Here is a 56,820-nt window from a genome sequence, read left to right as displayed (position 1 = left end):
GCGCAGCCCCCATGGCTCGGGATGGTCAGGAGACGGCCTGGCTCACTGCGCAGGTAGATTGGACGGGCGCCAGCGACTACACTCCGCCGAACGCATGCCGACACGCCGTCATGCATCGCCTGCGGGCACTCGGTCTTCGCGCGAGCTTCGGCTCGGGCGCGAGCTTCGTCTTGGGCTCGCGCCGCTCGCGCTGACGCTCTTCGGCCTCGCCTGTCAGCCGGAGATCGGCGACCCCTGCAAGCGCTCGCTCGACTGCAGCGTCCAGGTGACCCGGCAGTGCGACGTCTCCAACGTCCCCAACGACCCCAACTCCGAGGGCGAGTGCACCCTCGAGAATTGCAGCTTGGGCGTGTGCCCGAGCGAGGCGATCTGCATCAAGGTCTACGCCACCGAGTTCATCTCGGTCTCCTGTGACCCCGAGCTCGAGGATCTGCCCAACGCCGAGGGCGAGATCACCAGCGACGCCTGCCTGCCCCACGAGGTCTGCCTGCCCGAGGGCCTGTGCGCCGACGAGCTGCGCGCCCGGACCAGCTGCCGGCGCGAGTGCAAGAGCGACAGCGACTGCCGCGACAACTACCAGTGCCTGCGGGTCGGCAGCGGGGGCGTCTACGTGGCCCCCGACCCCGACGATCCCGAAAAGCAGACCAGCGCGAAGATCTGCGTGCCCGAGTAGCCTGCCGTGGCACAGCTCCCCCGCAAGGCCGCCCTCGCGGGGACGCTGGTGTGGATCGCCTGGCTGCTCGTGATCGGCCCGCCGACGGTCGCCGTGCTCGTGGCGATCTCGCCCCTGGTCATCGTCCCCTTGCTGCTCCAGGCCATCGAGCCAGGGTCCGACGCCGAGTCGCGGCCGGAGTCCGAGCGGCGGCCCGCCAGGCTCATGCAGGCTCTGCGCCTGGCCCAGCTGCCCTGCGCGCTCTTCTTGCCCCTGGGCCTGAGCCTGCGCCCCGGCGGCCTGGCCATGCTCGCCTGCCTGCCCTGGGCCGCGTGGACGGTGCTCGCCGCCGCCGAGGCCCTGCGTCGAGTCATCGCCCTGCTGCGCCGTGGCCCGGCGGCCCTGCTGCGCCCCGGCCCTGCCCCCGGCGAGCTGGCCATCGCCGCGGGCCTCGGCTTCCCGGTGATCGGCAGCGCCTGGCTGCTCTGTGATCGCCTCGAGCTCCAGCCCCTGGGCTTCTCGCCGCTGATCGTCATCTTGACCGCCGCCCACTTTCACCACGCCGGGCTGAGCCTGCCGCTCTTCTCCGGCCTGCTCGTGCGCCGCGACCCCGAGCCGTGGATCTGGCGAGCCTGTGCCCTGGCCGTGGTCCTCGCCGTGCCCCTGGTCGCCGTCGGCATCACCGCCTCGCCGCAGCTCGAGCTCGTCGCCGCGTGGCTGACGGCCGCGGCTGGAGCCGGCGTGGGCGTGGGCATGCTGCTGCGCGCCCGCGAGCTGCCCACGATCCCCGGCCTGCTCTCCGCCCTATCCGGCGCGAGCGTGCTGGCGGGCATGGTGTTCGCCGCCAGCTACGCCCTGGGAGAGTTCGGCGGCGTGCCCGTGCCCGACATCGCCTCCATGGTCCAGCTTCACGGGGCGGTCAACGCCCTGGGCTTTGGCCTGCTCGGCGCGTGGAGCTGGACGGCGAAGGCGCCCGAGCTGCCGAGCTCGAGCGCCTGAGAGTCCAACCTGATCCGATCAGGCTCAGGAGATCACGCCGAGGGACTTGCCGATCTTGGTGAAGGCCGCGACCGCGCGATCGATCTGCTCGGTGCTGTGCGCAGCCGAGAGCTGCACGCGGATCCGCGCCTGGCCCTTGGGCACCACCGGGTAGCTGAAACCGATCACGTAGATGCCCTCGGCGAGCAGCTGATCCGCGAAGTCCACGGCCAGACGGGCCTCGCCGAGCATGATCGGGACGATCGGCGTGTCGCCGGGCTTGAGCGCGAAGCCGGCCTGGCTGACCCCGGCGCGGAAGCGCTTGGTGTTGGCCTCGAGCTTGTCGCGCAGCTCGGTGGTCGCGCTGAGGGTCTTCATGACCGCGAGGCTGGCCGAGACGATCATCGGGGCCAGGGAGTTGGAGAACAGGTAGGGCCGCGAGCGGTTGCGCAGCAGGTCCACGATCTGCTTGCGCCCGGAGGTGAAGCCGCCCGAGGCCCCGCCCAGGGCCTTGCCCAGGGTCGAGGTGATCACGTCGACCCGGCCCATGACCCCGCAGTACTCGGGCGTCCCGCGTCCGGTCTTGCCGATGAAGCCGGTCGCGTGGCTGTCGTCGACCATGACCATGGCGCCGTACTTCTCGGCGAGGTCGCAGATCTGGTCGAGCTTGGCGACGTTGCCGTCCATGCTGAACACGCCGTCGGTGGCGATCATCCGCAGGCGCTTGCCCTGGGTCGCCTGGAGCTTGGCCTCGAGCTCGGCCATGTCGGAGTTGGCGAAGCGGTGGCGCTCGGCCTTGCAAAGGCGCACGCCGTCGATGATCGAGGCGTGGTTGAGGGCGTCGGAGATGATCGCGTCCTCGGGCCCGAGCAGGGTCTCGAACAGGCCGCCGTTGGCGTCGAAGCAGGAGCTGTAGAGGATCGTGTCCTCCGTGCCCAAGAACCCGCTGAGCGCGCTCTCGAGCTGCTTGTGCTTGTCGAGGGTGCCGCAGATGAAGCGCACGCTCGACATCCCGTAGCCGCGCTCGTCGAGGGCCGCGCGGGCGGCCGCGACGACCTCGGGGTGGCTCGACAGCCCGAGGTAGTTGTTGGCGCAGAAGTTGAGCACCTCGTCGCCCGACTCGCCGCCGGCCACGGTGATCGCCGCGCCCTGCGGGGAGGCGATGATCCGCTCGTGCTTGTAGAGACCGGCGTCTTCGATCTCGGCGAGGATCTTGGCGTAGTGCTCCTTGGCTTGCTCGAACATCGCGCCGAGCTTGGCACAGGCCAGCGGCGATGCCCAGGCTCCCCCGCGCTCGCGCCGAGCCCACTCACCGGGGCGAACGCCGGTTCACGACCGATTCAGTCTGTCAGCGCCGCCGCCCACTCGTGGACCCGCGCGCGCGCGTCCTCGTCGAGGCCGTCGCCCGGTGGCATCTCGCCGGCGGCCACCCGCTCGTCGATCCACGTGGCCGCGCCGATCACCGCCTCGGCCCGGGACAGATCCAGGAGATCCGCGACCTCGCCCCCGGGGAAGTGGCAGGGACTGCAGGTGTCCTCGACGAGCGCGGCGAGGGCCTCGGGCAGCTGCTCGCGGCCCGCGATCGTCACGCCTTCTTCACCTGCTTCACCTGCTTCATCCCCTTCACCTTCACGGCCCCCCGCCTCGCCGATCAGCTTCGACAGCGGCGTGGGCTCGGCCCGCGAGGGCACGTCCTCGGCGCGCAGGGGGTCGAGGGCGTAGAGCGAGTCGAGCGGGATCTCGGCGTTCCAGGCGTGACAGACCACGCAGTTGCCGATGTCGCTGGGCCAGGGCGGCATCAGCTTCATCTCGCCCAGGTAGCTGTCGAGGTTGCGCAGGCGCTCGCCCGAGACATGGGCGATCAGCTCCTTGGCCCGGGTCCGCGGGGCGCGATCCGACTCGAGGCGGGCGAGCTCCTCGTAGATCGGCCGGGCCATGTCCGCGCGCCCGAGCACCGTGTAGCCCTCGGCGAGCTCGAACATGAAGTTCTCGTAGGTGTTGGGGCAGTGCGAGGGGTCCTTGGCCCCGGGGCGCAGCTCGTCCCAGCGCGCGCGCAGGACCTCGAAGTAGGCCACGGCCTCCTCGACCCGGCGCTCGCGCTCGAGGGGGATGTTGCCGGCGAAGAAGAACGCGAAGTTCCCGGCCAGGGCGTGGAACTCGATGTTGTCGGGCTGGGCCTTCACGCGCGCGGCCAAGATCGCCTCGAGGTCGTCGACCTTGGCCAGGGCGCGCAGGTTCTTGCCGCGGTTTTTATCGGTCAGCACGCGGCCGAGCTGAAAGAAGCTCCAGGCCACGAAGTCGAGGTCGTCCATGGCCATCGGGTCGCGCTCGCCGAGCAGCGCGCCGTAGACCTTCACCTGCATGTCGGCCTTGCTGTAGTCCCCGTCGACGGCGCGCATGTTGTAGAAGCGGCCCAGGGCGCGGTTGAGCTCGGCGTCGCTCGAGTCGAGGAAGAACGCGGCCTCGAGGTCGGCCTCGGCCCGCTCGCGCAGGCTCAAGACCCCGGCCAGGGTCAGGTGCATGTGCGCCATGCCAGAGGCCCGGCGCGCGGCGAAGTCATCGGGGTTTTGCTCGGCGGCCTCGGCGAGCTCGAGCAGGCGGCGCTCGTCGGCGACGCTCAGCGGGAGGTCGCGGCGGGTGAGCTCGGCGGGGCTGCGCTGGCGAGAGGGGTGGCCCGAGGGCTTGCCCGGGCAGGCGCTCAGGGTCAGCACGATCGCGGTCGAGATCGAGGCCGCGGTCCACGGGGAGAAGGTTCGCTTGGTCATCGCAGCTCCGAGAGCAGGTAGAGGTCGTCCGTCGGCAAGCTGGCCGCGCGGGCGTGGCAGGCCACGCAGCCCGTGACCCCGGCGGGCCACAGCGGGAGCAGCTCTTCGCGGTCGCCCGCGTAGGTGTCGAGGTGCTCGAGGCGGTGCTCGGCCAGGGCGACGATCTGCCGGCGCGCCGGGGTTTGGGGTTGGTCGGGCAGGTGGATCAGCCGACGGTAGCGCTCGCCGGCCTCGTCGACCTCGCCGGCGGCGAGCAGGGCCTCGGCGAGGTAGAGCGCGAACACGCTGCGCACGTTGGGCGCCCGGCCCTGGCTGCGCGCCCCCGGCGAGAGCTGATCCCAGTTGTCCTGCTGCACCCGCAGGTAGTCGATGCCCGCGCGCAGTCGCCCGCCCACGCCCACGGGGATCACCCCGGCGAAGGTCAGCGCGTAGTTGCCGGCCATGGTGTGCAGGTCGATGTCGCCGGGGTTGGCCTCGGTCCACGCCCGCAGCGTGTCCTCGAGGCTGTCGACCTCCGCGAGGGCGCGCAGCTGCTCGCCCTCGGCGTAGCGACGCAGGGCCTTGGCCGCCGCCCAGAAGCCCCAAAATTGCAGGCGCTGCGCGTCGCCGATGCCCGCGCCCTCGCCCTCGCCCTCGCCCTCGCCCTCGCCCTCGGCGGTCACCGTCTCGGGCAGCAGCGAGGCGTAGACGGAGATCTGCAGGTCGAGGCGCTCGAGGTCCAAGACCGCGCTGCGCATGTTCAAAAAGCGCCCCAGGGTCCTCGCCGTGGGCACCCGCTCGGAGCTCGGGTCCAGCCGCCAGGCTCGCTCGAGGTAGTGCTCGGCGTGGTCTCGCTGATCCACGTGGCCGGCGAGACAGGCCCGCAGGTGCGCCTGCCCGGCGCGCCACTGTGCCTCGAGGTCTCCGGGCTGCGCGTCCGCGGTCGCGCGCAGCTCCTCGAGCCGCGCGAGGTCGACGAGCGCACGCCCGGCGGTGAACTGCTCGGCTCGCTTGGGCGCCGGCGGTTCCAAGGTCACACAGGCGCTCGCGAGCGTGACCGCGGCGGAGATCGAAGCCGCGGCGCCGGCGGCGAGCAGCGCTCTTCGCATGAGCCGAAAGGCTAGCGCCGGGCCTTCGCCCTGTACAGCGAGGCGGGCTCACCGAAACCCCTCGTCACATCTCGCGCGAACCGATCCCCAAGCGACACCCAGCCGACGACCAGCCGACGACCAGCCGCGCCGGTCCTGCATGGGCGCGCGCGAGCGGCTACACTGCGCCTGCTCGTGCTCGCGTCCTCGCACTGGCCGCTGCACCTCGCGGCGGCGCTCTACGCCCTCAACCTCGGCGTGGGCGTGAGCGCGCAACTCATGCGCGCGCGCTTCGGCGCCCTTCACCACTGGCTCTACGCCCTGGTGTTCGTCGCGGCCATCGCCGCGACGGTGCTCTGCTTTCACTGGGCGCTGCTCGCGACCTTGGCCGCCCTCGCCCTCCTCCCGCTGACCAAGCCGCCCGCGCTCGCGCACCCGGCCGTGGCCACCCTCGGCGCCTGCGGCTACCTGGCCGCCTACGCCTCCGCTTACCTGCTTTGAGATCGACATGGAACTACGCGAAGCCATCCTCCGCCGCTCGACGACCAACGGCCACTTCAAGCCGGACCCGGTCAGCCTCGAGCACCAGCATCGACTCATGGAGGCGGCCTCGCGGGCGCCCAGCCACTTCAACTCGCAGCCCTGGCGCTTCGTGCTGATCACCGACGACGCCCTGCGCGGGCAGATCGCCGAGATCGCCGGGCGGACCATGGGCGAGCTCATGGCCGGGGGCAAGTTCTTCACCCGCTACCGCCGCTACTTTCGCTTCTCCCAGCAAGAGATGAACGAGCGCCGCGACGGCATCTTCATCGACAAGCTGCCCGCCCCGCTGCGCCCCTTCGTCAAGCACGTGTTCAGCGAGACCGGGCAAAAGGTCGTCAACAAGCTCGGCGTGCCCAAGACCCTGGGCAAGGACAACCGCAAGCTCGTCGAGGGCAGCCCGCTGCTGCTCGCGGCCATGCTGACCAAGGAGGAGTACCAGCCCAAAGAGCTCTCGGGCTTCTACTCGCTGCTCGGCCTGGGCATGGCGATCGAGAACATCTGGCTGACCACCGTCGACCTCGGCATGGGCATCCAGTTCGTCTCGACGCCGATGGAGTTCCCCGACGCCTGGCGCGAGCTCAGCGAGCTGATCGCCGTGCCCGAGGACCTCGAGCTGATCGCCATGTACCGCCTGGGCTACCTGCCCGACGACGCCAAGCGCCCGTCGATCGACTGGACCTCGAGCCACCGCAAGCGCCTGTCGCAGTACGTGTTCCGCGACACCTGCCGCAGCCCCGAGCCCGACGCGGACCAGGCCCGCGCCAGCGTCGGCCAGGAGCCGCGCTCGTGAGCCGCGTGGGTCTGCTCTCGGTGGCCACGGCCTCGCCGGCCCACCCCCTGCCCCAGGCCGAAGCCAAGCGCTTCGCCGCGAGCTTCTTCGCCGAGGACTTCTCCGAGGACTCCCCCGAAGACTCCGCCGAAGACTCCAATGGCGACCAGGGCGACGCGCAGAGCGACGCCCAAGCCAACGAGCAAGCCAGCCCCGAGCTCGCGCGTCTGCTCGAGAGCTACGACAAGGCCGGCGTCGACAACCGCCAGCTCGGCCGGCCGATCACCTGGCTAGAGCAGCCGCGCAGCTTCCCCGAGAAGAACGCCGCCTACGTCGAACAAGCCAAGATGCTCGCGCGCCGGGCAGGCGGGCGCGCCCTGGCCATGGCAGGGATCGACGCCGCCCAGGTCGGCGGTGTGATCTTCGCGTCGAGCACTGGCGTGGCCACGCCCAGCCTCGACGCCCAGCTGATCCAGGACCTCGACCTGCCCCGCGACTGCATGCGCACGCCGCTGTGGGGCCTGGGCTGCGCCGGCGGCGGGGCGGCCCTCGGCCGGGCCGTGGCCATGGCCCGCGGCCTACAAAAGCCCGTGCTCGTCGTGGCCTGCGAGCTGTGCAGCCTGACCTTCGTGCACGCGGATCGCCGCAAGGCCAACCTGATCGCCGTGGCGCTCTTCGGCGACGGCGCGGCCGCGGCCGTGGTCGCCCCCGAGCCGTGGTGGGACGCCGAGAGCCCCCAGGGCCCCGAGCTGCTCGCCCCCTACGCCCGACTGATCGACCAGAGCGAGCACATCATGGGCTGGGACCTCGAGGACCAGGGCCTGCGCGTGCGCTTCGCTCCCACGATCCCCAGCCTGGTGCTCGAGCGCGGCGCCGAGCTCTTCGCCGAGGCCGCCGCCAAGCTCGAGCTGGCCGCCGCGGACATCCGCCACCCCATCCTCCACCCCGGCGGGCGCAAGGTCCTCGACGCCTTCGAGCGCGCCTGGGAGCTCGAGCCCGAGCAGCTGCGCCACGCCCGGGAGGTGCTCCGCGACCACGGCAACATGTCGAGCCCCACGGCGCTCTTCGTGCTCGAGCGCTTCTTGGCCGACAACCCCGCGCGCGGCGAGGCCGGGCTGCTCCTCGCCCTCGGCCCGGGCTTTTGCGCCGAGGGGGTCGGCTTTCGATGGTGAGCCCGTGCTAGCCCTGGCGACCGTGCTCGCCCTCGTCGCCGTCCAGCGCGTCGCCGAGCTGCGCCTGGCCAAGCGCAACCTCGCGCGCGCCCTCGCCAGCGGCGGCCGCCTGGTCGACGAGCCGTGGTATCCGCTCTTCTTCGTGCTCCACGCCGGCTGGCTGATCGCCTGGCTGGTCGAAGGCTGGCTGCGCGGGCCGAGCGTGGATCCCCTGTGGCCGGCGTGGGCGGCCGGCTTCGCCCTGGCCAGCGCGCTGCGCTACTGGGCGATCACCAGCTTGGGCCCGCGCTGGAACACGCGCATCGTCGTCCACGACGGCGCGGCCCCGGTCCGCCGCGGACCCTACGCCCTCCTCGCCCACCCCAACTACCTCGCCGTCGCCCTCGAGCTCGCCTGCGCGCCGATGATCTTTGGCGCGTGGATCACCGCGCTGGTCTGCACCGCGCTCAACGCCGCGCTGCTCTTGGGCCTGCGCATCCCCGCCGAGATCGCGGCCGTCCGCCAGGCGGCGTCCACTCACCACGGGAGCGACCATGACTGAGCCCGGGTACTTCTACACGCGCGAGCGCGGGGCTCAGGGCGAGGCGCGCTTCTTCGCCAGCCCCCTGACCCGCGGCCCATGGAGCATCGACCACCAGCACGCCGGCCCGCCCACGGCGCTGATGACCCGGGCCATCGAGGGCCTGCGCGTGCGCGAAGACGACCCGCCCTTTCAGCTCGCGCGGATCAGCGTGGAGCTGCTGCGCCCGATCCCCCTCGCCACGCCCCTCGAGGTCGAGCTCGAGGTGCTCTCGGGCGGGCGCAAGGTCCAGCGCATCGCCGCGGCCCTGCTCGCCGGCGACGAGCAGCTCGCCGTCGCTTTGGCCGTGCGCATGCGCGTGGAGGAGATCCCCGTCGAGGTCGCGCCCTTGCCCCCGCTGAGCGAGGCTCCGCGCTCCCCCGCGCAGTCCCGCCCGTCCGAGTTCGAGATCTTCCAGCACGAGGTCGGCTATCACACGGCCATGGAGATGCGCATCGCCGCCGGCGAGTACGGCCGCGGCTCGCTCACCGCCTGGCTGCGCCCGCGGGTCCCCCTGATCGCCGACGAGGCGACCAGCCCCCTGCAACGCCTGATGATCTGCGCCGACGCGGGCCACGGCGTGGGCGCGGCCCTCGACACCGCGCGCTGGTCCTTCATCAACCCCGAGCTCAGCGTCTACCTGCACCGCCTGCCCGTGGGCGAGTGGCTGTGCATGGACGCGAGGACCTGGACCGGGGAGCTCGGCATGGGCCTGTGCCGCACCCGGCTGCTCGATCAAAGCGGCGAGCTCGGCGTGGTCATGCAGTCCCAGCTGATCCAGCGCGCGCGCTGACGACCCGCGAGCGCGCGGCTGCTACTCGGGGCGCGAAAAGAGCAGGCGCCCCGAGTTCTTGTCGTTCTCCCACACCTCGAGCTCGGCGATCCACGCCCGCCCGCCGCTGAGCTCGTGGATCATCGGCTGGGCGTGCTCGTAGACGAAGCGCGCCGTGCCCTCCATGGACACCGCCGGTAGCACCCGCAGCTGGCACAGGCCGCGGGCGTCCATGTCCTGGAAGAAGCCGAGCTCGGGGTCGGAGGCGGAGATCAGCAAGGTGTGGTCGAACATGTGCTCGAGCCACGCGCGCAGCGCCCCGAGCCCGGAGAAGTCGACGACGAAGCCGCGCGCGTCGAGGGACTCGGCCTCGAAGTAGAACTTGAAGCTGCGCGAGTACCCGTGGACGAAGCGGCAGTGTCCGTCGTGGTTGTGGGTCCGGTGCGCGCAGGGCAGGTTGGAGAAGCGTTTTGTCGACTGGAGGCGCACGGCGCTCACCATCGCACGGCCTCGGCGCCGATGGAACGCGGGCTGCCGAGGTGCTACATGGCCGAGTCATGCAGGATGTCCAGGCCCTCCCAGATGACCGCGAGCTCGCCCTCGATCAGGTCGGCGTCAGCGGCCTGCGCCACCCGATCGTGGTCCTCGACCGCGCGGCCGAGAAGCAGCGCACGGTGGCGGATATCTCGATGTCGGTGTCGCTGCCGCGGGAGCAAAAGGGCACGCACATGAGCCGCTTCGTGGAGGCGCTGGCGGAGCACCATGGCGAGGTGACGATGCGCACCCTGCCGAAGATCCTCCGTGATCTCCGCGAGCGCTTGGACGCCGATTCGGCGCATATCGAGGTGCGCTTCCCTTACTTCCTGGAGCGAGCGGCGCCGGTGAGCGGGGCGCGGGCGCTGATGGATTACGAGTGTGCGTTCATCGGGGAGCTGGAGGGGGAGCGGGATGATTTCGTGCTGCGGGTGCGGGTGCCGGTGACGAGCTTGTGTCCGTGTAGCAAGGCGATCTCGGATTATGGGGCGCACAATCAGCGAGGGTATGTGAGCATTTCGGTGCGGACGGGGAGCGATTCACGGGGGGAGCCGGCGCTGGTGTGGATCGAGGAGCTGGTCGAGCTGGCGGAGCGCTGTGCTTCTGCGCCGGTGTATCCGCTGCTGAAGCGGCCGGATGAGCGGCATGTGACGATGCAGGCTTATGATAACCCTGTGTTTGTCGAGGATATGGTGAGGAATGCGGCTCGGGTGCTTCGGGATGATCCTCGGGTTGTTTGGTTCGAGGTGCATGCGGAGAATCATGAGTCGATTCATAATCATAGTGCGTTTGCTCGGGTGAGTTGGGGGGGGTGAGCGGGGGCTTGCTGGTCTTTTGCGGGGGGGCTTGCTGGTCTTTTGCGGGGGGGCTTGCTGGTCTTTTGCGGGGAGTTTCTCGGCCGTCGGGGCAGGCGCACGGGGCAGCAGGGGACCCTTCCCGCTCAGACAGATCGCTGACTTCGGTCGATGAGGTGAGGCAATTGGCTGCCTCTTTGTGGGGTGTCGCTCCGAAGTTGAGGTTGTGTACGCTAAACTCGCGGGAAGGGTCCCCTGCTGCCCCTTTTGTGCGCCTCTCTCATCGGGGGGTGTCTCCGCCACGGAGTCGGGGGGATTGCTGCTGGATGAAGCGGTAGGCGCTCGGAGATCGATATAATCTCTCTCGCTGTGGCGAGAAACGATATGCAACAAAGCTTCCGTGACCCGAGGTGATCAGCGTCAATTATTTTTTCCGATTGGCGACGATTATTCCTGCCGGTGCGAGACTTGCGCGTCCCCGTGCACGGCGACCTCGCGCGCGGGGTAGTTGTCGTTCGGGCAGTTGTCGCAGCCCGGTGTAGTTGTCGTCGGGCGTCAGCCCTTCTTGCGCCCCTTGGCCTTCTCGGTCCGGTAGCTGGGCACGTTGAATTCCAGGATCACCGAGTGGTGCACGAGCCGGTCGATCGCGGCCGAGGTCGCCATCTTGTTGTTGAAGATCCGGTCCCACTCGCTGAAGACCAGGTTGCTCGTCAGCGCCGTCGAGCGTCGCTCGTAGCGCTCGGCCAGCAGGGTGAAGAGGACCTCGGCCTCCTCGGCCGACTGCTTGACGTAGCCGATGTCGTCGAGGATCACGAGCTCGAAGTTGTCGAGCCGACGCAGCTTCCGGGGCAGCTCCAGATCTCGCTTGGCCGCGAGCAGCTCCTGGATCAGCGAGTAGGTCGGCGTCCACAGCACCGAGCGGCCCTGCTCGACGAGGGCGTGGCCGAGGGCCGCGAGGGCGTGGCTCTTGCCGACGCCGGGCAGGCCGAAGGCCAGCACGTTGATCGCCTCGTCGAGGAAGTCGCCGGCTTGCAGCTCGCGGAGCTTGCGGACCACCGGTCGCGGCAGCCGCTTGTCGTCGAGGGTCTCGAAGGTCTTGCCGACGCTGAGCTTCGAGGCCCGGCGCAGGCGAGCGACTCGGCGAGCGTGGCGGGCCTCGGCCTCGAGGTCCAGGACCTCGGCGATCGTCGCCAGCGCTGGCTCGTGGCCGTCGGTGACCAGGCGCGGGACCAGCTCCTCGGCCGCGGTCGTCAGCTTGAAGCTGCGCAGCAGCGTGGTGATCTGCTCGGCGTGGGCGGGGGGTCGAGGGTTCACGCCGCACCTCCGAGCAGCTCGTCGTAGACGCCCAGATCGGGCTCGCCGACCTCGAGCTGCGGGACCTCGGACTCCGTGGGCTGGACCCGCTGCTTGACCGTCGCGTAGTCGAAGGGCGCGCCGGCCTCGAGCAGCTGCGCGAGTTCGGCCTCGACCGTCGACTCCATCGTCATCGCCGCGAGGTGCAAGATCCTCACGTAGTCGACGTGGCCGCGCCCGGGTCGAGCGCGCTCGAGCGCGTCGTAGGCCCGGCGGAAGATCAGCGAGGGGTACAGCTCCTCGCGGAAGCAGTAGTTGGGGAAGGCCCCGGGCTTGCGCACCAAGGAGGCGATCACGTGGCGGTAGTCGATGCGGTGCGCGCCTTCGCCTCGCAGCCGCGGGAAGGTCTCGACCACCTCACCGCCGTAGCGCAGCTCGACCTCGTTGGCGTGCAGCCGGACCTCGACCTGGTGGCCGATCAGCTGCGAAGGCACCGAGTAGATCCGCCCCCGCACCTTGATCGTGCTCCAGCGCCGGACCTTCGGCGTCTCGGTCGTGTAGGTCGGCACCGGCTTGATCGGCAGCGGCCTCAGCAAGGGGCTCTCGAGCTCGAGCTTCGCCGTGACGTGCTGGTTGTGCTCGCGCTCGAGGGTCTGCTGGACGAAGCGCTCGTAATCCTCGACGCTGGCGAAGTCCCGGCTGCCCCGCAAGATCAGCGCCTGCTTCAGCAGCTTTTTGGTTCGCCGATGCCGGACCTCGACCGCGCCGTTTTCGTGCGACTTGCCCACGTTGATGCGCCGGACCGTCTCGATGCCCAGATGCGTGCACGCGTCCGCGAAGCGCTTGTTGAGGCTCCGGCCCCGCGCCTTCTTCAGCTCGTGCGTCGCCGCCGACATGTTGTCGAGGGTCAGCTTCCGCGGCACCCCGCCCAGGGCCCACAGTGCCCGCTGGAGCCCCTCGACCAGCGCCTCGTAGCTCTCCGACAGCGCCACGCAGGCCCAGGTCCACGCGCTCGCGACCAGGACCAGCTCGAAGAGCAGGTGGCGGAAGGGCTCGCCCGCGATCGTCACCTGCAGCTCGTTGCAGTTGGTGAAGTCCAGCGCCGCTTCCTCGCCGGGCGGGTGCTCTTGCTGGAAGTAGACCTCCTTGTCTGGTCCGTGCAGCGCTCGCCAGTCCCGGACCCGCCGCTGCATCGTCCGCAGCTGGCCCTGGTTGAAGCGCTCGGGCTTCTCCTCGATCAGCTGCTTCAGCAGCGTCTTGGCTTCGAGCTCGCCCTCCTTGTCCCGCTCGAGCAGCGGGACGATCTTCTCCTCCCACACCCCCTCGAAGGGATCCTTGCGCGTCCGCCAGTGCCGCGGCTCCTTGGTCTGCGAGGGCAGTGGCCCGCTCTGCCACTTCCGCGCCGACCTCACGCTCATTCCCGCCGCCGCTGCTGCGGCCTGCTGTGTCTTGCCTTGGTTCATCTTGCTCCGTAGCAGCCGTACTTGCTCGTCCGTGACCACGTGGGGGCTCCTGCTCCCCAGCGTCCCACGCGCGTTCTGGCTGGCTCGGACCGGCAGGTTTAGTTGTCGTCGACCGGCAAAAGTTATTGTCGTCGATCACCGAGGTCCTGGAAGTCACCCCTGAGACCATGACGACGGAGTTCGAGGGCCAGTTCGTCGACGAGGGAATCAGCGACATGGGGCCGCCTCAGACCAAGGCGGAAGGCATGAAGCTGCTCTTCTCCGACTGCATCGACGTGCTTCAACGGGGCCGCCCTCAAACGAGGGCGGAAGGCTCAGCGAGCTCACCAACCAGGAGCGAACCGTGGTGCTTCAACGGGGCCGCCCTCAAACGAGGGCGGAAGGCCGATCACAAGCTGGGCTCGCTTCGGCACCGACTGCTTCAACGGGGCCGCCCTCAAACGAGGGCGGAAGGTTGGGAACACGCGCGCCGTCATCGGCCCAGAATACACGCTTCAACGGGGCCGCCCTCAAACGAGGGCGGAAGGGGATTAGGGCGCGTGCCAGATCCCGACGGCGCAGGGATAGCTTCAACGGGGCCGCCCTCAAACGAGGGCGGAAGGGCCGGCCGAACCCGGGAATCGTCGCGGTCCCTCCAGCGGCTTCAACGGGGCCGCCCTCAAACGAGGGCGGAAGGGCAAGTTCTCTTGGCCGCATACCGGAGCTTTGATCCGCTTCAACGGGGCCGCCCTCAAACGAGGGCGGAAGGCTCGGCCGATCTCGACGCTCACGTGGTCGAGACCGACGCGCTTCAACGGGGCCGCCCTCAAACGAGGGCGGAAGGACTGGCGAGACCTCTTCCTCCCTGAAGCGCGCCCCTTGCTTCAACGGGGCCGCCCTCAAACGAGGGCGGAAGGAGCCGGTCCGCGCGTCACCGGTGGTGCGAGGCAGCCCGCTTCAACGGGGCCGCCCTCAAACGAGGGCGGAAGGCGTCGAGGCATACCAGGAGCTGGGGCACGCCGCGGCCATGCTTCAACGGGGCCGCCCTCAAACGAGGGCGGAAGGCTGGGTCGACGACTTCACCGTCGCGCTCACCGCTGCGGCTTCAACGGGGCCGCCCTCAAACGAGGGCGGAAGGCCCAGGCGACGAGCGCCGTGGTGGCGAGGAGGCCGCTTCAACGGGGCCGCCCTCAAACGAGGGCGGAAGGCAGGTAGATTTTGATGCAGTAGCCGGCCCCGGACGCGTGCTTCAACGGGGCCGCCCTCAAACGAGGGCGGAAGGCAGGTAGATTTTGATGCAGTAGCCGGCCCCGGACGCGTGCTTCAACGGGGCCGCCCTCAAACGAGGGCGGAAGGTCGCACACGCAAGGCACACAGCGCGCGCTATGCCGCTTCAACGGGGCCGCCCTCAAACGAGGGCGGAAGGCTCCTGGACCGACCACCTTGTCCGCCAAGACGCAATGCTTCAACGGGGCCGCCCTCAAACGAGGGCGGAAGGGTACTGGTTTTGTTCTTGCATGTCGTGTCTTTCTTGGGTGCTTCAACGGGGCCGCCCTCAAACGAGGGCGGAAGGCTGATTGACCAGATCCGCGAGGCCGATGTGCGGGTGGTGGCTTCAACGGGGCCGCCCTCAAACGAGGGCGGAAGGTGACCCTGCAAATCTCCAGCGTGATTCCGGCCGGCGACGCTTCAACGGGGCCGCCCTCAAACGAGGGCGGAAGGACAGGTCGTCCCGGAACTGTAGCAACTGCCCTTCAGGCTTCAACGGGGCCGCCCTCAAACGAGGGCGGAAGGGAGGGTGCCGTCTTGCGCATTGCGCCCGATCTGCCCGCTTCAACGGGGCCGCCCTCAAACGAGGGCGGAAGGCTCCACCGGCTCTAGTGTCTTGCGCTCGTCGCCGGCCGGCTTCAACGGGGCCGCCCTCAAACGAGGGCGGAAGGCGAGGGGGAGAGTGACCGCACTTACAAATTGTAGCTTCAACGGGGCCGCCCTCAAACGAGGGCGGAAGGACGGGCGTGGCCACTGGCAACCCGGCGACCGTGATTGAGCTTCAACGGGGCCGCCCTCAAACGAGGGCGGAAGGGATTGATATTTGGGCGGAAGAGGTGTCAAAACTCGAGCTTCAACGGGGCCGCCCTCAAACGAGGGCGGAAGGGGCTATTTTCTAACCCCATGAAATTACAAGCTTTCTCAGGCATTTTGCACGCAGGGCGATTTCGCGCGTGGGTGAACTCCGTTCATGTCTCTCTCTTCAATTTTCAAACAGCCCACCACACCCACCTCAGACCCCGAATTCGTCATTTTGCACGCAAGACCGGGGTTTCACTGCGCCCAACCCCGCGTGCGACGAACCTACACTTCATATCCCAGATCCAAACTCACCGTTTGTGACTATGCACACTGCATATCTGCCGATGGAATACCTAACCAATTCACCTACTCAATGGAGCTCGCGTCGAGGGAGCCCGACCGCGGGAGCGAAGCGCAGGCGGGCCCCTCGGCGAACGCGACAAAAAGGAAGCATCTCCCATCAATCGAGGGTCGGCCGACTCGGCCGACCCTGCTCACGCAGCACGACCGCCGCGCGCCCTCCATCATCGGCGCCGAACTGCATGAGCACGCCCGAACCGGGCGCGTAGCCCCGGCGCGACGCGTCGAGAGCAAGGCCAAGGGAGATCGGGGTCGCTCCCGCTCCCACATGCCCGAGGCTCTCCGAGGGGAGCCACAGATCGAGCTCGGCCTTGCGCACCCGCATGACCCGGGCCTGGGCGAGGGCCGCCTCCCGGAACCCCTGCCTCCGATCGCCCCCGAGGTCGGCGATGCGGTAGTCGATATTCCGCAAGCCGCATCCGTTGTCGGCGACGCCCGAGGACTCGAGCGCGCCGCGACACGCGGCTGCGAGACCCTCGCCTCGAAGAGGCTGCCCGCTCCCGGGCACTGCGAGTTCGTGGCCCCAGCCGATCCCGAGGCACTGGAGCTCGCCCGAGGTTTCCCTCGGCGACGCGACGGCGATAGCTCCCCCTGCTTCGCCCGGCACGAGGTCCCCGCCATCGACGGTGCTCAACGGAGCACCTCGGTCGTCGAGGCCCTCGAGCGTGGCCGCGTGGAGAAATCCATCGGCCGCCGCCAGGATGCCGTACTTCGCACGCTTGCTGGCGATGACCTCGTCGAGCCAGAGCAGCCCGCGGACCGGAGACAGCACGCCCGTGAGGAGCTGCGAGTGCTGGCCGAGCCGTTCGGCGCCGACAAGCAGCGTGCGGAGTTCGACCGCGAAGGCCTCATCGAGCCCCGCCGGCCGCCCGGGCCGGTCGGTCTCGGATAGGCAGACCACCCACGCCGTGTCCCTGGCCTCTCCCGCAGGCAGCTGACCCAGGCACTCCTCGATCGGCGTCGCCGCCATCGTCAGCAGCCGTTCGATGCCCCTCGGGCTCCCCGGCAAGGGGATCGACGCACCGATGACCCACTCGCCGCCAAACCTGAACCGGGTCTCCTCGAAGCGGTTGAGCCCGCATCGGATTGCGGCGCATGTGGCCGGCGCGTCGTAGCCGACCGAGGTCACCATCCCGGCGCCGATGAGCGCGAGCGCCATCAGCGGGTCCCCTCCATCGCGTCCACGAGCTCGGCCAGCGACCGGAAATAGCGTTTCCCCGACGCGCGAGCACGACGCCACCCGGTCGGCATCCGGCCCACGGCGATCTCGCGCAGCCCATCCGGGCCCTGGCTCAGGAGGATCGAGGTGCGCCACAACAGCTGGAGCCGTCCGCGGTCGGGCTCGATGACGATCGTGTCGAGCACCGGAGCGAGCGTGGTCTCGGTGTTGTCGGCCATCACGAAGCAGACTGGCAAGTCGAGGGTCGGCAGCACGAAGGGCGGGATCGGCTCGGCGCTCAGGTTGAGGAGCTGGACGGGCTCGCCGCCCTCGGGGTAGGACATCTGCTGGTCGAGAGGGGCCGACTGGAAGTAGCCGTGGCGAAAATCTTCGGGCAGGCCAGGGAACACATGCTCGAGCCACGCATCGTCGTAGGTGCCCGCGAGCTCGAGGCGATCCGCGAAATTGCGCCCAACAGGGCCGAAGGACATGGGCCGATAGCGTCCGCTGGGCGAGGTGATCGGGCAGCCGGACTCCTGGGAATTGGGCACGGGCTGGCCGAGCTGCTCCCGCCGCGGTGTCCCGTCGAAATACCCGCGGCCGACCGGGTTGGGGCCGTAGGCGCCCTTCGTGTCGCTACCTCCATAGGCAACGTCGTAGCTGAGCTCCAGCCGCGAGAAGGGCTTCGCCGACTTGCTGGGCCGGAGCCCGAGCGCGCCCATTGTCCAGTACCGGTCGCCCACGACCTCGAAGTGCTTGGTCAGCGCGCCCACGCGCAGGGCGACCTCGATCTTCTCGACGGTCTGGCCGGGCGGAGCATGGGCAGCGCCGAGGAGCAGCACGTCGCACCGGGGCTTGAAGGGGACGAACTCGCACTCCCTGACCATCGCCGACCTGCCCGGCTCGCCGGTGAAGGTGTCGGCGTGGACGAAGGGATCGCGCTCATGCTCATCGACGAGCGCGGGAGCTCCCCCCGCGCGCGGGATCCCGAACGTGCCCTTGACGACAACGACGGCCCGCTCGTGGCCCTCGGGGTCGACGCTGACGAAGCACGAGGCGAGCAGCGGTGTCGCGTTTTGCAAGCGCACAGGCGAACGTCCGCAGATCCGGCGGGGATGCTAGCATGCGGCCACCTTGCGAAACCTGCGTAGGCCAACGGGCCCGATGTGGGAGATCGTCGAGCGCCACTTCGCGGAGGCCGAGTTCATGGCCGAGCTCTGGCGCGGCGCCTTCGACCAGCCCGACATGACCCTCGCCGAACTCGCCGGGACGACCGAGGCCAGGCTGCGGGCGCACCTCGAGGCCGTGCGCCTGCCGGGGCCGCAGGTGCTCGACCGTCTGTTCTGGCCGGCCGTGGCGGGGCCGTATGGCTCGAAGGCTCTGGTGGGAGGCCTGGGCATCCTCGACCTGGGAAACCGTACCGACTGGGCCTGGCTGGGCACGACGCTCGAGGACTGCCAGGCCGGCGACGAGCGTTGGCTCGGTATCGTCGAGGCCTTCGCGCTGTCGCGCAGGCGGGGCTTTGATAGGTGGCTGGCCGGGCAGCTCGACGAAAATGCGGGACCTCGCATCGCCGGGCTCGCCCGCGCACTGGCGAGGAGAGGGGCCGAGCTGGACGAGGGCCTGGACCCGCTCCTGGCCAGCGAGGATCCTGCCGTGCTCGAGGCCGCGGCGACGCTCGCCCGAACCGGAGGGCCCGCGCAGCTGGCCAGGGTGGCGGCCCTCGAGCGCCATGGAGATCCGCGGGTCGTGTGCGCAGCTGTCGAGACCGGGCTGGTCCGCGGCCTCGCGGGCTCGGTCGACGCGGCCCGGCACTGGGCCTTCGGAACATCGGACCAGGGCTTTCGCCGCCAGGCGCTGCTGTGGATGGCGCTGGTGGGCGGCGAGCGGGATCTGACGACCCTGCTGGCTTTGCTCGATGACCCCGAGGCTCGCCCCGACGCCCTGTGGGCTGCCGGGTTCACAGGACGGAGCGAGGCCGTCGTCGCGGCCCTGCCTTGGCTGGACGACAACGCCGTGGGGCCTCTGGCGGGCGAGGCGATCACCTCGATCGTTGGCTTGCCCATGCGGGACGAGTCGCTCTGGCTCGGTTCGCGCCCGGTCGACGACGAGCTCCCCGCGCTGGCCGATGAGCCGACCAGCCTCGAGTTCATTCCCGAGGAGCTCCTGCCACAACCTGACCCTGAAGGCATCCGCGCCTGGTGGGCACGCAACGAGCATCGCTTCAACCGCGAGACGATCTACCTCGCCGGCTCCGTGCTCGATGGAGAGTCGCTGCGCCGTGGACTGCTCGAGCAGCCGCTGCGTCGTCGCCACACCCTGGCCCTACTCGCGCAGCTGCTCACAGCCGGAGCCGCGTCGCTCGCCTCGCGCAGCTGGGCCCGGGTGCAGCTGGAGGCGATCGGCCGACTCCGCCTCCCCTGAGTCCGGCCCGGCTCAGAATCGTCCGCTCAACGAGAGGCCCCACAGCCCTGGGCCGAGCGTCGGCGCGGCCGCGACCCGAAGGTCGCGCCGCTGGCCGAGAGCGACCCCCAGCATCACGGCTCCCCCCAGCGCCGCCGCACCGCCGATGACCGCCGTGGCGACCCCTACCTCGCGGTACTTGATGACCTCGAGGTGCCCCGCGCCAGGCGGTGAGACCACGCGCTCGTCGACGGCCATCAGCCCGGCCCCGACGCCGACACTGATGAGCCCACCGCCCAAAAGCGTGGCCCCTGCGATCAGCAGCGGCGAAACCGGGCGCTTGCCCACGGGCTCCGGTGCGGGCGCGTCGACCATGTCCGGAGCGGGACCAAGCGGCTCCTCCTCCACGGGCTCCGGCAGCCCCGGCAAGAGCGGTAGAAGCAGCCTCATGACCAGCTCCGCGACGCCCGCGGTCGTGCAGCTCAGGCAGCTGTCGGTCACACTCTCGCCGACCGTCTCGCCCTCGAGCCGGACCTCGACATGGACCAGCAGATCATCCGTGCCGGGCATCGGGCTCGGGCGGATCTCGACGAGCACCTGGCGGTCATCGGCGAGGATGACCCCCGGCGGGAGCTCGCTCTCCTCCGCCAGCATCCGCTGGATCTCGGTCTCGGCGTCGACCTCGATCCCCGCCCAGCTCTCGGGAAGGTCCGCGACATCGATCTCCACGTCGATGATCTCGTCCCGAGCAGTTTCGGGCTCCGCCGCTCTCGCCGAATCGACCGACCCGACGAAGACGCCGGCCGCCAGGGCGAAACGAAGGACCCACTGCATCGCCTGCCAGCCTGCCGCACGACCCGAAGCCACGCAAGGCCGTTCGAGGCCGCCGTGCTATGGTCTGCGTCTCTCGCAGACGCTCCCATGGATCGGCTCACCGAAGAGTATCGGCTCGCTCGCCGCATCGGTCGCGGCGGCATGGGCGAAGTCTGGGAGGCCCTGAGGGTCAAGGACAGCGGCGTCGTGGTGCCCTGCGCGATCAAGCTGCTGCACGCGGACTTCACCGAGACAGCCCGGGAGCGGCGGATGTTCCTCGCCGAGGCGGTCATCGCCACCCAGCTCGACCACGGCCGGATCGTCAAGGTCACCGACCTGGACACGGCCAGCGACGGTCGGCCCTTCCTCGTCATGGAGCGGGTCGACGGCGTCAACCTGCGCAGCTTCCTGGCCGCGGCGAGACAGCGCGCGGTCGTCCGCCTCGATCTCGATCTGGTCACCTACATCATCGGCGAGGTCCTCTTCGCCCTCGACTACGCCCATGGGCGCGTCGTCGGGGACTCGGACGCCGGCGTGATCCACTCGGACGTCACGCCCGGCAACATTTTGCTGTCCTCGTGCGGCGAGGTGAAGCTGACGGACTTCGGGATCGCCCGCTTCGCCGCGACGGCGGGGCCCATGTCCCGCGCCATCGGGACCCCACGCTACATGTCGCCCGAGCAGCTGGGCGGCGATCCCCAGCGCGCAACCGATATCTACGGGCTGGGCGTGGTCCTGCACGAGCTGCTCGAGGGCGAGCGCTTCCTCGACGGACTCACGCCCGACCGCTTTCGCAGCCGCGTGCTCATGGGGCCTCCGCCCGCGCTGAAGCGCGACGACGTGCCCGCGTGGCTCGACGAGCTGCGCCAGCGCATGATCGCCACGGATCCGCGGGAGCGGCCGAGCGCGAGCGAGGCCCGGGAGGTGCTGGTCGAGCACTGCCCTCGCTACCTCGCTGCGGCGGTCCAGCTGCAGCGTGAGTATGCCCGCCTGGTCGGGCGGGCGCGCTCGGGCATGACACAGCAGCTGAGCGAGGGCGCGGCTGGCGTGGCCTCCGTCCCTGCGGCGACGCCCGAGGCGCCCACACCCGAGGTGTCCACGCCCGAAGAACAAGAGGACGAGGACGAGATCCCGCCAACCGAGCTCTTGCCTGCCACCTCGGCTCCCGAGCCTGACTCGGCCCCGGCCCTGACCCCAGGCAGCGTGCCAAGCAAGCCCCGCGAGAGTCTGCGCTGGCTGGCGATCCCTACTGGACTGGCTGCCCTCGGCATTTGCTTCGTGGGGCTCTCGCTCCTCGTGCAGGCGCTTCGGGAGCCTGCCCCCGTGTCCGCGTCGGCCGATCCGGCTGCGCTGCCCGACCCGGCACAGCTCCGCCAGCCGGAGCCCGGACCACAGCCCAAGCCCGAGCAAGAGCCTCCGGCCCCGGAGCCTCCACCCGACCCCGCACCCGAGCCCGACCCGGCGCAGCTCCAGCCTGCTGACAGCCCGTCACCATCCACCGTAGCGGCCTCCGACCCGACAGATCCATCCGCGAGCGAGCCGGAGGTCCAGCACGAGGAGGCGAGCGAGCCCCCTCCGAAGACGAAGACCAAAGCGAGGCCCAAGGCCAAGACCAAGATCGGTGTCATGTTCCTGATCGAGACGAACGTCGAGGGCAAGCTCAAGTGGGGCAGCAAGATCATCCCGGTCAAGAACCGCAGCGCCTACGCCGAGCTCCCCACTGGCAGCCATCGGCTCAGCTGGCTGCCTGAGGGCAGCGACGACTGGCAGGCCCACGGCCGCCTCTCCATCGAGGACATCGGACCGATGCGCTACAAGGTTCGGCTCCAAGACGGCAAGATCACAGAAATCTCCGAGATCCCCGCGTGACCCCGACCACGGTACTTTGCTCTCCCCCACCGCTGCGCCCCGTCTCCCCGCGGCGCCCCGCGGTAGTGCACAATCACCCGGATGAGAGGGAGCCGACCAGCCCACGGCGACGAGCCATGCCTGCACGACTGAGTGAGCCACCGTCGCTCGCGCGTCGACCCGCGAAGAATGAAGACCGTCGGGGTCCACGTGGGCGGGCGGGCACCGCGTGGCGAACGGCTCTTCATGGAAGTCTGTGTGTCGGGTTGTCGCTCGCGGTGCCCGTGCTCGCCATGCCGTCCCGGGCCCTCGCCGAGTCGGGTCAGGCCGCGGCGAAGAAAGTCCGCGTCGTCGTGGTCGCGGACCCGGTCGACGACGCCGAGGCCCCCTTCGCGGCCGAGGTCGAAGCGAACCTCCGCAGCGCGCTCGAGGAGGCCGGCTACGAGCTCGACGCGAGCATGCGCGCGGACGCGACCGTGCGCTTGCGGCTGAGCTTCTACAACGAGGACAACCTCGACTATCAGATCAACGTCGACATCGCGGCGGGTGGGCAGCTCTTGCAGCTGCCGATGGTCGCCTGCCCGCAGTGCGACAGCGCGGCCCTGCTCGAGAAGGTCGAGGGCCGCCACGGCGAGATCCTCGCCGAGCTCGAGCAGGCGCTGGCCGAGTCGGCAGAGCCGTCGGAGCCGGGTCCCGGGGAGCCTCCTTCTTCTGTCCCGGACGAACCCGAGCCCGAGCCGGGGGCCAAATCACTCGGGCCCCTCGGCTACGCGGGCATCGCCGTGGGCGTCGTCGGCCTTGGCGGACTCATCGGCGGGGGAGTCGAGCTCGCGCGGGGACGCGTCTACGATGACCAGGGACCGACGCCGCATCAGCTCGCCGGCACCAATCATGGGCCGGTCGGTGGCGCCCTGCTCGGCATCGGTGGGGCGATGTTCGTGGCCGGAGCGACGATGCTCGTCGTCGATCTTGTCCGGTCGAAGAAGGGGCGGCGCCACGCCGGGCTTGTCCACCCCCTGGTCGGACCGGGCTCCGTCGGGGTCGGCTGGTCTGGATCCTTTTAATATAGATCGAGAGGCACACCATCATGCACCGCAAGCACCTCACCGTCTCGGCCCTGTCCCTCGGCTTCGTCTTGGGCCTCGCGCTCAACCTCGGGGGGTGCCGCTTCGTCGAGCCCGATCCGAACCACTGCGCGAACCTGGACGGCAACGCCGCCTGCGAGGAGAAGTTTGGGGACGAGCGGCCCTACTGCCTGATGTGCGGAGACACGGCCCAGGACAACGACGGCTGCGTGACCGAGGAGCCCACGGACCTCGACTGCTACACGCCTTGCGGCCAGCTGCAGAGCTACAACGACGACGCCAGCTGCCTCGCCGTGGACGACGGCGACGGCGACGGCGACGGCGATGCCGATGCCGATGCCGATGCCGATGCCGATGCCGACGCCGACGGCGATGACGATGGCATGCTCTGCATGGGCGACGAGGAGTGCTCCGATCCCGCGTTGCCCTTTTGCGATCTCAACACCGGGATGTGTGTTCCCTGCGACGCGCTCCTCGCCGCCGATGAGGCCTGCGCGAGCCTCGGCGACGGCAACACGCCGGTTTGTCTCGATGGGAGCTGCGTGCAGTGTGCCGAAGGCAAGGAAGAGGCCTGCGTGGACACCACGCCGGTCTGCGACACGGCGGCGAACGTCTGCGTGGCGTGCAGCGATCACGATCAGTGTCCCGACAGCGCCTGCAACCTGGCCGAGGGCAACTGTATCGACCCGGGGACCCTTGTCCATGTGGATGGCGACGATGACTTGTGTGCGGCGAACGGAGGCACGGAGGACATGCCGTTTTGCACCCTACTTCAGGCATTGACCGCTGCTGGGGACGAAACTGTGATCATCCTGCACGAGATGACTGATGAGTATCTGGAGTCCAGCGTGGTCTCCAAGTCTGTGGCGATCTTCGCGGCTACAGGTGAGGTCCCCGCCATCCGTGGAAATAGTGGAACACCGGCCCTGACTGTCTCCGCTAGTGGGTACTTGTTCTTGAAGGGAGTCACCCTCGCCAACACTGCAAATGCCGGTGGGTTCGGGCTGCTTGTCGACGGCGGGATCGCCTGGGTGGACCAGTGCAAGGTTGTCAACAACTCAGGCGGCGGCATCGTCGTCGACGGCGGCGGGACGCTGAGCCTCGAAAACAGCTTCGTGGGAGGCGGCAACGTCAACAACACCGCTGCGATCGACGTTGTTGATGGCGCTCTGGAGATGAGCTTCACAACTGTTGGTTCAGGCTTCGGAACCTCGGCGGCGCTCGGTTGCACAGACGGAGCAGCAACGACAGTCCGCAACAGCTTGCTTGTCTCAGCATCCGATGACGACGAGGTGCAGTGCACCGGCGTGACCATCACTGACAGCGCTCTCGAGATGTCCATGGGCGACAATGCCGCCCTCGGAGCGCTGACGTCCGGTTGGTTCTTCGACTACGACAGCGGCGATTTCCACCTCGCTCCTGGGATGTACCCCGCGGTCATCGAGTCCGCCGCGACCTGGACCCCCGGCGACTCGCCCACCGACATCGACGGCGACCCCCGGCCCACCGAAGAGGGCCCCGATTTCGCAGGAGCCGACCGCATCCCATGACCCGTGAACAGACAACGCTCGCCATAGCAATTGGTGTAGTGCTGGCTTGCACCGCGACTCCTGAATCGGAGGGCACGGAGATGACACAAACGAGCTCGGAGACCGAAACGGGCGACGGGGACGGGGATCCCACCACGGGCGACGGGGATGGGGACGGCGACGGCGATGGCGATGGCGATGGCGACCCCATGCTCTGCATGGGCGACGAAGAGTGCACCGATCCCGCGATGCCCTTTTGCGACCTCAACACCGGGATGTGCGTTTCCTGCGACGCGCTCCTCGCCGCCGATGAGGCCTGCGCGAGCCTCGGCGACGGCAACACGCCGGTTTGTCTCGATGGGAGCTGCGTGCAGTGTGCCGAAGGCAAGGAAGAGGCCTGCGTGGACACCACGCCGGTCTGCGACACGGCGGCGAACGTCTGCGTGGCGTGCAGCGATCACGATCAGTGTCCCGACAGCGCCTGCAACCTGGCCGAGGGCAACTGCATCGACCCCGGCAACGTCCTGCATGTGAATGGCAGCGGGGACGCGAACTGCTCGGCCGACGGGGGCACGGAGGGCATGCCGTTTTGCACCCTCGACCAGGCTCTCGTCTCTGCGGACACCAACTCGCTCATCGTCCTTCATGAGGTCGTGACGGTTCCGTACGTGTATCCCGCCAGCTCCAACACGATCCAGATCTCGGTCGCCATCTTCGCTCCTGAAGGCGAAACACCGGTGCTCCTCGGCGCGGGTGGGACGGCCGCGCTGACCGTGACCAACGCGGGCAACTTGTTCATGCGCGGCGTGACGATCGCCGGAACGCAGAACGGCGGTGAAGGACTGGTCGTCTCAGGCGGGCAAGCGTGGATCGAGCAGTCGCAGATCATCAACAACTCGGGTGGAGCAATCGTCGTTGACGGCGGCGGGACGCTGAGCCTCGAGAACAGCTTCGTGGGAGGCGGCAACGTCAACAACACCGCTGCGATCGACGTTGTTGATGGCGCTCTGGAGATGAGCTTCACAACTGTTGGTTCAGGCTTCGGAACCTCGGCGGCGCTCGGTTGCACAGACGGAGCAGCAACGACAGTCCGCAACAGCTTGCTTGTCTCAGCATCCGATGACGACGAGGTGCAGTGCACCGGCGTGACCATCACTGACAGCGCTCTCGAGATGTCCATGGGCGACAATGCCGCCCTCGGAGCGCTGACGTCCGGTTGGTTCTTCGACTACGACAGCGGCGATTTCCACCTCGCTCCTGGGATGTACCCCGCGGTCATCGAGTCCGCCGCGACCTGGACCCCCGGCGACTCGCCCACCGACATCGACGGCGACCCCCGGCCCACCGAAGAGGGCCCCGATTTCGCAGGAGCCGACCGCATCCCATGACCCGTGAACAGACAACGCTCGCCATAGCAATTGGTGTAGTGCTGGCTTGCACCGCGACTCCTGAATCGGAGGGCACGGAGATGACACAAACGAGCTCGGAGACCGAAACGGGGGACGGGGATCCCACCACGGGCGACGGGGATGGCGATGGCGATGGCGATGGGGACGGCGATCCCATGCTCTGCATGGGCGACGAAGAGTGCACCGATCCCGCGATGCCCTTTTGCGACCTCAACACCGGGATGTGCGTTTCCTGCGACGCGCTCCTCGCCGCCGACGAGGCCTGCGCGAGCCTCGGCGACGGTAGCACACCCGTCTGCCTCGACGGGAGCTGCGTGCAGTGTGCTGAGGGCAAGGAAGAGGCCTGCGTGGACACCACGCCGGTCTGCGACACGGCGGCGAACGTCTGCGTGGCGTGTAGCGATCACGATCAGTGTCCCGACAGCGCCTGCAACCTGGCCGAGGGCAACTGCATCGACCCGGGCAACGTGTTCCATGTCGACGCGGACGACCCCTGCGATGTCGGCGATGGCAGCGAAGCCTCCCCGTTTTGCAGCATCGAAGAGGCGTTGGCTGCTGCTCCGAGCGAAGTGCTCATCTATCTCCACGAGCGCGGCCTGAACCCAATGGTCTACCTCGAGTCCAACCCGATCTCGACCACCGTTGCGTTGTTCGCCGCCCCCGACGAGGAGCCCGTAGTCGTAGGGTCAGGAGCGGCGGCGCTTAGCGTCAACGCGTCTGGTGTCCTGCTCCTGCGGGGTATCGAGATCTCAGGGACACTGAACGGCGCAGCTGGGCTGCTTGTCGACGGCGGGATCGCCTGGGTGGACCAGTGCAAGGTTGTCAATAACTCGGGCGGCGGCATCGTCGTCGACGGCGGCGGGACGCTGAGCCTCGAAAACAGCTTCCTGGGTGGTGACTCGAACAACCCTGCTCTCGATGTCATTGACGGGTCCATCGACCTCGTCTATGCGACCCTGGGTCTGGCCCCCGCTGTCGCTGTTCCCGCCCTTCAGTGCTCGGGCAACGCGTCGGGTACAGTCCGCAACAGCATCCTCCTCACCTCCAACGGCGCGGATGTCGACTGTCCCGGCGTGACCGTGAAGACCTCAGCGCTCAGCTCGGCCACAGGCGACAACACCGCGCTGGGGGCCCTCGACATCGGATGGTTCGACGACTACCTCAACGGCGATCTCCACCTGTCGGGCATGCACCCGCCCGCGCTCGAGACCGCCGCGGTCTGGACGGACGGCGATCCCGAGCAGGACATCGACGGCGAGGCCCGCCCCGCCACGGACGGGGCGCCGGACGTCGCCGGCGCCGACATCCCCTGACCTACTTGAGTACGATCCTACCCTCTCGCAGAGCAGCGAGGATCTCCGCCATCTTGGGATACCCATCATCGAGGAACTCAGGCAGGAAGACCTCGGTGGCGTCGTCTCCATCCGCGCCAGGATAGTCCCGCTCCTGCTCGCCGCGCCCCTGACGGATCTGGTTTTGCAGCGATAGGACGTGCCTCGCCTCGATCTCGCCGCCGACCCACGAGTCCATCCCCTCCTCCACCAGCCCGTCCGCCGACAGGTCCCCATACACGCTGAACGAGTAGTCGTTCAGGGAGTTCAGGTAGACGAGCCGCTCGACACAAGCCGCACCGCCGATGACCACTTCGCTGAAGCTCATCAGGTCGCGGGCTTCGACGTCGCCGAGCACGTAAAGCTGCATGCGATCCGCCTCGTGGCAATCCGTCAGCAGACCGGACACCTTCAGGCTGCCGGCGACCAACACGGAGTCAGGGCCAGCGGCAAAGTCCCCGTCGAACACGACGTCGCCCGGGTAGAGACGGATGACGGTCTCGTTGATCGTCCATGGATACACATGCCGTCGAAAGTCCGCGTAGCCCTCGAGCCAGGGCGCTTTCTCGGCGACCAGCGCTTGGGCTTGCATGACTGGGATCTCCTGGTAGTCGGCCATATCGTCGCTCTGCGGCTGCGACAGTCCCATTACGCCGGTTTGCGCGCAAGGCCTATCCGCCACCAACTTGCCGTCGCTGGCCTTGCAGGCGATCTTCTTGCCGTTCGCGTAGACCCTCGTGCCCATCAGCGTCGCCACGGATGCTAGCACGCATGGACTCGCTCCGATCAGACCTCGTTGTCGGGAAAGGGAACGCGCTCCCAGGTGTCGCCATTGAACCGGATCAGATCCTTCGGCGCGACGACCACAGCATGCCCTCGTGGCTGTCGATCCCGAGCAGGACATCGACGGCGAGGCCCGCCCCGCCACGGACGGGGCGCCGGACGTCGCGGGCGCCGACGTCCCCTGACCTACTTGAGTACGACCCTTCCTTCTCGTTGGGCCATGAAGATTGCCCGGATCTCGGTGTTGTCGCCATCCAGAAACTCAGGCAGCAAGACTTCTGATGCTTCAACCTCGCTACCGTCCTCATACTCCTGCTTTGCGTCACCGCGCCCCTGATGGAGGGCGCATTGCACGATCTGCCTCGTATCGATGTTGCCGCCGACCCAAGAGTGGGAGCCCTCTTCCACGAACCCGTCAGCCGACAGGTCGCCATAGACAACAAACGAGCAATCAAACAAGGAGTTCACATAGATCAGTCGCTCCACGTGGACCGAACCGTCGACCGCCACCGAGCCGCAGCTCAGCATGTCGCGGGCGGTGAGGTCGCCGAGCACGACGAGAAGTGTGAATTGCCTATCGGCGCAGTCGCTCAGCACGCCCCGAACATCGAGGTTTCCATCCACCAATACGGAGTTCGCCTCGACGGCAAAGTCTCCGTCAAACACAGTGTCCCCCGAGTAGAGATGGACAATGATGTCGCCCGCCGAGTTCTCGTAGTCACGTTGTCGGAAATCGACATATTCCCGAAGCCAAGGTGCTTTAGCGAATGCGAGCGCACAGGCTCGCTCTGCTGAGATTGTCTGGTGCTTGGTCATGTCCGTTGTCGACTCCCTTCATCGGGTTCGATTGCGCACGAACCCCATCCTTGGTCGCGGCGGGTTCGGTCGACTCCCATCCGGATCTGCCCGAAGCCTCGTTTCCTTGGGCAGGCCCTTGCTGTCGTGGTACGCGCGGAGCTGGTCTTGCAGGTGTTGCTTGCTGCAGCCAGTCACCTCGGCGATCACCTTCGCCGCCTTGTCCTCGAGCTCGCCGAGTGTGGTAGTGCCTTCCGGCTCCCCGTCAGAACCGAGCTGTGTCTCGTACTCGTCGAACTTGGCGTGAATGCGCCCATGCTCTGCCAGCGCGTAGTAGTGCTCACTCCACAGCTCATAGTCTCGGTGCGAGATGGTCTTGTTGGTCTTCTTCTTGTTGTACTTTCCCGAGCCTTCGACACAGATGCACAAGCCGTCACCGTGTTTGACGGCTCGTCGGTAGTACGGCCCCTTGCTCTTCTCCTTGAAGCAGTGGTCGGGCACGCAGTGGTGCGGCGTCATGTGCTTTCCGATCGTCTTGCAGCCGTCCTTGCCCTTGCCCTTCGTGTAGGTCGTCAGCGTGCACCGCTCGTCGCTCGGCGACCCAGGCGGATTGTCGGTGAGATCCATATAGACCCACGGCCCGCCGTCGCCGGGCTGCGAGGCATGGTTGTGGGTCATCGGATCCAGATGCCGGGGCACGTTCTGGCCCTCGAAGCGGACATTCACGGACCACCCGGTGAAGTAGGCCTTCCCGCGGTTGGTCCCCGTGACGACGTTCTTCTGCGGCGCGCTCCCGGCCTCGTTGCCCGTGCTGCTGGCGATGTAGCTCCTGTCCCTGAGCATCACCGGCTTGCCGCCGATCTTGACCCGCTTGCTGCCCTTCTCGCAGTCCTTCGCCATGGCCGTGTTCGGGTAGGGAACGGGCACGCCCGAGGGGGTCGGCGGCGCGGTCGGAGGCGTCATGCAGACATCGGGGAACTGGGCCACCGACTTTCCGTCGCTGGCCTTGCAGGCGATCTTCTTGCCGTTGGCGTAGACCCTCGTGCCCATCAGCGGTCGCCGCGGATGCTAGCACGCATGAGCTCGCTCCGGTCAGACCTCGTTGTCGGGAAAGGGAATGCGCTCCCAGGTCTCACCATCGAACCGGATCAGATCCTTCGGCGCGACGACCACTGCCCCGGCGCGACCGTGGAAACATCTGAGGCCCGCCCCGCCACGGACGGGGCGCCGGACGTCGCTGGCGCCGACGTTCCCTGACGCGAGCCTCGCTCAGTCCTCGTCGAACAGGACCACTTCGAGCGGGGCCTGGCTCGTGGCGACGAACTCCCGAACCTGCTCGGGATCCAAGTCACACCCTGTCACATCCAAATACTTGAGAGACTTCAGGCTCGACAACTCCGAGATGTCGTCGACCGGTTCACTGCCGCTGAGGTCCAGGCGAGTGAGACGATCGAGCGAGGCGAGAGCCGAGAGTTCGGCCGCGTGGGAGAACTCGAGCTCGAGTTCTTCGAGTTCGGTGAGTTTGGCCAGCGCCGAGAACTCGGTGAGTTCACCATGAGTCTTGATCTTCAGTGCGCGCAAGCGTGTCAACGACGCGAGCGGTCGGATGTCACTGAGCTCCCACAGGTTGAGAGCCAGTGACTCGAGCCCGTGTAGTTTTGCGAGTGGGCGAATATCCTCAACGAAAGTGCTTCTGATATTCAAAGAGGCCAGCCCGTCCAGCGCCGCAACCGGAGAGATGTCTTCCCCGAAAAACTTCTCTATGCTCAGGTGACTAAGCCTCGGCAGGGCAGCCAGGTCCGTGAGGCGCCGGATGTCCCTGCCGTTCTCCAGGCGCAATGACACCAACGCGGAGAGCGAAGCCAGGGCGGACGCACAACGCGCGAGTTCGCGCCCTCCGAGTTCGAGTTGAGTAAGGCTCTCGAGCCGGCCGAGAGGGCCGAAGTCCTCCACTTGGTCGCTGTGACGAAAGTCGAGCCGTTCCAGGCTTTTCAGCTGCGCGAGTGCTCCAATCTCGCGCAGCCCCCTGCAAAAGGCGAGGTCCAGGTCTCGCAGGTCACGGGCCTGCACCACGCAGGAGAGGTCCCGAAAGCAAGATGCACCCATGAGCTTCAATTGTGTCAGCCCGGACAAGGACAGCAGTGGGTCAAACTCCTCCAGCGCGTCACAACGACCGAGGTTGAGCGAAACGAGCCCTGTCAACGAGGCCAACGGCGAGATGTCTGTCAGCTGCTTGTTTCCGTCGAGGCTGAGCTCCGCTAGCTGCGGCAGCTCCGAGAGCGGAGAGATGTCCTGCAGGCGCTTGCAGAACTCGACGGAGACTGCCCGGAGCGAGGCAAGTCCGGCGATCGGGATCAGATCCTCGAGTTCCTCGCTGTGGGCGATCCGAAGCCGTGTGAGCGCAGACGCTGCACGGACTGCATGAATGTCTTCGAGCCGAGTACACCACCCGAGGTCGAAGGACGTGATGCGCGTGAAGTGATCCAGCGCTGGGAGGGAACGCCGCCGAATGAGCAGTCCGATAGCGACCTCTGTGAGGCCGGGCAGTCGATCGACTCGAGCCAGATCCTCCTCAACGTGTGGGAGCTCAACTCGGCGGCAGAGCCGAAACGCTGGGTGGATGGCCGCCTCCGCCACGACCCCGGGGTCGAGCGGCTGATCACGGCATGCCACTACGGATGTCACGAACCCGCCCTTGAGCGTGATCTCGACGAAGGCGTCGGCCAACGGCCCGAGGATGGCCTGTTGGACCTCTCGCCGCTTTAGTGGCCCTGCGCGAGCCCACTCGGCACGCGCATCGCCATGCAACGCCAGGAAATCCTGGAGCGAGTCCCAGAGCGTCTCGTCGTCGGGAGCGTCATCGAGCTGCTTGCAAAGCTCAGACACGCGCAGCTGGAGCGCGAGGGACTCGTCACGTTCCAAGAATCGAAGGGCCTCGTCCATCATCGTTCAGCTCAACCACTCTTGCGCGCGAGACCCATCCTTTGCGGTGGCGGATTGGGCCGGCTCCCGTGTGGGTCTGCACGGAGCCGCGTGGTCCTGGGCAGACCCTTACTCTTGTGGTACGCGCGAAGCTGCTTCTGCAAGTGGTCTTCGTCGCAGCCGGTCACCTGGGCGATCACCATTGCCGCCGTCTCCTCGAGCTTTCCGAGCGTAGTGGTGCCTTTTGGCCTGCTTTTGGAGCCGAGCTGTGTCTCGTACTCGTCGAACTTGGCGTGGATGCGCCCGTGCTCCGCCAGCGCAGCGTAGTGCTCGCTCCACAGCTCATAAGACCAGTGCGAGATGCTCTCGTTTGTCTCCTTCTTGCGGTACTTGTCCGAACCCTCGACACAGATGCACAGGCCGTCGCGGTGCTCGACCGCCCCCTCGTAGTACGGTCCATCGCTCTTCTCCTTGAAGCAGTGGTCGGGCACGCAGTGGTGCGGCGTCATGTGGTCGCCGATGGTCTTGCAGCCGTTCTCGCCCTTGCCCTTCGTGTACGTCGTCAGCGTGCACCGCTTGTCGCTCGGCAACCCAGGCGGATCGTCGGTGAGATCCATGTAGACCCACGGCCCACCATCACCTGGCTGCGAGGCATGGTTGTGGGTCATCGGATCCAGATGCCGGGGCACGTTCTGGCCCTCGAAGCGAACATTCACGGACCACCCGGTGAAGTAGGCCTTCCCGCGGTTGGTCCGCGTGACCACGTTCTTCTGCGGCGCGCTCCCGGCCTCGTTGCCGGTGCTGCTGGCGATGTAGCTCCTGTCCCTGAGCATCACAGGCTTGCCGCCGATTTTGACCCGCTTGCTGCCCTTTTCGCAGTCCTTCGCCATGGCCGTGTTCGGGTAGGGAACGGGCACGCCCGAGGGGGTCGGCGGCGCGGTCGGAGGCGTCATGCAGACATCGGGGAACTGGGCCACCGACTTTCCGTCGCTGGCCTTGCAGGCGATCTTCTTGCCGTTCGCGTAGACCCTCGTGCCCATCGGCGACCGCCACGGATGCTAGCACGCATGGGCTCGCTCCGGTCAGACCTCGTTGTCGGGAAAGGGAACGCGCTCCCAGGTGTCGCCATCGAACCGGATCAGATCCTTCGGCGCGATCGACCACAGCATGCCCTCGCAGCTGTCGAGCCGATAGAACTCCACGTCCCCGCCCAGGCCCGTGTCGATCTCGCGCAGCTCGCCGTCCTCGAGTACCCAGATCGCCGACAGCGTGGCCACGTAGAGACGGCCGTCGAAGACGGTCATCCCCCAGAAGTGCTCGGGGATGTCGACGGACAGGTCCATGATGCTCTCGCCGCGGATCCACAGCAAGGTGCCGCGGTTCCCACAGGCGTAGGCCTCCCCGCGACCGACACAGCAGACACGCTCGAGATGGAGGTTCGTCGGCGGATCCAGCTCGGACCATCGCCGCCCATCGAAGCGGAGGATCCGGCCGTGGTAGCCGACCACGAGGATGTCGTCCTCGGCCGAGCCATCGATGCCGTTGAGGCTCAGGGACCGCTCCATGCTCCGGTCGAGGATCGGTCCGTCGATATGCTCCCAGCCCTGCCGGGTCCGCCGGTAGACCTGACCATGGGCGCCGCAGGCATAGAGCGACCCGCCGATCTGGCGGACCTGGGCCATTGCGCCGAGCTTCCCGACCTCGCGCGTTCCAGCATCGGGGATCCGCTCCTCGAAGCTCCCCTGCGGGCCATGGAAGTGGACGTCCCCTTGCATCGACAGCGCCACGACCATGGCTGCCGTGTCGGGGACCGGCTCGAAGCGGCAGGCCGAGATCGCGGCGTGGCCCATGTCCTCATGGGATAGCCAGTCGCCCGCGTCGTAGTACGTGCCGACGGTGCACTCGTAGACCGCGGGATCGAGATCGTCGTAGTACGCCAGGAAGTAGAGGTGGTCGCGGCCGAGGGCAGCCCCGTCCACAAAGGTCAGAGGCACGGCCTCGGGCTCCTCCTCGCTCACGTTCGCGCTCTCATCGGGTTGGCGTGGCGTCGTGCCCATCTCGGCGGGCGTGGATGCTAGCATGCGGTGCTGCCGATGACGCGGACACGAAGCACGGGCCGCAGAGGAGCCCGACCGATCGCGCTGCTGGCCGCGGCCATGCTCGGCGGGGTTTTTGGTGGCTGTCGCGTCGAGCGGCCCAACCCCGACCACTGCTTCTTCGCGGAGGGCGACCGCACCTGCGACGAGCTCGACCCGTCCCTGCCTTTTTGCGTCGAGCCGGAGTGCAGCGCCGCGCCCTACGGGTGTGTCGCCGAGCCCCCCGTGGACGGCTGCTATAGCCCCTGCGGCAACGGGACCCTCGCCGGGCAGGACGCGAGCTGCATCGAGGTGTCCGACGAGAGCGACACGGGCACTGCCGAGACGGAGACAGGCTCGGGCACGGGCGACGAGCTGGGCACGGACACCGACGCCGAGTGCATCTCGCACGAGGACTGCCCCGAGAGTTCGCCCTACTGCCTGCTCGGCGAGTGCGTCGGCTGCGATGCCACGCCGGAGCCCGAGGAGGCCTGCTTCGCGCTGACCGGGGGCCAGGCGACCGTTTGCCTCGAAGGGGAGTGCGTCGAGTGCTCCGCCGACAACCCGCAACCGTGCATCGACGACGCGCTGGTCTGCGACACGGACGCCCACGCCTGCATCGCCTGCTCCGCGCACGACCAGTGCGCGGGCGGGGCCGGCTGCGACCTCGCCCTCGGCCTCTGTCTTCGCCCGGACATGGTCTGGCATGTCGACGGCGATGGCGGCCAGGACTTCGAGACGATCGCCGAAGCGGTTGACGCGATCGGCGACGGCTCCGGGACCATCATCCTCCACGAGCTCGACACGCCCGGCTACGCCGAGGGCGTCTCCCTCGCGGGCGACCGTGCGCTCGCCCTGCTCGGGGCCGAGGGCGAGTATCCGCGGCTCCAGATGTCCCCCGTTTCCCTGGAGGCCGGCGACGGTGCCCGTCTCTACGCTCGAGGGCTCCTGCTCTACGGCGACAGCGGTGCAGTTGTCTCGGGCGCCCATCTCGAGCTCGACCGCGTTCGGGTCGCGCCAGCGCAGGTCAACGCCCTGGTCGTCGAGGATGGGGTCCTGCGCATGCGAAACAGCATGCTGCGCAGCGGCCTGGGGATGGATGCCGTCCTCGATGTCACCGGGGTCTCGGACATCGATGTCCGGTACAGCACGCTCGTGGGCTTCACGGATGAGCCGGCCCTGCTGTGCCAGGCGACGCTGGTTCCCGGATCGCGGATCCGCAACAGCATCCTCGTCAACCTCGGCGACACTCCCGCTGTCCAGTGCGCGGGCTTGACCTACGAGGGCAACGGACTCGAGGACGCGACGGGGTTCAGCGGGAACAGCACGATCGGCGACGCCGACCTGGACTGGTTCGTGGATCTTCTGTTCGCCGACTTCCACCTGACGGTGGTGGCCCCCGTGGCCGTCGCCACCGCGGCGAGCTGGTCGGAGGGGGATCCGCTGGTGGACTTCGACGGGGAGGCCCGGCCCGCGACTGAAGGCAGCCCGGACTTCGCCGGCGCCGACCGGCTCCCCTAGGTAGACTGAGCTCCCATGAACACGCTTCCTCCTGTCGAGGCCCGGGTCGCCTTCGTCGACGCCCCCGACACCGAGTGGAAGGTCACCGGCCTGAGCCTCGAGGAAGCCCTCAACGAGCCCTACTGTGCCCAGGTCGAACTCGAGACCGCGGACCTGGACGCCGACACTCGCGCGTTGCTCGGCTCGACCTGCGAGCTCACCCTGGGCCGACGCGGAGCCCGGCCGCGCCTCGTCTTCGGAGTCGTCACGCGCGTCGACCATCTCGGCCAGGACGACCACCACCTGCTTGTTGCGGTCACCGTCGTCCCCTCCTTCGCGCTCGCCCGTCAGCGGCAGAGCTCCCGGATCTGGCAGCAGGAGTCGGTCCACGACATCGTCCGGCAGACCCTCGCCGCCAGCCTCGACGTGTACGGCCGGAGCATCGAACTCGGCCATCTCCGGCGCGGCGCCAGGCCCCGGGACTACTGCACGCAGTACCGCGAGACCGACCTCGCCTTTGTCTCCCGGCTGCTCGAGGAGGAAGGCATCACCTACCTCTTCGTCCACGACGAGGACGCGGGCCACGAAGTCCTGACCCTGCTCGGCGACAACGACGACTACCCCGAGTTCGCCAACCTCGACGGCTCCTCGAGCCTCCCGATCATCGCCCACAGCCCCGACGAGGCCGACATCGAGTCGATGCAGCGCTTTTGCTGGACGGAACAGCTTCGCCCGACGAGCGCCGCGCTCAGCGAGTACGACTTCGGGCGCCCGGGAACCGTGAGCGCCGACGAGGCCGGCACCCCTGACGCCCGTGGCCGCGTCCGGCGGCAGTATGACCACAGCCGGCGCAGGCCCGGAAGCATCGAGCTCGGCCAGCACGCCCATGCCCTGGCCGCAGCTGCGAGCCTCGACGCGTCGGTGGCGGAGTGCGAAGGGAACGCCTCCTCGCTCGCACCAGGCCAGCGATTCATCCTCGTCGGTGGCGCCGAAAGCACGCCAGAAGAGTGGCTCGTGGTTGCCGTTCAGCACGAATACAGCCCCGGTGAGGAGGGCGTGGCCTCGTACCGCAACAAGGTCCGCTGCGTCCCTGCCACCGCCGAGCTCCGCCCCGAGGAGCGCACGCCCAAGCCCTCGGTCCAGGGACCCCAGACCGCCACGGTCGTCGGCGACGGCGAGATCGACGTCGACGAGCTTGGCCGCATCCAGGTCCAGTTCCACTGGCCCGAGGACCCGAGCTTCGCGGCCGGATCCTCGTGCCGGGTCCGCTGCTCCCAGAGCTGGGCAGGCGGCGCCTGGGGAGCCCAGTTCATCCCCCGCGTCGGCATGGAGGTCGTCGTCGAGTTCATCGAGGGCAACCCCGACCGTCCGCTCGTGACAGGCTGCGTCTACAACGGCGCCAACGCGCCGCCCTTCGGCCTGCCCGGCAGCTCGACCCAAAGCGGTTGGCGGACCAGTAGCTCGCCCGGCGGCGGCGGGAGCAACGAGCTGCGCTTCGACGACGCCGCGGGCGGCGAGGAGATCTACCTCCATGGCCAGCGCGACTGGACGACGGTCGTCAAGCGCAACAAGGCCCAGACGATCGGAAACGACGAGGTGCTCCGTGTGGCCAACGACCGGCTGAGGACCGTCGAGGCCAACGAGCGCGTGGCGATCGGATCCAGCCAGGAGCTTCGCGTCGGCGCCGACCAGGCCGAGAGCGTTGGCGCCAATCAGTCCCTCAGCGTCGGGTCCAGCCGGGTCGTGAGCGTCGCCCTCGACCAGAGCATGAGCGTCGGCTCGAACCGAAGCGAGACCGTCGGCGCCTACGCGAGCGAGGCCGTCGCCGTGTCCAAGAACGTGTGCGTGAACGGCATGCTGGCCACCGTCGTCGGCGGAGCGATGAACACAGCCGTCGGCGCGGCGCTGCTGGAGGAGGTCGGCGGCATCAAGACCGTCTCGGTCGGGGTCAGCAGCGACGAGAGCGTGGTCGGGCACAAGTCGGTCGATGCCGGGAGCATCAGCCACAGCGCGGGCAAGGACCTCAGCCAGAGCGCCGGCGCGAACATGAGCCTCAGCGTCGGCGAGGAGCTCTCGGTCGCAGCCACGGGCCAGGTCAGCATCGCCGGCAAGCACAAGGGCGTGATCGAGTTCGAGGACGAGCTGACCCTCAAGGTCGGCAAGGCCTCGATCACCCTCAAGAAGAACGGCCAGGTCGTCGTCGAAGGGGCGACGATCGACGTCAAGGGCAAGAAGTCGATCAACCTCGAGGCCCGGAAGGTCAATCAGAACTGAGGCCCGGCAGCACCCCGGGATCGACGGCCTCTGCGGCGGCGAGCAGGTCGCCGGGCAGACCGCGGGCGGGCAACCGGATCGCTCCCGAGCTTCGGACGAGCAGCTCGAGGCGCAGCGCCTGCCAGACAGGAGAGCTCGCCTGGGCGAGCGACGCGACCAGGCGAGCCGCTGTCGCAGGCTGGCCCCGAACGAGGCGGTCCTGCCCTGCGAAACCTGAGCCGTGCTCGCTCCACCACCCGGGCAAGACCTCGGCGTGACCGTCGAATCCGACGGCAAAACAGATCGCGGCTCCAAGCTCGGCTGGCAGCGCCGCTCCGCCGCAGCGAGCGAGAACCGCGGCGATCGCCCGCGGCCGTCCGGACAGCGCGAGAGCGAGGTCGAGCTGCGCCGGGGCATGGTCACTGCCGCAAAGATCGAGCAGAGCGTCGAGCTGCTCGGGGCTAGCCTCGGTCGCGTGGAGACAGGTCGGGGCGAACATCCCGGGTAGACGCACGGTCTGGCCAGCGAGGAGGGGCGCCTCGGGCAGACCCAGGACCAGGCCGGCGATAATCGCCGCACTGCGGACCTCCGGCTCGCGCGCGAACAGGTGGGGCAGGAGCGTGTGGCGATGGGCAGTCCGCTCCGCGTGGACAACCAGCAGCCGAAGGCCAGTGGCGCGCTCCTCCGGCTGGGTCGACTTCAGGGCGGCCCCGAGCAGCTCAGGTCCGGGATCGATCGCCTGGCGCTCCATCGCGGCGAGCCAGAGGAGGCGGGCCGAATTGCTCGCCTGGCTGTGGCCCCGGAGCAGGAGCCTGTCACGGCGAGCGCCGTCACCGAGCTCGATCGCCCCGATCACGGCCTCGATACCATCGAGGTCGCCGGCCTGGTCCGCCATCGCGGCGCGCTCGAGCAGAAAGGTCGGGCTCTCCCTGTTCATGCCTTGGAGCAGGAGCCCCGCCACCATACGCTCGAGGAGCCCGCGGTCTCGGCTTTCAAGCAGGTCGAGGAGCTGCCGATGGACAACGCCGACGCGCTCCAGCCGAAGGACCGATGCACTCTCGCGCCAGCGCAGCTGCGGACCCTCGGCGAGCGCCACGAGTGGTCGGGCCCAGGCGAGCATCTCCCCGAGTGCGTCGCGGCATCGCGTAAAATGCTGGCGCACCACGTCCGACGAGAACCCGAACTCGGCTTCGACGCGCTTGGCCGAGGGCCCCGCGAACACCGGGGGGACCGTGCGGGTCGACTCCTCGGGCTCCGGAAACACCGCCAGCATCAGCGCCGTGGGCTCCTCGAGCGGGGACTGCGGGCTGGCCGCGAAGACCGGGGGCATCTGTTCGGTGCGCTCCTCGCCCTCCCCCCTCTCGGTCCGATGCTCGAATGCGGGAGGGACGACCGCAGTCGAATCCCCCGGCTCAGCGCGGAGTGCGTCCGGTTTCCTGTTGAATCGATCAGTCGTCATGTCGATGAACGCAGAGCCGAGTGGTGAGCGACCTGCCGCCAGTGCCAAGGGAAACGATACACGGTCGTTTCGCCCGCTGTCTGTCAGGCCGAGCCGAAACTTCGCCCCATTCGCCTCCGTCGGGTCGAGGGTGGGGCCTCCAAGTGCGCGATCACGTGCCGGATGATCGAGAGGACCAAACCACAGACTTCGGGAGCTTGGCCCGAGAGCAGGTCATGGAGCTCCCAGCTCGGCTGGGCCTCTCCAAGCTCGAAAGATACCGAAGCAAAGTAAGGTCACCACCCTCACGGACAAAGTCATTCTGGCATGGTCACGCTGGATTCGCGGCAGCGTCCACGACAGGGATGGCAATGAAAAAGGAGCCCCCCGCTCACTGCGGAGGGCTCCTGGGTGGGGGGAGGATAATCCTGGACCCTGCTCGGGCTTCAGCCGAGCGGGTTGCCGCCGAAGTCGCCGAGCTCGAGGGGGTTGCTGCGCGGGTTGGTGCCCGGAGTCGACTTGGACTTGCCCTCGTCGCTGTCCTTCGACTTGGTGGTCTTCGTCGACTTCGATTTGCTCGACTTGGACTTGCTCGACTTGCTCTTGCTCGACTTGCTCTCGCTGGCCGGGCTCGGCGCGGCGGCGGGCTCGGGCGCGGGCTCGGGCGCTTCGACCTGGGTGGGGATCAGCGGGGCAGGCAGCGCGCTGACGGTGGCGGCGGAGCTGTCGGCGAGGACCCAGGGGTCGATGCTCGAGGCGGCGACGGCTTCGTCCTCGTGGATCAAGGTGGCGCCGAAGAGGGCGAGGAGGCCGGCGGCGGCCACGGGCATGCTCCACTCGAGCAGCTTGCGGGCGGGGGTGTCGACGACGGGGAGAGCTTCGAGGACGGAGAGCTCGCGGCGCTTGGCCTCGAGCTCGGTGGCGAGGCGGGCCATCTCGAGCTCGTGGGCGGCGGCAGCGTGGGTCAGCTGGAGCTCACGGGCGCGCAGCTCGAGCTGCTCTTCGCGGGTGGCTCGGGCGCGGGCTCGTGCCCAGGCCCGTGGACGCTCGGCCTCCAGGCGCTCGCGCAGCTCGTCGAGCTCGCGGGCGCGGCGTTCCGCGAGGGCCACGCCGCTCGCTCGGGCGGCCGCGAATTCGGCTCGGTCATGCTCCAGTCGATCAATCTCGGCGAGGGCCAGCGTGACGGAGGACTCCCTGGACTGTAGCGTGCTCATCGTCATATCAATTACTCTGACCCTCGAATTGCGATTTGTCCCTGCGCCAAAATCGATCCTTTCATTAGCCACCCCCTCACCCCCATATTGTGTGAAGCGAGCGTAAACCAGGCTCCAGAACCCCCCAGAACAACCCCCTGGGCAGGCGCTTCGACCCAGGGGATCCCCCTGGTCGCGCGACACTGTCAACAATGATAGCCGCCAATGGTCAGCGATGTCATAGTCCGGTACAAGAGGGCGTGCACCGCGATCCGCTGCAGATGTCGGCCCTGGAGCTCGCCGCGGCCATCCGCGCAGGCACGCTGTGCTCCCGCGAGGTGGTCGCGGCTCACGTCGCGCACGCCCAGGCGGTCAACCCGACGATCAACGCGGTGGTCGTCGAGCGCTACGCGCAGGCGCTGGCCGAGGCCGAGGCTGCCGACGCGGCGCTCGCTGCCTGCGAGGATGTCCGCGAGCTGCCCGCGCTGCATGGTGTGCCCTGCACCATCAAGGAGTCCTTCGCTTACGCGGGGCTGCCGAACACCTCGGGGCTGCTCGCTCGCCGCGGGCGTCCGGCGCAGCGCCACGCCACGGCGGTGGCCCGCCTGCGCGAGGCCGGGGCGATCTGCATCGGGCTGACCAACGTGTCCGAGCTTTGCATGTGGATGGAGAGCGACAACCCGGTCTATGGCCGCTCGAACAACCCCTATGATCCCTCGCGCATCGTCGGCGGGAGCTCGGGGGGCGAAGGTGCGATCGTCGGAGCTGGGGCGTCGCCCTTTGGGCTGGGGGCGGATATCGGCGGGTCGATCCGCATGCCGGCCTTCTTTTGCGGCGTGTTCGGCCACAAGTCCACGGGCGGCGTGGTCCCGGGCACGGGCATGCACCCCATCGCCGAGAACGCGGCCCTGCGCTACCTGACCACCGGGCCGATCGCGCGCCGGGCCGCGGATCTGATGCCGCTGATGCGGATCTTGGCGGGGCCCGACGGCGAGGACGCGGGCGTCCGCGAGGTCGCGCTCGAGGATCCGGCGAGCGTCGACATCGCCGCGCTCGAGGTCACGGTGGTCGAGGACAACGGGCGCATCCCCGTGGACATCGAGCTCGTCGACGCGCTCGAGCGCGCAGCCACGGCCCTGGGCCGGCGCGGGGCCAAGGTTCGGCGGGCCAAGATCCCCAAGCTCGCGCGCAGCTTCGAGCTGTGGTCGGCGATGCTCTCGGCGGCCAGCGAGACCTCCTTTCGCATGCTCCTGGGCGAGGGCGAGGCCATCCCCCTGGGCCGCGAGCTGCTGCGCTGGTCCGTGGGTCGCTCGAGCCACACCCTGGCCGCGCTCGGCCTGGCGGCTCTCGAGGATCTGCGGCCCTTCGTGCCCGACGCGGCCGGCAAGCAGGCGCTGATCGCCGAGGGCCTGGCTTTGCGGGCCGAGCTCAGCGAGCGCCTGGGCCCGCGCGGGGTGCTGCTCTATCCTTCCCACCCGCGCCCGGCCCCGCGCCACGGCGCGCCCCTGCTTCGACCCTTCGATTGGGTCTACACCGCGATCTTCAACGTCATGGAGCTCCCCGTCACCCAGGTGCCCGCCGGTCTGTCCCGCGCAGGGCTGCCCCTCGGCCTCCAGGTTGTCGGCAACCACGACCGCGACCACCAGACCATCGCCGTCGCCCTGGCCCTCGAGGAAGATCTGGGCGGCTGGGTGCCCCCCTCTCGCCTGCTCGGAGGCGCCGCGTGAGCGAGACGCCCGACGCCTCCTCAACCCCTCGCGCCTGGTCGCCCGCGCTGACCTTGACCCTGGTCGGCCTGGTGCTCGCGCTCGTGCCCTGGATCTTCAAGCTCACCATGGCCCCGGGCCTTGGCGAGCCCTGCGGCAAGGGCTTCGACTGCGCGGCCCTCGACGGGCGCTGCGTCCAGGGAGCCGAGGGGCCCTACTGCACCCGCAGCTGTGAGTCCGACGCACAATGCCCGAGCAGCGGGCACTGCGGGGTGCCGGTCGATGATCCGTGGATGCTGTGGTTCTCGGCCAGCGAGATGAGCGAGCGCTTTTGCGTGCCCGGGCCGCGGCCGGAGCAGCCGCCCGAGGCGACCTCGCGGCCCGGAGAGGCCGGCGCGCAGTTTCGGCCGCCTGAGCAGCGCGGTGAGCTCGGCGGCGACGGCCAGCGCTGAGCTCGAACGCGACACCGCCCCCTCGGACCTCGGGGCCGCAGGCGCGGGCAGCAGGCCGATGTGTCGCAGGCCAGGGACGCTCAGCTGCGCGAGCGCGAGGCGCTGCTCGCTGCTTCGTCCGCGCGCGCATCCGCGGCTTCGGGCTGGTCGGCGCTGGCGACCTCGCTCACCGCGACCGGCCGGCTGAACACCCGCGGCGGCTCGAGGTTCTCGGTGTGCAGCCGGACCAGACCCAGCGAGCGCTCGCCACCAGGCACGCCCCGGGCGAGCTCCATGACCTCGCAGCGCTGGGCCTGGAGGGCGGCCACGAGCACGTCGTGGGCCCGCTGGGGCACACAGTCGCCGCAGGTGTAGAGGTCCGCGGCGACGTAGCCGACCTCGGGCCAGGTGTGGATCGACAGGTGCGACTCGGCGAGCACCGCGACCCCAGCGACGCCCTGGGGCTCGAAGCCGTGGACGTGCACGGCGAGCACGGTCGCGCCCGCAGCCTCGGCGGCCTCGCACAGCAGCTCGCGGATGAACGCCTGATCATCGAGGTGCGTGCTCTTGCAGCCGTGATACTCGACTACGAGATGTCGGCCACGCGTGCCGACCACCGGAACCTGCGTCGTCAAGGCAAGCCATGTTAGGGGATGGCCTGCGGCGATTCAAGCGCTGGACACGCTCTGGGGCACGCTGTGGACGCCGATCTCGAAGGGCGCGGCGTCGGTCGAGATCGTGTCGCTCGCGGCGATGAGCCGCTGATCACAACGCGGGAGCGCCCACAGCCCAGCCAATAGTTCGGGCGTCAGATAGTCCAGGGCCTCGACGCCGCGCTGCTCCAGGCGCGCGGCCCAGGCGGGGGCGTCGAGGGCCTGGGGATCCGCGAGGTCGCTGAGCAGGGCGAAGGCGCAGCGCGTCCAGAAGCTGGGGATGTGCGCCGCGTAGGGCCGCGCGTACTCGAACACGCTCGCCGTGGTCCGCACGTGGGAGCCGAAGGCCTCGGGCTCGAGGAAGGGCGAGTCCGCCTGCATCCCGACCACGCCCCCGGGCCGCAGCGCCCGCTGGACGATGGCGTAGAACTCCTGGGTGTAGAGCATGCGCGCGGGGCCGGTGGCGTCGGTGAGGTCGAGCAAGATGGCGTCGAAGCGCCCGGGGTTGTCGGCCAAGAAGGCTCGGCCGTCGCCGAGCACGAGCTCGAAGCGCGGGTCATCGAAGGCGCCGCCGTGGACCTCGGGGAACCACCGCTTGGACAGCTCGAGCACCTTGGCGTCGATCTCCACGAGCACGACCTCCTCGACGCAGGCGTGGCGCAGCGCCGCCTGCAGGGCCCCACCGTCGCCGCCGCCGATGATCCCCACGCGCCGCGGCGCGGCGTGGGCGAGCAGGGCCGGGTGGACGAGGCACTCGTGATAGATGAAGTCGTCGGCGCTGCTCAGCTGGGGGATGCCGTCGAGGAGCAGCATCCGCCCGTGGACCGCGGTCTCGACGATCTCGAGGTGCTGAAAGCGGGTGCGCTCGCGAAAGAGCGTCGCCTCGACCTCCAAGGTCAAGTCGACGCCGCGAGCGAGGGCAAAGCTGCGACGCTCGGACACGGGCCAAGGGTACCGAGTCGACCCGCCCGAGCCAAAAGTCGGCCTGCCCAAAAACCGCGGCTCAGCGCGAGAGCCTGCGCCTCGCCGGCAGCAACAACAACGAGAAGAGCGCGATGCCAACGAGGCCCAGGCCGCCGACGCCGGCCATCCACGCGCCAAAGCGCGAATGCGCCCGACCGCAGATCGTGTACCAGGCCTGGCCGTCGATGGGCGGCTCCTCGACGCAGCTGAAGTCGTAGTCCTCGTCGAAGTCGTCCACGCACAGGTACTCGTGACGCGTGGCGCCGGTGATGTCCTGAACCTCGACGTAGCACTCCCCCGGCAGCTGATGGACGCCGGGGCTGCGGTGCGTGGCCGGGTCGAAGGCGGCCATGAGCAGGATCAAGGTCGTGAAGTAGACCAGCGAGAGCGTCCACAGCAGGCGGTCCCCGGCCCGCGGCGGCTCCGGGTCCACGCTCTGGCGGCCCTTCCAGATCACCACGGCCAGGTAGATCCCAAGGCCGCCAAAGAAGGCGCGGTAGCTCGGGGTCCCGCCGTCGAAGGCCTGGAGCACCGTGATCTGAAGGGTCATCAGCAAGCTGCTGAGCCCGGCGACGAGCGCCAGACCCAGGCCAAAGGTCCGCGCCGAGATGTTGGGGCCCGGCTCGCGCCGCAGGGCCCGGTCGATCAAGAACGCGAAGCTGGCCACGAAGGTCAGCACCCACAAGCTGCTGCTGATCGGCGCCCCGAGCAGGCGCGTGGCGATGGACGCGTCGGTGTCGTGCCAGGTCCACCACATGAACTTGGCCCCGACGATGTCGTAGGGCGCGTAGAACAGGCAGCCCGCCAGCCCCGCCGCCGCGGCCTGGGCCAGCGGGTGCAGGCGCAGACGGCGGACCGCCACGGTCGGGAAATACATGAAGCAAACGTAGACGCAGGGGATGTACAGGGGCAGGCGCGCCGTGATCATCACCGTGGCCTGGGCCTGCCAGAAGTTATCGACCAGGGGCAGGGCCATGAAGATCATGTCGTTGGCCGTGCCCGCGACGATCGCCGCGACCCAGATCAGCACGTGGTCACGGCCCTCGCGGCGCGCGTGGACCAGGGCCAAGACCGCGCAGAGCATGAACATGTATTCCCCAATCAAAAAACTGGGTTGGTCTGCCCACTTCACCGAGGGACTCGTGAAGTGACGCCATGGAGAGTCCGGACCCGCGATCGCCAACAGCCAGCTCATATCAGCGAAATTCGGATACCACAGGCCGGGGCCCTGGCGTACTCTGATCACGCCATGAACCGAGCCAATGAGTCGTTCATCTGGGTGAGCTGTGCGCTCCTCGCCGCCTTCGCCCCCGGCTGCGGAGACAGCGGGGGCGAGGACGCGGACGAGGTCGGCGTGACGGACGAGGAGAGCGCGGAGGGAGACACCGCGACGAGCACCGACGCCGGCACGGAGGTCGGGACGACGGGGGCGGACAGCTCGACAGACAGTGACAGCGACAGCGACAGCGACTCGGACAGCGAGAGCTCCTCGGGCAGCGAGAGCGACAGCGGCTCCGAGAGCGAGAGCTCCTCGGAAGATGACACCGAGGGCGAGTCTTCCGAGAGCGACACCGAAGGTGACACGGAGGGCGAGACCGAGGGCGAGACCGGCGGGGATCTGTGCGGGACCACGATCTACCCGACCTACCGCGACTTCGTGCCCCTGCAGCCGGACTTCGGCTGCCAAAAGTCCGGCAGCTTCGCCTACCCCGGCCTCGTGCTCCAGAGCCTCGGCGCCGACGAGAAGCCGCAGTACAACCCGGCTCCGCCCGATCCGCCCAACGGCTGGAGCGGCACGCTGCCGCAGATCAACTCCGCCGACAGTTTTTCGGTCTGGTACAACACCGTCGACGGGGTCAACCTCGAGATCGAAGGCGAGATCGAGCTGGTCGAGGATCCGCCGGACTCGGGGCTGTACAGCTTTGCGAGCACCTCCTTCTATCCGCTGACGGATCTGGGCTTCGGCAACAACACCACGCCCAACTTCGCCGGCGAGACCTACGACTGGAACGCGGCCTTCACCACGGAGATCCACGTCGCCTTCCAGTACGAGGCCGGGCAGGAGTTCACCTACATCGGTGATGACGACGTCTGGGTGTTCATCGACGGTCAGCTGGCCCTCGACCTCGGCGGCCTGCACTCCCCCGACGAGGGCACGATCTACCTCGACGACCTCGGGCTGACCGAGGGCGCGACCTACTCCCTCGACGTCTTTCACGCCGAGCGCTGCGGGAGCGGCTCGAACTTCCGCATCGACACCTCGATCAAGTGCTTGAACCCCCAATGACCCGCGACAGGTGACCCTGCCATGTCCTCCGTGACCGTCATCCGCGGCGAGGTTCGCCGCCGCGCGCCCTGCTGCCCGAGCACGGCCTCGTCTTGTTCGGGTCCGCCACCGCGCGGCGTCAGCTCCTCGCCAGGCGACGCCCTCGAGCCCTCGACCGCCCCCGTCGCCAATTCTTCCGACCGCGAGCGTGGACACGACCGCGGCCGTGGACATGACCGCGGCCGCGACCATGGCCGTGGCCACGGTCGCCGGCGTGGCCACTTCGTCAGCGCGGACGAGCGCTGCGAGGGCAGGCGCTTCACTCGAAGCGTGGTCACGCGTACGCCCGCGCGCTGACAGCCCGCGAGCGCAACAACAATCGTGCGCGCACGCTCGCTCGTCGAGCGTGCGCGCGCGCAACGATCCACGCGGCACTCGGCGCCCCCCTCCCCGGCTGCGCGTGCGAGGATCCCGGCCAAGCAGCCGAGCGGGCCACCATGCACGAGATCCTCAATCGCCTCGAAGACCTGTTCTCCCCGACACGGATCGCCCACTACCTCGTCGACGACCTGCTCCCGGACCTGGTCATCGCCGGGATCACCATGCTCGTCGCGTGGCTGATGTGGAAGCTGCTCGCGCGCACCGTCCAGGCCGTGCTCGGCCGCTCCGAGCTCGACGAGACCGCCCAGTCCTTCATCCAGACCCTGCTCCAATACCTGGTGTTCGCCATCGGCCTGGTCACCGCCCTCGGTCAGCTGGGCGTCGACACAGCCTCGCTGCTGACCAGCCTGGGCGTCGTCGGCCTGACCATCGGCTTCGCCGCCCGCGACACCCTGGCCAACGTGATCTCGGGGCTGTTCATCTTCTGGGACCGGCCCTTCGTGATCAACGACCTGGTCGAGATCGACGGGCAGTACGGCCGCGTCCAGAAGATCACCATGCGCTCGACCCGGGTCGTGACCTCCGACGGTCGCATGCTGGCGATCCCCAACAGCCAGATCGTCAACACGGTCGTCGCCTCCTATACAAACTTCCCGAACCTGCGCCTCGACATCGCCTTCACCATCGGCGTCGAGGAGGACATCCCCAAGGCCCGGGAGATCGCCAGGCAGGTGGTCGTCGATGACCCGCGCTACCTCGGAGACCCGGCCCCGGTGGTCGTGGTCACCGCGCTCAACGACTACAACGTGAGCATGGAGCTGCGCGCGTGGCTCGAAGACGAGCGCGAGCACGTCCCCTCGCGCCTCGAGCTGCGTGAGCGCCTGTTCGAGGCGCTCAGGGCCGCGCAGATCGAGATGCCCTTCGAGACCCTCGCGGTCGTCGAGACCCGCGCCGACGCCGGCTAGTGTGCGCGCCAGAGGAGCACAGATAAAAGTGGCCCTCGACGGTCGAGGCTGGACCCATGCTCGACCGCCGAGAGCCTTCGCCGCTAGTGGTAATCGCTGTCAATCGAAGTGCTGATAGCCCTCGATCGCCGGGTCTTCGCAGATGAACGAGAGCTTCTCGCCGTAGGTTCCCATGTAGTCGTCGAGCGCGCCCTCGCAGTCGTTCTCGTCGTAGTGGACGATCACCCCGAGGCCGCCGGCGTCGAGGAAGCCCTGGAGGTGATCGCTCTCCCACCAATCGAGGTCGTCGGTGTAGGACTCGAAGGTCCCGCCCTCGAAGCCCTCGGCGCCCTGAGCCGTGTTCTTGGCCATGCACCACATGCCCGCGTCGTGGACGCGATCGCACAGCGCCTGGCTGTAGGCCTCGGCCTCGGTCTCGGTGACCGTGAACCCGTACTCTTGCTTGTAGTCCTGGTCGTAGGCCCAGTCCATGTTGTCGAACTCGACCATGTCGCAGCCCCAGTCGGCCAGCTGATCGATGCGCGTGCCCATGATCTCCACGACCTCGGCGTCGGGCAGGTCGATGAAGTACTCGCCGGCCCACTGGCCCCAGGGCGTGTCGACGCAGTGCGGCTCGAGCTCGTCGAAGTCGTCGCGCCAGTCCTCGCAGGTGCCCACGCTGATGTAGCAGCCCACGATGTTGTTGTTGGCCCGGATCTGGGGGATCGCCTCGCGGGCCGCGCTCGAGTCGAAGGGGTCGATGAGCACGTAGCAGCTCTGCGCGTCGGCGAGGATCGCCTCGACGGTGTCGGCCTCGTAGTTCTCTTGATAAGCCTGGTTCCACACGCACAGCGGCGAGATCGGCAGGCTGCCCGTGTCCGCGCCGCCCTGCGTGTCCGTCTCGCCGCTGTCCGTGCCCGAGCCCTCCGTCTCGCCGCTCGCCGTCTCGCCGCTGCCCGTGCCCTCGGTGTCCACGTCCTCGCCGTTCGTGTCGGCGCTGCCCGAGTCCGTCCCGCTCCCGCTCCCGCCCCCGCCCCCGCCCCCGCTCGAGTCCTCGTCATCCTCGCTCGCCGCGTCCTCGCCCTGATCCGCGTCGCCCTCCTCCGAGTCCCACTGACACGCTCCACAGCTAACAATCAGCGCAATCCCTAGCGCACGATTCGTCAATCCGTTGAACATGCATTGATCCTAGCGCAGCGACGAATAAATGCCCGAGGAAAGGTCGTCTGCGCTATCACCAATCGATCCATTGTGAGCGTGATTCTCTGTCCTTTGTGCCAAGCAAAAAGGACAGTCACGGTTCGACTCAGCAAAACCCGTAGGCTCGACTCACAAGTAAAACAAAGCCCCGGACCGCGACGGCCCGGGGCAAAACTCAGCGGCGTGCTCGCGGTTGCGAGCCGCTCCGCTATGCACCCCCGTGGAGCACGTGGATGTCGATGAGCTCGGCGATCGCCAGGGCCGTCTGCCCGAGGATCTCGTCGTTCAAGCTCTCGCCGGTTTGTTCGCAGGCAGCGAAGAGCGCGTCACGCAGGGTCTTTTGGGCGAGCAGGCCGTCGAGCAAGGCCGCGGCGCGGGGCGGGAGCTCGTGAAAGCGGACGCGCTCGTCGAGGTCGCGGTAGCCGACCAGGCGAACCGCCCGCGCCTGCGGAGCCGCGTCGGCAGCGGGCTCCCGGGGGAAGCGGTGCACGGCCCAGTCGTAGCGGCGCAGCGTGGCCGTGGGGTTGCAGACCATCGGCCGCTCGAGATCCAGGCCGACGCCGGTCGGCTCGCCCACGGGGCGCGGATCATTGCGAAGGCTGCGCTCGAGGACCGCGTGGGCGGCCAGCGCCCCGAGCCAGGGCGGGAGGCTCTCGTCCTCGGCCCAGCGCGGGCAGGCCCAGGCCAGGAACTCCTCGGGGACCTCGCGCAGGTAGGGGCTGTGCGAGCCGCTAGCCTCGATCCAGGCGCCCACCTCCTCGCGCAGGCGGGCCTCGCCGATGACCTTGGCGGCCGGACCGATGAAGCCCCGAACGGCGCGCAGCAGCCTGCTGTGGACCATGTGCTGGTAGGCGAGCAGGCGCTCGACGCCGTAGCCGAGCATGCCCACCCGGGCGCCCTCGTCGAGGCCGAGCTCTTCGAGCGTGCCCTCGGGATCTCGCTCGACCCGCGCGCGCAGCTCGGGCTCGCGGATCACCCGGCCGAGGGCGACGAGCAGCTGCTCCGGGGGCGTGCTCGAGTCGAGGGGTGCCGGGGCGTCAACGGGCACGCTGGACCTCGCGGGCGCCCGCGCCGGCGCGCGACTGGACCTGAGACTCGCGCCGGGCCAGGGCCGCGTCGTAGCTGGCCTGGAGCGCGGCGACCTCGTCGAGGAGCTCGTCGAGGGCGGGGATCTTCTTGTCGCGCTCGAGCAGCACGGGGAGCGGACCGGTGCGCTCGACCACCCACTGCATGAGCTCGTGGACGGTGGGCTCCGCGGCCGCGCCGTGATCGTCGAGGAAGAAGCCGAAGCGATCCCAGCGCGAGTGCCCGGCGACGTGCATCTGAATCACGCGATCCAGGGGATAGGCCGCGACCATCTCGCGGGCGTCGAAGCCGAAGTTCTTGGAGTTGACGTAGACGTTGTTGACGTCGAGGAGCAGCCCGCAGTCGGCCTCTTCGCAGATGATGGTGGCGAACTCGGCCTCGCTCAGCCGCGGCTGGCCCATGGGCAGGTAGTAGGACACGTTCTCCACCGCCAGCTGGACGCCCAGGCGATCTTGGGCCTCGCGGACCCGCGCGGCGAAGCGCAGCGCCGAGGCCTCGTCGAGGGGCAGCGGGAGCAGGTCGTGGAGCACCGCGCCGCCGTAGCCGGAGAAGCACAGGTGATCGCTGTGCCAGCCGCTGCCGTAGCGCGGCAAGAACTCGCGCAGCTCGGCGAAGTACTCGGCGTCGAAGGGGTCGAGGGCGCCCAGGGACATCATCACGCCGTGGGTGATCAGCGGGACGCGCTCGGCGATGGTCTCGAACAGCCGGCGGCTCCGGCCGCCGCGGCGCATGTAGTTCTCGGGGCAGACTTCGAGGAAGGCCAGCTTGTCGACGACCTCGTCGAGGCGCTCGCTGACGTCAGCGATGAACTCGGCGCGCAGGCCAAGGCCGACGCCGGTCGGGGTCTTGGAGGAGTGGAATCGTTCGCGGACGCTGGTCATCGTGCTGCCGCCTGTCGTGAGAGACGTTCGGAGGGCTCAAGTGAGAACGCCCGTGACCGAGAGTCGGCCACGGGCGTTCGGGTGAAGCGAGCGTGGGCTCAGACAGCCTCGGTCGCGGCCTCGGCGTCAGCCTCGCCCTCGCCCTCGCCGGCGCAGGAAGCCTCGGCGTCAGCCTCGCCCTCGCCAGCGCAGGAAGCCTCAGCGTCAGCCTCGCCCTCGCCAGCGCAGGAAGCCTCGGCGTCGGTCGCCTCAGCGTCGGTCGCCTCGGTGGCCTCGGTGGCCTCGTCGGGGTTGGCGGTCTCGGCTTCCTTCTTGCAGCCGGTGAGAGCGAGCGAGCCAGCGCCCAGGATGGCGAGGGTAGCCACGATGTCCTTGAGATTTGCCATTTTGTTCTCCTGATCCTTCGTCGGTCGTCCCGGGTTTAGAAGCTGGGTTGCGACGAAGTCCGCCGCTGGGGGAGCCCCGGGTCGTTTCGAGATTGAAGGAATGGATATCACGCTCGCGGGCGAGCGTCACTGAACAATTGCCCAGAAAACGTGCAAAAGCTCGCTCAGTGGGGTCGAAAATTCACACCCCCCGCGGGGGCCCTCCAGCTGCGCCAGAAATTTGCGTTTGGGCGGCTGCTGGCGGGTCACACGCCCATGTGGAGATCCTCCCAAACCCCGCGAAGAGCGAGGGCGCGAGCGCGATCTTCACCGCGACGGGAGATCCACCAGCGGGCGGAGGTCCTCCAGCTCGAGCGCCAAGATGTGCTCGGGGATCGATTCGGCCTCGAGGTGCTCGTTCATCACCGCGGTCGCCGAGATGAGCTCGTCGAGCTCGCCCGCTTCGAACCACCTCGCGATCTCCTGGTCGAAGCCCTCGAAGAGCGCGGCCGCGGACCAGCGCTTGGTCGTGGTCGACGAGGCGTTCATGGAGATCATCAGGTCGTCGAGGGAGCGCTCGCCGTGGGCGGCCCGGCGCAGGCGCAGGTCGAGGTCGCAGGCCAGCGCCGCGCCGCCCCAGTAGACCCGGCGATAGGCCGCGCTGCGCCGCATGTTCTCGCTCGCCTCGCCCAGGTTGCGCCCGCCCCTGCGGCCGCTGGCCTTGCGAAAGCCGCCCACGAGGATGTCGTGGGCGAGGCGAAGCTGCCTGGCCTCGGGGTCCTCGCCTCGCCCCGGCGCGCCGCCGTAGCCGAGCACGCCTCGGCGCGCGCGAAGCAGCGGCGTGTAATAGGTGACGAAGCCCTCTGCCATCCACGGCTCGTCGACCAGGGGCATGGTGAAGTGCAGGTGCTCGTGGACCGCGACCCACTCCCCGGGCAGCGCCTCGCCGGCGGCGTCGCGGTCGAGCAAGAGCAGCGCCGAGGCCCCGCCGCCGCGCCGCGCCATGCCGAAGAGCACGGGGTCCTTGCCCCAGCCCGACGCCGGCACGACCACGACCGAGACCTCGTCGCGGGGGAAGCGACCGTAGAGCGTGGCGACGCTCTCGGCCGCGACGGTGATCCAGCGCTCGATGTCCGCCCGGCTCGCCCGATGATCCTCGTCGAGGACCGCGACCTCGAAGTGGGCCTGGGCGGCCTCGAAGCGCAGCGGCTCGTAGCGCCCGAAGGCAGCCCAGGCGCCCCACACGAAGGCGCTGCGCTCGAGCCGAAGCCAGCCGGGCGAGCCGACCTCCGAGCCGGGCGCCTCCGACTCGGGCACCCGCGGCCAGGGCAGCGTCGCGTGGACGCCCTCGGGCAGCTCGAAGCGGGCCTGGGCGTCGAGGACATCGGGCACCTGGGCGGGGTGCCACAGCCACTGCGAGGGCGAGAGCATCAGCGCCTGCTCGCTGCGCTGGGCCTGGCGACCCCCGGCATCGACCGCGGCCTCGAGGTCGATCTCCAGGTCCACGCAGCCCTGCGCGCCGAGGTCCTGGATCAGCAAGCGCTCCCCCGAGCGCGCCAGCGCCGGCCCGCCGCGGACCCGAGCCGACTCGAGCTGCGCCGCGGACCCCGACGCGGCGACCAGAGCTCGAGGCGGCGGACCCTCGATGCACAGCCCGAGGGCCATGTGCGAGAGCGACTCGTCGAGGGCGATGGTGTAGCGCCAGCGCGAGCTCGCCTGGCGCTCGGCGCCGCCAGCCTCCGCGCCATCCATGTCCGCGGCCGCCGTCGCCTGGGGCGTCGGCGCGCAGGCCGAGCTCAGCAGGGCCAAAGACACGAGGCGAAGCGATGAGCGCATGGGCGTACTCCGGGGCCTTCGGTGCCCGCGCGAGGATTGTTTCATCCGCGTCGCCGAGCCCGCAGCCAAAGGTCTACCATGGGGCGTGTCCGAGACCCCACCGGCGGCGTCCACCCGCGCTCAGGCCTTGGCGATCTTGGTCGTGCTCACGGCCATCAACTTCCTCAACTACATCGACCGCTACGTGCTCGCCGCCGTGCTCGAGAGCGTGCGCGTCGACTTTGGCATCCAGGACGCCGACGCCGGCCTGCTCGGGCTGATGTTCATCGTCGTCTACACCCTCGCCTCGCCCTTCACCGGCTGGCTCGGGGACCGCGTCGTCCGCAAGTACCTCGTCGCCGGCGGCGTGCTGCTGTGGAGCCTGGCCACGGTCGGCTGCGCCTACGTCGACAGCTACGAGGGCCTGCTGGGCATGCGCGCCCTCGTCGGCGTGGGCGAGGCCGGCTACGCGACCGTCGCCCCGGCGATGATCGCCGACTTGTTCCTGCCGCAAAAGCGCGGGCGCATGCTCGCCTACTTCTACCTGGCGATCCCCGTGGGCTCGGCCCTGGGCTACGTGCTCGGCGGCTTCATCGCGGGCAGCTGGGAGCAGCTCGTCAGCCCCGAGCTGCTCGCCCTGCTCGGCCTCGACGGCGCCTCGGACCCGGGCTGGCGCCTCGCCTTCTTGCTGTGCGGCTTCCCGGGCCTGATCTTCGGCGTCGCCGCGCTGCTGATGCGCGAGCCCCAGCGCGGGGTCCTCGACGCCCCTGGCGAGGCCCACGAGGCCGGCCTCGACAGCCCGATCGCCATGGTCAAGCGCCTGTTCACGAGCGTCGCCTGGCGGGCCACGACCGTGGGCATGGTGCTGATGACCTTCACCATGGGCGGGCTCGCGTTTTGGATGCCCACCTTCCTCCAGCGCGCCCACGGCATGGACGAGGCCGCCGCGGGCACGATCTTCGGGGGCATCACCGTGGTCGCCGGCCTGCTCGCAACCTTGATCGGCGGCTTCTTGGGCGACCGCGCCTTCGCCCGCGGGGCCGGGGGCTACCTGCGCGTGAGCGGCTGGGGCCTGGTGATCGGCGCGCCCATGACCTTGATCATGGCGCTCGTCGACATGCGCACGGCCGTGCTCGTCGCCGCCTTCGCGGCCGAGTTCTTCTTGTTCCTCAACACCGGCCCGCTCAACGCGGCGATCGTCGGCTGCGTGCCCAACAACCTGCGGGCGAGCTCCATGGCCGTCAACGTGCTGCTGATCCACGCCCTCGGCGACGCGATCTCGCCCTACCTGATCGGCGCGGTCTCGGACGGCGCCGGCCCGGCCCTGGTCGGTGAACTGCTCGGCGCCTCGGCCCAGGTCGCCGGCCTGCGCCTGGCCATCGCCCTGAGCGCCCTGCCCGTGCTCGTCGGCGGGCTGTGGCTGCTGCGCGGCGCGGGCCGAGTCGACCGCCACCCCGACGGCCTGACCGGTCAGCTCGAGCGCTGACTGATCCAGCTGCTCAGCCCGACTCGACGCGCAGCTCGACGATCGCGCTGCCCCACTCCCCGTGGACGTCGAGCTCGGGCGCCCAGCCCAGCACCGGCTGGCCGGGGTCGCTGCACCAGGCGAGCAGCATGCGCTTGAGCACGGGCTGACTGCGGCTCTCCACGCCCTTGCCGGGGATCACCCGACAGTAGCGCTCGCCCTGGGCTCGGCACACCCGGGCAAAGAACTCGAGCTGACGCAGGGCTTCGACTCGCCGCAGATGGCGAAGGTTGCAGGTCGGCAGCCGCCCCCGGCCAGCGCGTGCGAGGAGCGTGCGCTGGTCTGCGTCGAGCTCGGGGTGCTCGAGGGCGATCTCTGGAATCGGTCGAATGTCGTCGACCCAATTGCTGCCAACCCACGCCTTTGGATCGAGGTTCGAGCCGAGCGCCCTCGCCTCGCCCTCGGACACCGCCACCTCGGCTGGGACACCAACCCCGCGCGCGTCTTCATCTTCATCTTCATCTTCATCGGCGCGCGTATCTTTGGGCGACGCCGGGAGCTCCACGAAGATCAGCAGGCGCTCGAAGTCCACGCCCTCGCAGACCCGTGGGTTGTCCTCGTCGAGGTGATCGAAGATCAGCGCCATGAGCTCGTCCTCGCCAAGGCGGCGCACCCGCGCGGCGGCCTCGCGCGCGGCGGCCTCTCGCGCGGCCAGAGCCTCGCTCGCCTCGCGCTCGCGCGCCGCCGCGAACAAATCCGCGTGCGGCTCGAGCAGCGCGGCCATACCCGTCGGGTTTTTCTCGCGTTTCATGCGTCCTGCCACGGCGAGCCCCGGACGCGGGCCCTTCCCTGGCCGCGCGTCGAGGTCCATTAATAGCACGGCCTCCGCGCTCGAGGGGCCGCGAGCGGACGCGACGCCGAAGATCGCCCGCGCCTGGTTCACGCCCTCGCGCGCGCGTCGAGGGCCAGACAGCTCGTCGACGCGCGCCCTCGCGCGCGACCATGCCATGCTGGTAACGCCCCAGCGCGGCCTCGCGTTGGCCCCCCACCCCACCATGTCCAACAACGAGCGACCCAAGCACCCCGCGGTCTCGCGCGCCATGGACCGCCGCCGCTTCATCCAGCAGCTCGGCGCTGGCGCCTCCGTGCTCGCCTTTGGTGGCGTCTATGCCCTCGCCGACGAGGGCACGATCGCCACCGCCCGCGCCGCGGACCGACCCGACGGACGGCCGCGGATCCCCCCCGGCCAGCGGGTGATCACCGCGATCAAGCCCATGGGCGGCGAGCCGGGCGAGCCCTCCAAGTCCAAGTACCGGCTCAAAATCCACGGTGAGGTCGACAAGGCGCTCGAGCTGAGCTTCCGCGATCTCCTGGATCTGAAGCAGGTCACCCGCAGCGAGGACGTCCACTGCGTCACCGGCTGGACGCTGCTCGACGCGCGCTGGACCGGCGTGCAGCTGAAGACCCTCGCGGCCATGGCCGGCGTCGGCAAGCAGGCTCGCCACGTGATCTTCGAGGCCGCCCACGGCTACACGGCCAACCTGCCCCTGCGCGAGGCCCTGGCCGACAACGTCATGGTCGCGCACAAGCTCGACGACAAGCCCCTGGCCAAGGATCACGGCGCCCCGCTGCGCGCGGTGATCCCCGATCTCTACTTTTGGAAGAGCGCCAAGTGGCTCACGGGGATCCGCTTCGTCAGCCGTGACGCGCCCGGGTTTTGGGAGGTCCGCGGCTACCACAACCACGCCGACCCCTGGGCCGAAGAGCGCTACGCCTGAGCGCCAGCGCGGCGCAGTCGGGGTGGTCCGCGCGAGAGCGCGATGGCATGATCGTGCGAGTGCCCGACGAGCTCACTCGCACGCAGGGGTCGGTCGAGCTGCGCCTCGGCGACAACCTGGAGCTGCTCCCGACCCTGGCCGACGCCAGCTTTCGCCTGATCTACATCGACCCGCCCTTCAACACCGGGCGCAAGCAAGAGCGCAAGCTGCTGAAGACGCGCAGCGTCGCCGCCGGAGGCGACCGGCGGGGCTTTGGCGGCAAGCAGTACGCGACCACGGAGCTCGGGCGAAAGTCCTACGCCGACACCTACGACGACTACCTGGGCTTCCTCGAGCCGCGCCTGCGCGAGGCTCGACGCCTGCTGAGCCCCGACGGCAGCTTGTTCGTGCACCTCGACTACCGCGAGGTCCACTACGTCAAGGTCGCCCTCGACAGGATCTTTGGCCGCGAGTGCTTCATCAACGAGATCATCTGGGCCTACGACTACGGCGGGCGGACCAAGAAGCGCTGGCCGGCCAAGCACGACACGATCCTCTGGTACGCCCAGGACCCCGACAACTACGTGTTCGACTTCGCGGC

At 68.9% G+C, this 56,820-nt stretch carries 49 protein-coding genes, 1 pseudogene and 1 CRISPR repeat array (1 of these 51 cut by a window edge); of the genes and pseudogenes, 24 read left to right on the top strand and 26 right to left on the bottom strand.

The window, feature by feature from the left end; all coding sequences use genetic code 11:
• Window positions 1-94 precede the first annotated feature (94 nt).
• Both G6O69_RS13135 and G6O69_RS13130 read left to right on the top strand, forming a co-directional pair.
• Window positions 95-673: a hypothetical protein gene (locus G6O69_RS13135; RefSeq protein ID WP_172303845.1), complete on the top strand. Its 579-nt coding sequence runs from the start codon at window positions 95-97 to the stop codon at window positions 671-673.
• A gap of 6 nt (window positions 674-679) precedes the next feature.
• Window positions 680-1,651, top strand: a complete 972-nt coding sequence (locus G6O69_RS13130; protein WP_172303844.1) for a YndJ family transporter — start codon at window positions 680-682, stop codon at window positions 1,649-1,651.
• 24 nt (window positions 1,652-1,675) lie between these two features.
• On the opposite strand, the gene kbl is transcribed toward G6O69_RS13130, so the two are convergent.
• The 3 genes from kbl to G6O69_RS13115 all read right to left on the bottom strand — a co-directional run bounded on the left by kbl (window position 1,676) and on the right by G6O69_RS13115 (window position 5,483).
• Window positions 1,676-2,875: a glycine C-acetyltransferase gene (gene kbl / locus G6O69_RS13125; protein ID WP_172303843.1), complete on the bottom strand. Its 1,200-nt coding sequence runs from the start codon at window positions 2,873-2,875 to the stop codon at window positions 1,676-1,678.
• Window positions 2,876-2,970: 95 nt separating this feature from the next.
• Window positions 2,971-4,395, bottom strand: a complete 1,425-nt coding sequence (locus G6O69_RS13120; RefSeq protein ID WP_172303842.1) for a hypothetical protein — start codon at window positions 4,393-4,395, stop codon at window positions 2,971-2,973.
• A complete protein-coding gene (locus G6O69_RS13115) occupies window positions 4,392-5,483 on the bottom strand; it encodes a hypothetical protein (protein WP_172303841.1) in 1,092 nt (363 codons plus the stop codon). The genes G6O69_RS13120 and G6O69_RS13115 overlap by 4 nt, the downstream gene beginning before the upstream one ends.
• A gap of 174 nt (window positions 5,484-5,657) precedes the next feature.
• Here G6O69_RS13115 and G6O69_RS13110 point away from each other — a divergent pair, with 174 nt between their 5' ends.
• Genes G6O69_RS13110 through G6O69_RS13090 form a run of 5 tightly spaced genes read left to right on the top strand, consistent with a single transcriptional unit; the run spans window position 5,658 to window position 9,298 of the window.
• Window positions 5,658-5,963, top strand: a complete 306-nt coding sequence (locus G6O69_RS13110; RefSeq protein WP_172303840.1) for a hypothetical protein — start codon at window positions 5,658-5,660, stop codon at window positions 5,961-5,963.
• Between the two features lie 7 nt (window positions 5,964-5,970).
• Window positions 5,971-6,795, top strand: a complete 825-nt coding sequence (locus G6O69_RS13105) for a nitroreductase family protein (RefSeq protein WP_172303839.1) — start codon at window positions 5,971-5,973, stop codon at window positions 6,793-6,795.
• The gene (locus G6O69_RS13100) at window positions 6,792-7,946 is read left to right on the top strand and encodes a 3-oxoacyl-[acyl-carrier-protein] synthase III C-terminal domain-containing protein (protein WP_172303838.1); all 1,155 of its coding nucleotides are present in this window, start codon (window positions 6,792-6,794) and stop codon (window positions 7,944-7,946) included. Before G6O69_RS13105 ends, G6O69_RS13100 begins: the two co-directional genes overlap by 4 nt.
• A 22-nt stretch (window positions 7,947-7,968) precedes the next feature.
• Window positions 7,969-8,487, top strand: coding sequence for an isoprenylcysteine carboxylmethyltransferase family protein (locus G6O69_RS13095; RefSeq protein ID WP_346017037.1), 519 nt, complete (start codon window positions 7,969-7,971; stop codon window positions 8,485-8,487).
• The gene (locus G6O69_RS13090) at window positions 8,480-9,298 is read left to right on the top strand and encodes a thioesterase family protein (protein WP_172303836.1); all 819 of its coding nucleotides are present in this window, start codon (window positions 8,480-8,482) and stop codon (window positions 9,296-9,298) included. The genes G6O69_RS13095 and G6O69_RS13090 overlap by 8 nt, the downstream gene beginning before the upstream one ends.
• A gap of 21 nt (window positions 9,299-9,319) precedes the next feature.
• Here the strand turns inward: G6O69_RS13090 and G6O69_RS13085 are convergent, their stop codons facing one another.
• The gene (locus G6O69_RS13085; protein WP_217909819.1) at window positions 9,320-9,775 is read right to left on the bottom strand and encodes a 6-carboxytetrahydropterin synthase; all 456 of its coding nucleotides are present in this window, start codon (window positions 9,773-9,775) and stop codon (window positions 9,320-9,322) included.
• A 59-nt stretch (window positions 9,776-9,834) separates the two neighbouring features.
• On the opposite strand from G6O69_RS13085, the gene folE2 reads away from it, so the two are divergent.
• Entirely contained in the window at window positions 9,835-10,626 is a 792-nt protein-coding gene (gene folE2, locus G6O69_RS13080) for a GTP cyclohydrolase FolE2 (RefSeq protein WP_172303834.1), read from the top strand.
• Window positions 10,627-11,160: 534 nt separating this feature from the next.
• Here the strand turns inward: folE2 and istB are convergent.
• The 4 genes from istB to G6O69_RS13060 form a co-directional block, all read right to left on the bottom strand.
• Window positions 11,161-11,919, bottom strand: coding sequence for an IS21-like element helper ATPase IstB (gene istB, locus G6O69_RS13075; RefSeq protein WP_172301648.1), 759 nt, complete (start codon window positions 11,917-11,919; stop codon window positions 11,161-11,163).
• Complete coding sequence (istA, locus tag G6O69_RS13070; RefSeq protein ID WP_172301650.1) at window positions 11,916-13,361, bottom strand: IS21 family transposase; 1,446 nt, start codon at window positions 13,359-13,361, stop codon at window positions 11,916-11,918. The genes istB and istA overlap by 4 nt, the downstream gene beginning before the upstream one ends.
• Before the next feature lie 208 nt (window positions 13,362-13,569).
• Window positions 13,570-15,495: a CRISPR direct-repeat array (repeat unit 36 nt; unit sequence GCTTCAACGGGGCCGCCCTCAAACGAGGGCGGAAGG).
• Between the two features lie 375 nt (window positions 15,496-15,870).
• Window positions 15,871-16,902, bottom strand: a complete 1,032-nt coding sequence (locus tag G6O69_RS13065; protein ID WP_176396809.1) for a hypothetical protein — start codon at window positions 16,900-16,902, stop codon at window positions 15,871-15,873.
• Window positions 16,903-16,928: 26 nt separating this feature from the next.
• The gene (locus tag G6O69_RS13060) at window positions 16,929-18,017 is read right to left on the bottom strand and encodes a DUF2169 domain-containing protein (RefSeq protein WP_176396808.1); all 1,089 of its coding nucleotides are present in this window, start codon (window positions 18,015-18,017) and stop codon (window positions 16,929-16,931) included.
• A gap of 46 nt (window positions 18,018-18,063) precedes the next feature.
• Between G6O69_RS13060 and G6O69_RS13055 the strand changes: the two genes are divergently transcribed.
• Complete coding sequence (locus G6O69_RS13055) at window positions 18,064-19,353, top strand: hypothetical protein (RefSeq protein ID WP_172303831.1); 1,290 nt, start codon at window positions 18,064-18,066, stop codon at window positions 19,351-19,353.
• A 12-nt stretch (window positions 19,354-19,365) separates the two neighbouring features.
• Here G6O69_RS13055 and G6O69_RS13050 read toward each other — a convergent pair whose 3' ends face one another.
• On the bottom strand, window positions 19,366-20,199 hold the full coding sequence (locus G6O69_RS13050; protein ID WP_176396807.1) for a hypothetical protein: 834 nt from the start codon (window positions 20,197-20,199) through the stop codon (window positions 19,366-19,368).
• A gap of 54 nt (window positions 20,200-20,253) precedes the next feature.
• Here G6O69_RS13050 and G6O69_RS13045 point away from each other — a divergent pair, with 54 nt between their 5' ends.
• From G6O69_RS13045 to G6O69_RS13025, 5 genes are all read left to right on the top strand, one after another.
• On the top strand, window positions 20,254-22,014 hold the full coding sequence (locus tag G6O69_RS13045; RefSeq protein WP_172303829.1) for a serine/threonine-protein kinase: 1,761 nt from the start codon (window positions 20,254-20,256) through the stop codon (window positions 22,012-22,014).
• A 263-nt stretch (window positions 22,015-22,277) separates the two neighbouring features.
• Window positions 22,278-23,057, top strand: coding sequence for a hypothetical protein (locus G6O69_RS13040; RefSeq protein ID WP_176396806.1), 780 nt, complete (start codon window positions 22,278-22,280; stop codon window positions 23,055-23,057).
• A 23-nt stretch (window positions 23,058-23,080) separates the two neighbouring features.
• Complete coding sequence (locus G6O69_RS13035; RefSeq protein ID WP_172301246.1) at window positions 23,081-24,628, top strand: hypothetical protein; 1,548 nt, start codon at window positions 23,081-23,083, stop codon at window positions 24,626-24,628.
• An 80-nt stretch (window positions 24,629-24,708) separates the two neighbouring features.
• A complete protein-coding gene (locus G6O69_RS13030) occupies window positions 24,709-25,995 on the top strand; it encodes a hypothetical protein (protein ID WP_176396525.1) in 1,287 nt (428 codons plus the stop codon).
• Between the two features lie 80 nt (window positions 25,996-26,075).
• Window positions 26,076-27,329, top strand: coding sequence for a hypothetical protein (locus G6O69_RS13025; RefSeq protein ID WP_176396805.1), 1,254 nt, complete (start codon window positions 26,076-26,078; stop codon window positions 27,327-27,329).
• 1 nt (window position 27,330) lies between these two features.
• Here G6O69_RS13025 and G6O69_RS13020 read toward each other — a convergent pair whose 3' ends face one another.
• The 6 genes from G6O69_RS13020 to G6O69_RS12995 all read right to left on the bottom strand — a co-directional run bounded on the left by G6O69_RS13020 (window position 27,331) and on the right by G6O69_RS12995 (window position 33,928).
• A complete protein-coding gene (locus G6O69_RS13020; protein ID WP_172303826.1) occupies window positions 27,331-28,104 on the bottom strand; it encodes a hypothetical protein in 774 nt (257 codons plus the stop codon).
• A 212-nt stretch (window positions 28,105-28,316) separates the two neighbouring features.
• Window positions 28,317-28,946 (bottom strand): hypothetical protein, encoded by a 630-nt coding sequence (locus G6O69_RS13015; protein ID WP_172303825.1) that lies wholly within the window; start codon window positions 28,944-28,946, stop codon window positions 28,317-28,319.
• An 18-nt stretch (window positions 28,947-28,964) separates the two neighbouring features.
• Entirely contained in the window at window positions 28,965-29,975 is a 1,011-nt protein-coding gene (locus G6O69_RS13010; protein WP_172303824.1) for a PAAR-like domain-containing protein, read from the bottom strand.
• A 219-nt stretch (window positions 29,976-30,194) separates the two neighbouring features.
• The gene (locus G6O69_RS13005; RefSeq protein ID WP_172303823.1) at window positions 30,195-31,871 is read right to left on the bottom strand and encodes a leucine-rich repeat domain-containing protein; all 1,677 of its coding nucleotides are present in this window, start codon (window positions 31,869-31,871) and stop codon (window positions 30,195-30,197) included.
• An 8-nt stretch (window positions 31,872-31,879) separates the two neighbouring features.
• Window positions 31,880-32,887 (bottom strand): PAAR-like domain-containing protein, encoded by a 1,008-nt coding sequence (locus G6O69_RS13000; RefSeq protein WP_172303822.1) that lies wholly within the window; start codon window positions 32,885-32,887, stop codon window positions 31,880-31,882.
• A 42-nt stretch (window positions 32,888-32,929) separates the two neighbouring features.
• On the bottom strand, window positions 32,930-33,928 hold the full coding sequence (locus tag G6O69_RS12995; protein WP_176396804.1) for a hypothetical protein: 999 nt from the start codon (window positions 33,926-33,928) through the stop codon (window positions 32,930-32,932).
• 12 nt (window positions 33,929-33,940) lie between these two features.
• Between G6O69_RS12995 and G6O69_RS12990 the strand changes: the two genes are divergently transcribed.
• Both G6O69_RS12990 and tssI read left to right on the top strand, forming a co-directional pair.
• Window positions 33,941-35,443, top strand: a complete 1,503-nt coding sequence (locus G6O69_RS12990; protein ID WP_172303820.1) for a hypothetical protein — start codon at window positions 33,941-33,943, stop codon at window positions 35,441-35,443.
• A gap of 15 nt (window positions 35,444-35,458) precedes the next feature.
• Window positions 35,459-37,696 carry a type VI secretion system tip protein TssI/VgrG gene (gene tssI, locus G6O69_RS12985; RefSeq protein ID WP_172303819.1) on the top strand — a complete coding sequence of 746 codons (2,238 nt, stop codon included), beginning with the start codon at window positions 35,459-35,461 and terminating at the stop codon, window positions 37,694-37,696.
• Here the strand turns inward: tssI and G6O69_RS12980 are convergent.
• Together G6O69_RS12980 and G6O69_RS12975 are read right to left on the bottom strand one after the other, a co-directional pair.
• On the bottom strand, window positions 37,683-38,612 hold the full coding sequence (locus G6O69_RS12980; RefSeq protein ID WP_176396803.1) for a hypothetical protein: 930 nt from the start codon (window positions 38,610-38,612) through the stop codon (window positions 37,683-37,685). The genes tssI and G6O69_RS12980 overlap by 14 nt on opposite strands.
• Window positions 38,613-39,559: 947 nt before the next feature.
• Complete coding sequence (locus G6O69_RS12975; RefSeq protein ID WP_172303817.1) at window positions 39,560-40,327, bottom strand: hypothetical protein; 768 nt, start codon at window positions 40,325-40,327, stop codon at window positions 39,560-39,562.
• A 239-nt stretch (window positions 40,328-40,566) separates the two neighbouring features.
• On the opposite strand from G6O69_RS12975, the gene G6O69_RS12970 reads away from it, so the two are divergent.
• Both G6O69_RS12970 and G6O69_RS12965 read left to right on the top strand, forming a co-directional pair.
• The gene (locus G6O69_RS12970) at window positions 40,567-42,033 is read left to right on the top strand and encodes an amidase (RefSeq protein ID WP_346017036.1); all 1,467 of its coding nucleotides are present in this window, start codon (window positions 40,567-40,569) and stop codon (window positions 42,031-42,033) included.
• A complete protein-coding gene (locus G6O69_RS12965) occupies window positions 42,030-42,464 on the top strand; it encodes a hypothetical protein (RefSeq protein WP_172303815.1) in 435 nt (144 codons plus the stop codon). The genes G6O69_RS12970 and G6O69_RS12965 overlap by 4 nt, the downstream gene beginning before the upstream one ends.
• A gap of 80 nt (window positions 42,465-42,544) precedes the next feature.
• Here G6O69_RS12965 and speD read toward each other — a convergent pair whose 3' ends face one another.
• The 3 genes from speD to G6O69_RS12950 form a co-directional block, all read right to left on the bottom strand.
• Window positions 42,545-43,078, bottom strand: coding sequence for an adenosylmethionine decarboxylase (gene speD / locus G6O69_RS12960; protein WP_217909818.1), 534 nt, complete (start codon window positions 43,076-43,078; stop codon window positions 42,545-42,547).
• Window positions 43,079-43,111: 33 nt separating this feature from the next.
• Window positions 43,112-44,038, bottom strand: coding sequence for a polyamine aminopropyltransferase (speE, locus tag G6O69_RS12955; RefSeq protein WP_172303814.1), 927 nt, complete (start codon window positions 44,036-44,038; stop codon window positions 43,112-43,114).
• Between the two features lie 61 nt (window positions 44,039-44,099).
• A complete protein-coding gene (locus tag G6O69_RS12950) occupies window positions 44,100-45,149 on the bottom strand; it encodes a hypothetical protein (protein WP_172303813.1) in 1,050 nt (349 codons plus the stop codon).
• A gap of 159 nt (window positions 45,150-45,308) precedes the next feature.
• Here G6O69_RS12950 and G6O69_RS12945 point away from each other — a divergent pair, with 159 nt between their 5' ends.
• From G6O69_RS12945 to G6O69_RS12935, 3 genes are all read left to right on the top strand, one after another.
• Window positions 45,309-46,346 (top strand): fibro-slime domain-containing protein, encoded by a 1,038-nt coding sequence (locus G6O69_RS12945; RefSeq protein WP_172303812.1) that lies wholly within the window; start codon window positions 45,309-45,311, stop codon window positions 46,344-46,346.
• Between the two features lie 21 nt (window positions 46,347-46,367).
• Window positions 46,368-46,682, top strand: coding sequence for a hypothetical protein (locus G6O69_RS12940; protein WP_172303811.1), 315 nt, complete (start codon window positions 46,368-46,370; stop codon window positions 46,680-46,682).
• Window positions 46,683-46,822: 140 nt separating this feature from the next.
• Complete coding sequence (locus G6O69_RS12935; protein ID WP_172303810.1) at window positions 46,823-47,671, top strand: mechanosensitive ion channel family protein; 849 nt, start codon at window positions 46,823-46,825, stop codon at window positions 47,669-47,671.
• A gap of 99 nt (window positions 47,672-47,770) precedes the next feature.
• Here G6O69_RS12935 and G6O69_RS12930 read toward each other — a convergent pair whose 3' ends face one another.
• From G6O69_RS12930 to G6O69_RS12910, 5 genes are all read right to left on the bottom strand, one after another.
• The gene (locus G6O69_RS12930; protein WP_172303809.1) at window positions 47,771-48,829 is read right to left on the bottom strand and encodes an endo alpha-1,4 polygalactosaminidase; all 1,059 of its coding nucleotides are present in this window, start codon (window positions 48,827-48,829) and stop codon (window positions 47,771-47,773) included.
• A 229-nt stretch (window positions 48,830-49,058) separates the two neighbouring features.
• Entirely contained in the window at window positions 49,059-49,898 is an 840-nt protein-coding gene (locus tag G6O69_RS12925; RefSeq protein ID WP_172303808.1) for a hypothetical protein, read from the bottom strand.
• Complete coding sequence (locus G6O69_RS12920; RefSeq protein WP_172303807.1) at window positions 49,888-50,817, bottom strand: DUF692 domain-containing protein; 930 nt, start codon at window positions 50,815-50,817, stop codon at window positions 49,888-49,890. The genes G6O69_RS12925 and G6O69_RS12920 overlap by 11 nt, the downstream gene beginning before the upstream one ends.
• A gap of 98 nt (window positions 50,818-50,915) precedes the next feature.
• Window positions 50,916-51,203 carry a hypothetical protein gene (locus G6O69_RS12915; protein WP_172303806.1) on the bottom strand — a complete coding sequence of 96 codons (288 nt, stop codon included), beginning with the start codon at window positions 51,201-51,203 and terminating at the stop codon, window positions 50,916-50,918.
• Window positions 51,204-51,509: 306 nt separating this feature from the next.
• Window positions 51,510-53,018, bottom strand: coding sequence for a hypothetical protein (locus G6O69_RS12910; protein WP_172303805.1), 1,509 nt, complete (start codon window positions 53,016-53,018; stop codon window positions 51,510-51,512).
• 85 nt (window positions 53,019-53,103) lie between these two features.
• On the opposite strand from G6O69_RS12910, the gene G6O69_RS12905 reads away from it, so the two are divergent.
• Window positions 53,104-54,483 carry an MFS transporter gene (locus G6O69_RS12905; protein ID WP_172303804.1) on the top strand — a complete coding sequence of 460 codons (1,380 nt, stop codon included), beginning with the start codon at window positions 53,104-53,106 and terminating at the stop codon, window positions 54,481-54,483.
• 13 nt (window positions 54,484-54,496) lie between these two features.
• Here G6O69_RS12905 and G6O69_RS12900 read toward each other — a convergent pair whose 3' ends face one another.
• Entirely contained in the window at window positions 54,497-55,471 is a 975-nt protein-coding gene (locus tag G6O69_RS12900) for a Smr/MutS family protein (protein WP_172303803.1), read from the bottom strand.
• Window positions 55,472-55,517: 46 nt separating this feature from the next.
• On the opposite strand from G6O69_RS12900, the gene G6O69_RS12895 reads away from it, so the two are divergent.
• Window positions 55,518-56,240, top strand: coding sequence for a molybdopterin-dependent oxidoreductase (locus G6O69_RS12895; protein WP_172303802.1), 723 nt, complete (start codon window positions 55,518-55,520; stop codon window positions 56,238-56,240).
• Between the two features lie 47 nt (window positions 56,241-56,287).
• Window positions 56,288-56,820 (top strand): annotated as a pseudogene (locus G6O69_RS42095) (DNA methyltransferase); its annotated part runs 319 nt beyond the window's last position; the annotation flags it as partial.

It is taken from the genome of Pseudenhygromyxa sp. WMMC2535, assembly GCF_011083025.2.
This window is presented reverse-complemented; position numbering and strand designations above follow the sequence as displayed.

What these genes read in the sequence shown, in the direction of transcription:
- G6O69_RS13135 (WP_172303845.1), top strand. Translation starts at nt 95, where the DNA reads ATGCCGACACGCCGTCATGCATCGCCTGCGGGCACTCGGTCTTCGCGC.
- kbl (WP_172303843.1), bottom strand. Translation starts at nt 2,875, where the DNA reads ATGTTCGAGCAAGCCAAGGAGCACTACGCCAAGATCCTCGCCGAGATC.
- G6O69_RS13120 (WP_172303842.1), bottom strand. Translation starts at nt 4,395, where the DNA reads ATGACCAAGCGAACCTTCTCCCCGTGGACCGCGGCCTCGATCTCGACC.
- G6O69_RS13115 (WP_172303841.1), bottom strand. Translation starts at nt 5,483, where the DNA reads ATGCGAAGAGCGCTGCTCGCCGCCGGCGCCGCGGCTTCGATCTCCGCC.
- G6O69_RS13105 (WP_172303839.1), top strand. Translation starts at nt 5,971, where the DNA reads ATGGAACTACGCGAAGCCATCCTCCGCCGCTCGACGACCAACGGCCAC.
- G6O69_RS13090 (WP_172303836.1), top strand. Translation starts at nt 8,480, where the DNA reads ATGACTGAGCCCGGGTACTTCTACACGCGCGAGCGCGGGGCTCAGGGC.
- folE2 (WP_172303834.1), top strand. Translation starts at nt 9,835, where the DNA reads ATGCAGGATGTCCAGGCCCTCCCAGATGACCGCGAGCTCGCCCTCGAT.
- istA (WP_172301650.1), bottom strand. Translation starts at nt 13,361, where the DNA reads ATGAACCAAGGCAAGACACAGCAGGCCGCAGCAGCGGCGGCGGGAATG.
- G6O69_RS13065 (WP_176396809.1), bottom strand. Translation starts at nt 16,902, where the DNA reads ATGGTGACCTCGGTCGGCTACGACGCGCCGGCCACATGCGCCGCAATC.
- G6O69_RS13045 (WP_172303829.1), top strand. Translation starts at nt 20,254, where the DNA reads ATGGATCGGCTCACCGAAGAGTATCGGCTCGCTCGCCGCATCGGTCGC.
- G6O69_RS13035 (WP_172301246.1), top strand. Translation starts at nt 23,081, where the DNA reads ATGCACCGCAAGCACCTCACCGTCTCGGCCCTGTCCCTCGGCTTCGTC.
- G6O69_RS13030 (WP_176396525.1), top strand. Translation starts at nt 24,709, where the DNA reads ATGACACAAACGAGCTCGGAGACCGAAACGGGCGACGGGGACGGGGAT.
- G6O69_RS13025 (WP_176396805.1), top strand. Translation starts at nt 26,076, where the DNA reads ATGACACAAACGAGCTCGGAGACCGAAACGGGGGACGGGGATCCCACC.
- G6O69_RS13015 (WP_172303825.1), bottom strand. Translation starts at nt 28,946, where the DNA reads ATGACCAAGCACCAGACAATCTCAGCAGAGCGAGCCTGTGCGCTCGCA.
- G6O69_RS13010 (WP_172303824.1), bottom strand. Translation starts at nt 29,975, where the DNA reads ATGGGCACGAGGGTCTACGCCAACGGCAAGAAGATCGCCTGCAAGGCC.
- G6O69_RS13005 (WP_172303823.1), bottom strand. Translation starts at nt 31,871, where the DNA reads ATGATGGACGAGGCCCTTCGATTCTTGGAACGTGACGAGTCCCTCGCG.
- G6O69_RS13000 (WP_172303822.1), bottom strand. Translation starts at nt 32,887, where the DNA reads ATGGGCACGAGGGTCTACGCGAACGGCAAGAAGATCGCCTGCAAGGCC.
- G6O69_RS12995 (WP_176396804.1), bottom strand. Translation starts at nt 33,928, where the DNA reads ATGCTAGCATCCACGCCCGCCGAGATGGGCACGACGCCACGCCAACCC.
- G6O69_RS12990 (WP_172303820.1), top strand. Translation starts at nt 33,941, where the DNA reads ATGACGCGGACACGAAGCACGGGCCGCAGAGGAGCCCGACCGATCGCG.
- tssI (WP_172303819.1), top strand. Translation starts at nt 35,459, where the DNA reads ATGAACACGCTTCCTCCTGTCGAGGCCCGGGTCGCCTTCGTCGACGCC.
- G6O69_RS12980 (WP_176396803.1), bottom strand. Translation starts at nt 38,612, where the DNA reads ATGAACAGGGAGAGCCCGACCTTTCTGCTCGAGCGCGCCGCGATGGCG.
- G6O69_RS12975 (WP_172303817.1), bottom strand. Translation starts at nt 40,327, where the DNA reads ATGAGCACGCTACAGTCCAGGGAGTCCTCCGTCACGCTGGCCCTCGCC.
- G6O69_RS12950 (WP_172303813.1), bottom strand. Translation starts at nt 45,149, where the DNA reads ATGTTCATGCTCTGCGCGGTCTTGGCCCTGGTCCACGCGCGCCGCGAG.
- G6O69_RS12945 (WP_172303812.1), top strand. Translation starts at nt 45,309, where the DNA reads ATGAACCGAGCCAATGAGTCGTTCATCTGGGTGAGCTGTGCGCTCCTC.
- G6O69_RS12940 (WP_172303811.1), top strand. Translation starts at nt 46,368, where the DNA reads ATGTCCTCCGTGACCGTCATCCGCGGCGAGGTTCGCCGCCGCGCGCCC.
- G6O69_RS12935 (WP_172303810.1), top strand. Translation starts at nt 46,823, where the DNA reads ATGCACGAGATCCTCAATCGCCTCGAAGACCTGTTCTCCCCGACACGG.
- G6O69_RS12930 (WP_172303809.1), bottom strand. Translation starts at nt 48,829, where the DNA reads ATGTTCAACGGATTGACGAATCGTGCGCTAGGGATTGCGCTGATTGTT.
- G6O69_RS12920 (WP_172303807.1), bottom strand. Translation starts at nt 50,817, where the DNA reads ATGACCAGCGTCCGCGAACGATTCCACTCCTCCAAGACCCCGACCGGC.
- G6O69_RS12915 (WP_172303806.1), bottom strand. Translation starts at nt 51,203, where the DNA reads ATGGCAAATCTCAAGGACATCGTGGCTACCCTCGCCATCCTGGGCGCT.
- G6O69_RS12910 (WP_172303805.1), bottom strand. Translation starts at nt 53,018, where the DNA reads ATGCGCTCATCGCTTCGCCTCGTGTCTTTGGCCCTGCTGAGCTCGGCC.
- G6O69_RS12900 (WP_172303803.1), bottom strand. Translation starts at nt 55,471, where the DNA reads ATGGCATGGTCGCGCGCGAGGGCGCGCGTCGACGAGCTGTCTGGCCCT.
- G6O69_RS12895 (WP_172303802.1), top strand. Translation starts at nt 55,518, where the DNA reads ATGTCCAACAACGAGCGACCCAAGCACCCCGCGGTCTCGCGCGCCATG.